At 39.2% G+C, this 57,671-nt stretch carries 45 protein-coding genes, 2 tRNA genes and 2 rRNA genes (2 of these 49 running past the window's edge); 39 read left to right on the top strand and 10 right to left on the bottom strand.

What is annotated here, in order from left to right:
• The 25 genes from ACYQ3A_RS10695 to ACYQ3A_RS10575 all read left to right on the top strand — a co-directional run.
• A protein-coding gene (locus ACYQ3A_RS10695; RefSeq protein ID WP_459897326.1) for an NAD(P)H-dependent glycerol-3-phosphate dehydrogenase crosses the window boundary here: on the top strand, positions 1 to 965 show its 3' portion. 7 nt of this gene lie to the left of the window's left edge; only the last 965 of its 972 coding nucleotides appear in the window; its start codon lies beyond the left edge, outside the window; it ends in the stop codon at positions 963 to 965.
• An 8-nt stretch (positions 966 to 973) separates the two neighbouring features.
• The gene (locus tag ACYQ3A_RS10690; protein WP_459897325.1) at positions 974 to 2,200 is read left to right on the top strand and encodes a CDP-glycerol glycerophosphotransferase family protein; all 1,227 of its coding nucleotides are present in this window, start codon (positions 974 to 976) and stop codon (positions 2,198 to 2,200) included.
• On the top strand, positions 2,175 to 3,347 hold the full coding sequence (locus tag ACYQ3A_RS10685) for a glycosyltransferase family 2 protein (RefSeq protein WP_459897324.1): 1,173 nt from the start codon (positions 2,175 to 2,177) through the stop codon (positions 3,345 to 3,347). The genes ACYQ3A_RS10690 and ACYQ3A_RS10685 overlap by 26 nt, the downstream gene beginning before the upstream one ends.
• Entirely contained in the window at positions 3,335 to 4,438 is a 1,104-nt protein-coding gene (locus ACYQ3A_RS10680) for a glycosyltransferase (RefSeq protein WP_459897323.1), read from the top strand. The genes ACYQ3A_RS10685 and ACYQ3A_RS10680 overlap by 13 nt, the downstream gene beginning before the upstream one ends.
• A 12-nt stretch (positions 4,439 to 4,450) precedes the next feature.
• Positions 4,451 to 5,473, top strand: coding sequence for a GHMP family kinase ATP-binding protein (locus ACYQ3A_RS10675; RefSeq protein WP_459897322.1), 1,023 nt, complete (start codon positions 4,451 to 4,453; stop codon positions 5,471 to 5,473).
• A gap of 3 nt (positions 5,474 to 5,476) precedes the next feature.
• Positions 5,477 to 6,187, top strand: coding sequence for a nucleotidyltransferase family protein (locus tag ACYQ3A_RS10670; protein ID WP_459897321.1), 711 nt, complete (start codon positions 5,477 to 5,479; stop codon positions 6,185 to 6,187).
• Positions 6,187 to 7,101: a glycosyltransferase family 2 protein gene (locus tag ACYQ3A_RS10665; protein ID WP_459897319.1), complete on the top strand. Its 915-nt coding sequence runs from the start codon at positions 6,187 to 6,189 to the stop codon at positions 7,099 to 7,101. Before ACYQ3A_RS10670 ends, ACYQ3A_RS10665 begins: the two co-directional genes overlap by 1 nt.
• Positions 7,102 to 7,112: 11 nt before the next feature.
• The gene (rfbA, locus tag ACYQ3A_RS10660) at positions 7,113 to 8,003 is read left to right on the top strand and encodes a glucose-1-phosphate thymidylyltransferase RfbA (protein ID WP_459897317.1); all 891 of its coding nucleotides are present in this window, start codon (positions 7,113 to 7,115) and stop codon (positions 8,001 to 8,003) included.
• A 114-nt stretch (positions 8,004 to 8,117) separates the two neighbouring features.
• Entirely contained in the window at positions 8,118 to 8,696 is a 579-nt protein-coding gene (gene rfbC / locus ACYQ3A_RS10655) for a dTDP-4-dehydrorhamnose 3,5-epimerase (protein ID WP_459897315.1), read from the top strand.
• A complete protein-coding gene (gene rfbB / locus ACYQ3A_RS10650) occupies positions 8,693 to 9,682 on the top strand; it encodes a dTDP-glucose 4,6-dehydratase (protein ID WP_459897313.1) in 990 nt (329 codons plus the stop codon). Before rfbC ends, rfbB begins: the two co-directional genes overlap by 4 nt.
• An 18-nt stretch (positions 9,683 to 9,700) precedes the next feature.
• A complete protein-coding gene (locus ACYQ3A_RS10645; protein ID WP_459897311.1) occupies positions 9,701 to 10,066 on the top strand; it encodes a nucleotidyltransferase family protein in 366 nt (121 codons plus the stop codon).
• A complete protein-coding gene (locus tag ACYQ3A_RS10640; protein WP_459897308.1) occupies positions 10,000 to 10,404 on the top strand; it encodes an HI0074 family nucleotidyltransferase substrate-binding subunit in 405 nt (134 codons plus the stop codon). The genes ACYQ3A_RS10645 and ACYQ3A_RS10640 overlap by 67 nt, the downstream gene beginning before the upstream one ends.
• Positions 10,401 to 11,261, top strand: a complete 861-nt coding sequence (rfbD, locus tag ACYQ3A_RS10635; RefSeq protein ID WP_459897307.1) for a dTDP-4-dehydrorhamnose reductase — start codon at positions 10,401 to 10,403, stop codon at positions 11,259 to 11,261. The genes ACYQ3A_RS10640 and rfbD overlap by 4 nt, the downstream gene beginning before the upstream one ends.
• Positions 11,262 to 11,270: 9 nt before the next feature.
• Entirely contained in the window at positions 11,271 to 12,245 is a 975-nt protein-coding gene (galE, locus tag ACYQ3A_RS10630; RefSeq protein WP_459897305.1) for a UDP-glucose 4-epimerase GalE, read from the top strand.
• A 27-nt stretch (positions 12,246 to 12,272) separates the two neighbouring features.
• Complete coding sequence (locus ACYQ3A_RS10625) at positions 12,273 to 14,297, top strand: STT3 domain-containing protein (protein WP_459897303.1); 2,025 nt, start codon at positions 12,273 to 12,275, stop codon at positions 14,295 to 14,297.
• Between the two features lie 110 nt (positions 14,298 to 14,407).
• On the top strand, positions 14,408 to 15,604 hold the full coding sequence (locus tag ACYQ3A_RS10620) for a GumC family protein (RefSeq protein WP_459897302.1): 1,197 nt from the start codon (positions 14,408 to 14,410) through the stop codon (positions 15,602 to 15,604).
• Positions 15,597 to 18,608: an SLBB domain-containing protein gene (locus tag ACYQ3A_RS10615; RefSeq protein WP_459897300.1), complete on the top strand. Its 3,012-nt coding sequence runs from the start codon at positions 15,597 to 15,599 to the stop codon at positions 18,606 to 18,608. Before ACYQ3A_RS10620 ends, ACYQ3A_RS10615 begins: the two co-directional genes overlap by 8 nt.
• Positions 18,609 to 18,830: 222 nt before the next feature.
• On the top strand, positions 18,831 to 19,817 hold the full coding sequence (locus ACYQ3A_RS10610; RefSeq protein WP_459897298.1) for a hypothetical protein: 987 nt from the start codon (positions 18,831 to 18,833) through the stop codon (positions 19,815 to 19,817).
• A 645-nt stretch (positions 19,818 to 20,462) separates the two neighbouring features.
• Positions 20,463 to 21,881: an RNA-guided endonuclease InsQ/TnpB family protein gene (locus tag ACYQ3A_RS10605; protein WP_459897296.1), complete on the top strand. Its 1,419-nt coding sequence runs from the start codon at positions 20,463 to 20,465 to the stop codon at positions 21,879 to 21,881.
• A 90-nt stretch (positions 21,882 to 21,971) separates the two neighbouring features.
• Entirely contained in the window at positions 21,972 to 23,810 is a 1,839-nt protein-coding gene (locus ACYQ3A_RS10600; protein ID WP_459897294.1) for a hypothetical protein, read from the top strand.
• 68 nt (positions 23,811 to 23,878) lie between these two features.
• Positions 23,879 to 24,994 (top strand): hypothetical protein, encoded by a 1,116-nt coding sequence (locus ACYQ3A_RS10595; protein ID WP_459897292.1) that lies wholly within the window; start codon positions 23,879 to 23,881, stop codon positions 24,992 to 24,994.
• 12 nt (positions 24,995 to 25,006) lie between these two features.
• Positions 25,007 to 30,670 (top strand): PEGA domain-containing protein, encoded by a 5,664-nt coding sequence (locus ACYQ3A_RS10590; RefSeq protein WP_459897290.1) that lies wholly within the window; start codon positions 25,007 to 25,009, stop codon positions 30,668 to 30,670.
• Positions 30,671 to 30,738: 68 nt separating this feature from the next.
• The gene (locus ACYQ3A_RS10585) at positions 30,739 to 32,175 is read left to right on the top strand and encodes a carboxypeptidase regulatory-like domain-containing protein (protein WP_459897288.1); all 1,437 of its coding nucleotides are present in this window, start codon (positions 30,739 to 30,741) and stop codon (positions 32,173 to 32,175) included.
• Between the two features lie 82 nt (positions 32,176 to 32,257).
• The gene (locus ACYQ3A_RS10580; RefSeq protein WP_459897286.1) at positions 32,258 to 33,916 is read left to right on the top strand and encodes a hypothetical protein; all 1,659 of its coding nucleotides are present in this window, start codon (positions 32,258 to 32,260) and stop codon (positions 33,914 to 33,916) included.
• Between the two features lie 219 nt (positions 33,917 to 34,135).
• Positions 34,136 to 35,299: a hypothetical protein gene (locus ACYQ3A_RS10575; protein ID WP_459897284.1), complete on the top strand. Its 1,164-nt coding sequence runs from the start codon at positions 34,136 to 34,138 to the stop codon at positions 35,297 to 35,299.
• Between the two features lie 52 nt (positions 35,300 to 35,351).
• Here ACYQ3A_RS10575 and ACYQ3A_RS10570 read toward each other — a convergent pair whose 3' ends face one another.
• From ACYQ3A_RS10570 to ACYQ3A_RS10555, 4 genes are all read right to left on the bottom strand, one after another.
• Positions 35,352 to 35,861, bottom strand: coding sequence for a hypothetical protein (locus tag ACYQ3A_RS10570; protein WP_459897282.1), 510 nt, complete (start codon positions 35,859 to 35,861; stop codon positions 35,352 to 35,354).
• On the bottom strand, positions 35,858 to 36,562 hold the full coding sequence (locus ACYQ3A_RS10565; RefSeq protein ID WP_459897281.1) for a hypothetical protein: 705 nt from the start codon (positions 36,560 to 36,562) through the stop codon (positions 35,858 to 35,860). Before ACYQ3A_RS10565 ends, ACYQ3A_RS10570 begins: the two co-directional genes overlap by 4 nt.
• Positions 36,563 to 36,632: 70 nt before the next feature.
• Entirely contained in the window at positions 36,633 to 38,075 is a 1,443-nt protein-coding gene (locus ACYQ3A_RS10560) for a TrkH family potassium uptake protein (protein WP_459897279.1), read from the bottom strand.
• Entirely contained in the window at positions 38,072 to 39,367 is a 1,296-nt protein-coding gene (locus ACYQ3A_RS10555; RefSeq protein ID WP_459897278.1) for an NAD-binding protein, read from the bottom strand. Before ACYQ3A_RS10555 ends, ACYQ3A_RS10560 begins: the two co-directional genes overlap by 4 nt.
• Before the next feature lie 140 nt (positions 39,368 to 39,507).
• Between ACYQ3A_RS10555 and murJ the strand changes: the two genes are divergently transcribed.
• The 5 genes from murJ (at position 39,508) to ACYQ3A_RS10530 (ending at position 44,646) form a co-directional block, all read left to right on the top strand.
• The gene (murJ, locus tag ACYQ3A_RS10550) at positions 39,508 to 41,019 is read left to right on the top strand and encodes a murein biosynthesis integral membrane protein MurJ (RefSeq protein WP_459897276.1); all 1,512 of its coding nucleotides are present in this window, start codon (positions 39,508 to 39,510) and stop codon (positions 41,017 to 41,019) included.
• A gap of 11 nt (positions 41,020 to 41,030) precedes the next feature.
• Positions 41,031 to 41,792, top strand: coding sequence for a prolipoprotein diacylglyceryl transferase (gene lgt / locus ACYQ3A_RS10545; RefSeq protein WP_459897274.1), 762 nt, complete (start codon positions 41,031 to 41,033; stop codon positions 41,790 to 41,792).
• On the top strand, positions 41,789 to 42,703 hold the full coding sequence (locus ACYQ3A_RS10540) for a branched-chain amino acid transaminase (RefSeq protein ID WP_459897273.1): 915 nt from the start codon (positions 41,789 to 41,791) through the stop codon (positions 42,701 to 42,703). Before lgt ends, ACYQ3A_RS10540 begins: the two co-directional genes overlap by 4 nt.
• A gap of 246 nt (positions 42,704 to 42,949) precedes the next feature.
• Positions 42,950 to 44,386, top strand: a complete 1,437-nt coding sequence (locus ACYQ3A_RS10535; RefSeq protein WP_459897272.1) for an ASKHA domain-containing protein — start codon at positions 42,950 to 42,952, stop codon at positions 44,384 to 44,386.
• Positions 44,383 to 44,646 carry a DUF4911 domain-containing protein gene (locus ACYQ3A_RS10530; protein WP_459897271.1) on the top strand — a complete coding sequence of 88 codons (264 nt, stop codon included), beginning with the start codon at positions 44,383 to 44,385 and terminating at the stop codon, positions 44,644 to 44,646. The genes ACYQ3A_RS10535 and ACYQ3A_RS10530 overlap by 4 nt, the downstream gene beginning before the upstream one ends.
• On the opposite strand, the gene ACYQ3A_RS10525 is transcribed toward ACYQ3A_RS10530, so the two are convergent.
• From ACYQ3A_RS10525 to deoC, 6 genes are read right to left on the bottom strand one after another with little or no spacing between them, the layout of a single operon-like run.
• Positions 44,647 to 45,363, bottom strand: a complete 717-nt coding sequence (locus tag ACYQ3A_RS10525) for a pseudouridine synthase (protein WP_459897270.1) — start codon at positions 45,361 to 45,363, stop codon at positions 44,647 to 44,649.
• Complete coding sequence (locus tag ACYQ3A_RS10520) at positions 45,350 to 45,784, bottom strand: hypothetical protein (protein ID WP_459897269.1); 435 nt, start codon at positions 45,782 to 45,784, stop codon at positions 45,350 to 45,352. Before ACYQ3A_RS10520 ends, ACYQ3A_RS10525 begins: the two co-directional genes overlap by 14 nt.
• A 1-nt stretch (position 45,785) precedes the next feature.
• Complete coding sequence (locus tag ACYQ3A_RS10515) at positions 45,786 to 46,187, bottom strand: hypothetical protein (protein WP_459897268.1); 402 nt, start codon at positions 46,185 to 46,187, stop codon at positions 45,786 to 45,788.
• Positions 46,188 to 46,198: 11 nt separating this feature from the next.
• The gene (gene era / locus ACYQ3A_RS10510) at positions 46,199 to 47,119 is read right to left on the bottom strand and encodes a GTPase Era (protein ID WP_459897267.1); all 921 of its coding nucleotides are present in this window, start codon (positions 47,117 to 47,119) and stop codon (positions 46,199 to 46,201) included.
• On the bottom strand, positions 47,094 to 47,951 hold the full coding sequence (gene ribF, locus ACYQ3A_RS10505) for a riboflavin biosynthesis protein RibF (RefSeq protein ID WP_459897266.1): 858 nt from the start codon (positions 47,949 to 47,951) through the stop codon (positions 47,094 to 47,096). Before ribF ends, era begins: the two co-directional genes overlap by 26 nt.
• Positions 47,929 to 48,585 (bottom strand): deoxyribose-phosphate aldolase, encoded by a 657-nt coding sequence (gene deoC / locus ACYQ3A_RS10500; RefSeq protein WP_459897265.1) that lies wholly within the window; start codon positions 48,583 to 48,585, stop codon positions 47,929 to 47,931. The genes ribF and deoC overlap by 23 nt, the downstream gene beginning before the upstream one ends.
• A gap of 62 nt (positions 48,586 to 48,647) precedes the next feature.
• Between deoC and ACYQ3A_RS10495 the strand changes: the two genes are divergently transcribed.
• The 9 genes from ACYQ3A_RS10495 to ACYQ3A_RS10455 form a co-directional block, all read left to right on the top strand.
• On the top strand, positions 48,648 to 49,400 hold the full coding sequence (locus tag ACYQ3A_RS10495) for a pseudouridine synthase (RefSeq protein WP_459897264.1): 753 nt from the start codon (positions 48,648 to 48,650) through the stop codon (positions 49,398 to 49,400).
• Complete coding sequence (gene kdsA, locus ACYQ3A_RS10490; protein ID WP_459897263.1) at positions 49,397 to 50,176, top strand: 3-deoxy-8-phosphooctulonate synthase; 780 nt, start codon at positions 49,397 to 49,399, stop codon at positions 50,174 to 50,176. Before ACYQ3A_RS10495 ends, kdsA begins: the two co-directional genes overlap by 4 nt.
• Positions 50,176 to 50,832: an endonuclease III domain-containing protein gene (locus ACYQ3A_RS10485; protein WP_459897262.1), complete on the top strand. Its 657-nt coding sequence runs from the start codon at positions 50,176 to 50,178 to the stop codon at positions 50,830 to 50,832. The genes kdsA and ACYQ3A_RS10485 overlap by 1 nt, the downstream gene beginning before the upstream one ends.
• On the top strand, positions 50,832 to 52,154 hold the full coding sequence (locus ACYQ3A_RS10480) for a nicotinate phosphoribosyltransferase (RefSeq protein ID WP_459897261.1): 1,323 nt from the start codon (positions 50,832 to 50,834) through the stop codon (positions 52,152 to 52,154). The genes ACYQ3A_RS10485 and ACYQ3A_RS10480 overlap by 1 nt, the downstream gene beginning before the upstream one ends.
• Positions 52,155 to 52,160: 6 nt before the next feature.
• Positions 52,161 to 52,814, top strand: a complete 654-nt coding sequence (gene cmk / locus ACYQ3A_RS10475) for a (d)CMP kinase (protein WP_459897260.1) — start codon at positions 52,161 to 52,163, stop codon at positions 52,812 to 52,814.
• Between the two features lie 318 nt (positions 52,815 to 53,132).
• Positions 53,133 to 54,714, top strand: a 16S ribosomal RNA gene (locus tag ACYQ3A_RS10470).
• A 76-nt stretch (positions 54,715 to 54,790) separates the two neighbouring features.
• Positions 54,791 to 54,867, top strand: a tRNA-Ile gene (locus ACYQ3A_RS10465).
• A 13-nt stretch (positions 54,868 to 54,880) separates the two neighbouring features.
• Positions 54,881 to 54,956 (top strand) — tRNA-Ala (locus ACYQ3A_RS10460).
• A 60-nt stretch (positions 54,957 to 55,016) separates the two neighbouring features.
• Positions 55,017 to 57,671: ribosomal RNA gene (locus tag ACYQ3A_RS10455) — 23S ribosomal RNA — on the top strand (it continues 323 nt past the right edge of the window).
• The 16S and 23S rRNA genes sit together here with 2 tRNA genes alongside, the layout of an rRNA operon.

Genomic DNA, 57,671 nt, shown 5'->3' with positions numbered 1-57,671 from the left:
AGATTGTTATAGTAGGTGCAGGTACTTTTGGTACGGCTTTAGGAAACAGTTTATCTTATAACAGTGAGAATGAGGTTGTATTACTGGCAAGAGAGCAAGCAGTGGCAGATGCTATTAATTCTTTAAAAATAAACACTAAATATTTTCCTTATGTTCAGCTTAACAATCGTATAAGTGCTAAGGTTGGTGTAAATGTGCTTGAGGATGCACATGTGGTTTTTTTAGCTATACCATCAAGTTCCATTATTGAGTTTATTCAAGATAATAAAATTTATGTCAATTCGAAAAGTTTGATAGTTAATTTAGCTAAAGGATTTGGAAAAGATGGTGAAACTCTGATTGAAAGTTTAAGAAAACTTTTACCAGATAACCGCGTCATTACCATGAAAGGACCTACTTTTGCTGATGAGCTTATTAGAGGTTTTCCCTCTGCTTTTACTGTAGGAAGTGAAAGTGTAAAAGATTTTGAGATAGTTAGGAGAATCGCGCGCGATACAAATATATGTTTGGATTTTTCTAATGATATTATAGGAGTAGAATTGTTAAGTGTATTGAAGAATATATACGCTATAGCCCTGGGTATTGTGGATGCACATTTTAATTCAGCAAATACAAGATTCCTGATACTGACAAAAGCATTTAATGAAATAAAAGGGATATTGAAGATTTTTGGTGGTAGTGAGGAAACTCTATATAGATATTGTGGTATTGGAGATTTCGGATTAACCGGTCTTAATGATCTTAGTAGAAATAGAACTTTAGGACTTATGATTGGTAAAGGATTTCTTCGTAACTCACAAAATCAAAGTAGTGTAGTTTTAGAGGGTGTTAGGGCTATAAAAGTGGTCTATAGGAGATTACTTTCCCAAAATGGAACTTTTTCTATTATCGCTTTGCTCTATAAACTTCTTGAAGGAAAGGTATCTGTTCAGGATTTTATTAATCGTATTTTAACTCAGGAGTAAGATGCAGTATGAGGATAGCCTTGGAAAAACTAAAGAAGCTTCTTATATATGTAGTAATGTTACCTCTTTATTGGCTTTCTTTTATAATTCCAAAGGATAAAAATCTCTGGGTATTTGGAGCCTGGTTTGGGGAAAGATACGCTGATAATAGTAAGTATTTGTTTGAGTATGTCAACAAGTATCATCCGGAAATAAAGGCTGTTTGGTTAACTTCCAATAGAAAAACTTTTGAAATTGTAAAGAACAAAGGTTACAATGTATTAAAAATTTCCAGTCTAAAAGGGATAGTATATTCCTTGAGAGCAAAGGTGGGAATTATCTCAACTGGGTTAAGAGATATAAACATGTATTTAACAGGTAATATGCAGATTGTCCAACTTTGGCATGGAACTCCTTTAAAAAGGATAATGTTTGATGATAAAGTAACTTTTAGACCTCCAACTACTTTTAAAAAAATCCTATTTTTAGTTTTCCCTTTTTTGAAGAAAAATTTATATTATTCGGATGCCTTGCTTATTGCCACTTCTGAGGAAGTCCGGAAGAAGATAAGTTCAGCTTTTAGAGTTCCTTTAGAACGAGTTAAAGTAACTGGATATCCTCGAAATGATTCTTTCTTTCAAGATTATAGAGAAAATTTAGAATTTGCAAAAAAAATGCTTCATCTTAAGTTGAAAGGAAAGAAGTTGGCTATATATATGCCAACACATAGAAAAGAAGGGGAAATGGATATAAGTAAGCTGTTGTTTTCTGATATGGAATTTATAGATAAGAAGTTACAAGAATTAAATTGTATGCTATTGGTTAAGCTTCATTACTATCATACAAATGAAAGTTTACATCTAAGAAAGAAGAAGTTTTCAAATATAATAATGCTAAATGATGATTTAATAGAACACGATATTTATGCTATATTGAAATTAGTAGATATATTGATAACAGATTATTCTAGCGTCTATTTTGATTTTTTACTTTTAGATAAACCTATTATCTTTGCTCCTTTTGATATGGAGAGTTATCTAAAGAATGATAGAGAGTTTTATTATGACTATAATGAAGTTACTCCAGGCCCTAAAGCAAAAAATTGGAATGAAGTTTTGGTGTATCTTAAAGAAGCTATAGAAAATCCTGAAAAATACGGGAAAGAACGTGAAAGAATAAAGAAAATTTTTCATAAATATCAAGATGGAAATAGTAGTAAGAGGGTCTTTAATGAAATCATTAAAAGTATATCCTAAGGTTTATGTTGTTATTCTTAACTACAACGGCTGGGTCGATACTATTGAATGTTTGGAAAGTGTATTAAGAAATGATTATCCAAATTATCAAGTTGTTGTTGTGGATAATAATTCTCCAAATAACTCTATGGAATGCATAAAGAAGTGGACTGAAGGGAAATTGGATGTATGGGTGAGACCTGCTCATCCTTTAAAATACCTTTCATTTCCACCTGTTAAAAAGCCGATTCCTTATGTTTACTATACTCGTGAAGAAGCTGAGAAAGGTGGTAATAGTGATTTGGAAATTAGTTTAATGGTTGAATCGTCAAATGGTGAAAAGGGAATAGAGCAACCATTTTCTCCATCAACTAATCAACCATCTGACAAATCTACCATTCAACCAATCAACTATTCAACTAACTATCCACTCATTTTAATTCAGACTGGAGAGAACTTAGGTTTTGCTGGTGGGAATAATGTTGGGATTAGGTACGCCTTAGCTAAAGATGATTTTAAATATGTATGGATTTTAAATAACGATACCGTTGTGGAGAAAAATGCTCTATCTGAGTTGGTTTGGAAGTTTGAAGAATATAGAAGAAAGAAAAAAAAAGTTGGAATTACAGGTTCTAAGCTTCTTTATTATGATAGTCCGGAAATAATACAGGGAGTAGGGGGAATATATAATAAATGGCTTGCTGTAAATAAGCATCTGGGAATTTTTGAAAAGGACAGAGGACAGTATGACAGTGAGGAAGTTTCTAAAAGAATGGATTATGTCATTGGTGCGTCCATGTTGGTTAGTAGGGATTTTATAGAAGAAGTGGGTTTGATGTGTGAGGATTATTTCTTGTATTTTGAAGAGGTAGATTGGGCACTGAGAGGGAAAAGAAAGGGTTATCAGTTGGGATATTGTTGGAAAAGTAGAATTTATCATAAGGAAGGTAGAAGTATTGGAACAAGTTCTAAAGGTAAAGAACGAAGTGAGATTTCTGATTTTTATTTGACTAAGAATAAGATCCTGTTTACAAAGAAGTTTTTTCCTGAATGTATATTGAGTGTGTGTTTGGGACTTGGTGTAGTGGCTTTTAATAGAATACGTCGGAGACAATTCAATAGAATAAAACTGATAAAGGTTGCCTTAGAGGAGTTATGGAAAAATTAAAGATGGGGAAAAAACTTTTAGTTATTTCAGCCCATTTCCCGAACTTTAAAGCTAAGTATGCTGGGCATAGAACGGCATTTAAAATTTTAAGGGAGTATTCGGAGAGGTTTGAGAAAGTAGATTTAATAGTTGTTTGCAATAAGGAAGAGATAGATTTAGCTTCCTTATCAGAATTGAAAAATGTTTCTATTAAGCTCCTAATTCCTTTAACAAAAAGAAAAAAATTGGTTAATGTTTTGAAATCTCAAGAGTTTTTTCCATTGAAGGTCATGAATAGATTCTCCAGTAAAGTCCTTGATTACATTAGAAGTAGTATAAATGATTATGATGTTTTACACTTTGAATTTACGCATGCAGCAGTTTATTTTCCATTTATTGAGAAAAAATTAAAAGATGCAGGTATATATACTTCCGTTAGCTGTCATGACATTTTGTTTCAGTCTGTTTTAAGGAAACAAATGAGAAGCATATGGAAATATATTTCATTGTCATTTGAAGCTTTCCGAACGTTTGAGTTTGAAAAAAATCTCTTTTATAAAATCAATAAAATAATGGTTCACTCTCCGAAAGATAAAGAACTTGTAACATCACTTTATGCGGTTTCAGATAGCAAAATAGAGGTTGTTCATCCTCCATTGTCAGAGTTTGTTTCCAGAGCGAAATCTTTAAGGGGAAAAATCAGACAGGAACCGGGGAGCCTTCTTTTTTGGGGAGCGATGAACAGGAAGGAAAATGAGGAAGCGGTTATTGAGTTTGTTAAACTCCACAAGGATTTTTTAGTGAAAAATAACCTCAAGTTATATGTTGTTGGTAGTTCTCCATCTAAGCGGGTGAAGAAACTTTCTTCGGAGAATATAATTGTTACGGGATATGTAGAAGATCCAGCTGAGTATTTTGCAAGATGTCAACTTGGGATAGTACCTCTTCTTACTGGTGCAGGGATAAAAGTTAAAACACTTGAGATGCTTGAATGTGGCATGCCGGTGATATCCACTCCTGTAGGAGCAGAAGGTATAGAGAACGATAATTTATATATATGTGACATCAAAGATTTTCCCTTCTACATTAGGAGGTTACTTAATCTTCATTAAGGAGAAGGCAAGTTGATAATTAGAGCAAGAGCACCTTTACGTATTGGGCTTGCAGGAGGAGGGACTGATGTTCCTCCCTATTCGGATATTTATGGTGGAGCTGTTCTGAATGCAACTATTAATATGTATGCTTACGCAACAATAGAGCCTCGTACAGATAACAGAATAGTATTTAGTGCTATTGACAGGAATGAAAGAGTTGAATTGGAGTCAAAGAGGTTTCTTGAAATAGATGGGAGACTTGATTTACTGAAAGGTGTCTACAACCGGATTGTTGAGATGTTTGTGAAGAAACCTTTGTCTTTTACGCTTACAACCTATGTTGATGTTCCTCCGGGATCGGGTCTTGGAAGTTCATCAACTCTTGTTGTTGCTGTCGTTGGAGCATTTGTTGAATGGCTTAGGCTTCCTTTAGGAGAGTATGATATAGCGAAACTTGCCTATGAGATAGAAAGGATAGACCTGGGAATGGCTGGTGGAAAACAGGATCAATATGCTGCTACTTTCGGTGGTTTTAACTTTATGGAATTCTATGAAGATGATAGAGTAATTGTTAATCCTTTAAGGGTTAAGAGAGAGTATATCAACGAACTTGAAATGAATCTCCTGCTTTACTATACAGGTACGAGTCGTCTTTCATCAAAAATAATAGAGGAGCAAATAAAGAGTGTGGAAAGAAGACAGAATAGACCAGTTGAAGCGATACATAAATTAAAGGAACAGGCTGTGCGGATGAAAGAAGCTATTTTAAGAGGAGATCTTCATGAAATTGGAGAAATTCTTGATTACGGGTGGAGATATAAAAAGCAGATGGCCTCAGGGATTACGAATTCTGCAATAGATGAGATTTATGAAACTGCACTGAGAGCTGGGGCAACAGGAGGAAAAATTTCTGGAGCTGGAGGGGGAGGATTTATGATTTTTTACTGTCCTGGAAATTGCAGATATGGAGTGATGAATGCTCTTAAGGAGTTTGGAGGAATTTTTTATCGGTATCAATTTACAAAACATGGTCTTGAGACGTGGAGAGTGTGAAAAATGGCGTTAGAGGCAATAGTTCTTGCTGGAGGATTTGGTACAAGATTAAAAAAATTGGTTTCTGATGTTCCTAAGCCCATGGCTCCTATAGGTGGTGTTCCTTTCCTTGAATATCTTTTGAATTTTTTACTTCTCCAGGGGATTGAAAAAGTAATTTTAGCTGTTGGCTATAAATATGAGTGTATAGTGAAACATTTTGGTATTTCCTATAAAGGGCTTCTTATAGAGTATTCTGTGGAAGATAAGCCTCTTGGTACAGGGGGAGGGATAAGAAAGGCGATGGCACTTGCAGAGAGTGAAGATGTAGTGGTGTTGAATGGAGATACATTTTTCAATATTCCTTTCAAGGATTTTCTCAGGTTTCATAGATCAAAAAAAGCGTTTCTTACGATTGCTTTGAAGTATCTAAGTAGTTGTCAAAGGTATGGAGTTGTGGACATTGATAGGGATGGAAAGATTATAGGATTCCACGAAAAAGCAGCTTATCTGGAAGGTTTTGTCAATGCAGGAATTTACATTTTGAAGAAAGAATGGTTTCTTTCTCTCTCTTCTCCAGAGGTATTTTCCTTTGAAAAGGACTTTCTTCAAAAGAAATATAAGAAGTTTGTGTTCTTTGGGAAACCATACGATAACTATTTTATTGATATTGGGATACCTGAAGATTATATGAAGGCACAACGAGAGATACCTGTATATGCAGGGAATGTCTAATGAAGTTGTCAGTTATTATTCCCACTTACAATGCTGAGCCGTACATAAAAAAGTTGTTGGAAGCGCTATCTTTTCAGACTCAAAAATTGGATGAAATAATCGTAATTGATTCCTCTTCCTCAGATAATACTGTAGAGATTGCCAAAAACTTTGGGGCAAAAGTAGTTATCATTCCAAAAGAGGAATTTGATCACGGGGGAACAAGAACTAAAGCTGCAAAGTTGGCTGCTGGGGATATATTGATATACCTGACGCAAGATGCAATACCAGCAGATAGATTTTCTATAGAAAATATAGTGAAAGTATTTGAAAGCGAGGAGGTGGGTGCTGCTTACGGAAGGCAGGTTCCGTATGAAAATACTAACCTTTTCGGTAAGCATTTAAGATACTTCAATTATCCGTCCGTGTCGTTTACTAAAAGTCTGGAGGATAGAAAAAATCTTGGGTTCAAAGTGGTTTTCTTATCCAACTCTTTTGCTGCATACAGGAAAAGTGTTCTTGAAGAAATAGGCTGGTTCAAAAGTGGAGTTATTTTTGGAGAAGATTCGATTGCTGCTGCTAAAATTCTTCTTGCAGGCTATAAAATAGCTTATTCTGCTGAAGCACGAGTGTTCCATTCTCATTCATATTCGGTATTGCAGGATTTTAAACGTTATTTTGACGTTGGAGCTTTTCATAAAATGGAAAAGTGGATATTGGATACTTTTGGAAAGCCTGAAGGAGAAGGTCTCCGATACATAAAGTCAGAATTTCGATTTTTGATCAATAATAACGCGTATTATCTAATTCCCGAGTTTCTAATTAGGAATTTTTTAAAGTATTTGGGTTATAAACTTGGTTTTCATTGCACAAAAATTCCTCAAAGATTACGTAAAAAACTGAGCATGTTTCCATTGTGGTGGGATAAGGAATAGGAGGTCAGAAAGTGAAAGCAGTAATTCTTGCAGGTGGTAGTGGAACAAGACTTTATCCAGTTACGCAGGTTGTGAATAAGCATTTTCTTCCTGTATACAATAAACCTATGATTTATTATCCTTTGTCCCTGGTAATGCTTCTTGGGATTAGAGAGGTTCTTTTTATTGTTAATCCTGCTGATTTGGGAGATTTTCAAGAATTATTTGGAGACGGTTCCAAGCTGGGAATGAATATAAAGTATCGAATCCAGGAAAAACCTAATGGATTAGCAGAAGGATTGATATTAGCAAAAGAGTTTATAGGGAATGATAATATCTGTTACATGTTGGGAGATAATGTTTTTTTTGGACATGATCTTGTAAAAATCATGGCTGAAGCGAAAAAAGAGATTGAAGAAAACGGTGGAGCTTATGTTTTTGGTTATTATGTTAAAGATCCTGAAAGATTTGGAATTGTTGAGTTTGACGAAGAGGGAAATGTAAAATCAATGGAAGAAAAACCTAAAAAACCTAAATCCAACTATGCTGTTGTAGGCATGTATTTTTATGACAATAATGCTGTTAAAATTGCTGAGAATATAAAACCATCAGATAGAGGAGAATTAGAAATAACTTCTGTTAATGAAGAGTATTTAAAACGTGGAAAACTAAAAGTGAAACTTTTAGGAAGAGGATTTGCATGGTTTGATGCAGGAACTCATGATAGTTTCCTTGAAGCAGGAGAGTTTGTAGCAACAATTGAAAAGAAAACAGGACTTATGATTGGATGTATAGAGGAAATTGCCTATAGAAATGGGTGGATAGATAGAGAGCAACTTTTAGAACTTGCCAAATCCCTTGCAAAGACGGATTATGGGAAGTATTTGATGGAGTTAGTGAAGGGTGAAGAAGTGAAGAGGTGAAAAGAGAGTGGATAGCAAGGTGGCTTTTTACATTTTGCTGTTCACTGTTTACATCTCACATTTCACTGTTTACGTTCACTGTTCACTGCTCACACTTCACTTTCAGGAGGAATTATGCCATTTGAGTTCATAAGAACTGAAATTCCAGAAGTAATTATTGTAAAGCCAAAAGTGTTTAGTGATGAGAGAGGTTTTTTTATGGAAACTTATAAAAAGTCCGATTTTGTGAAAGTTGGAATTGATACCGATTTTGTTCAGGATAATCACTCAAAATCCGTAAAAGGGGTGTTGCGAGGACTTCACTATCAACTTGAACCAAAAGCTCAAGGAAAACTGGTAAGGTGTATAAAAGGAAGGATTTTTGATGTTGCTGTTGACATAAGAAAGGGAAGCCCGACTTTTGGAAAGTGGGTAGGGGTGGAGCTCTCAGAGGAAAACAAACTAATGCTTTGGATACCAAAAGGTTTTGCCCATGGCTTTCTAACTCTTTCAGAAGAAGCTGAAATTGTTTATAAAGTTTCAGGTGGTGAATATTCACCAGAACATGATAGAAGTATAAGATGGAACGATCCGGATATAGGCATAGAATGGCCACTTGAAGGAGAACCTATCCTTTCTGAAAAGGATAAGATAGCTCCGTTTTTAAAGGATGCAGAGGTGAATCTTGTGTATGAAGAAAGGGAGGGCAAATGAAACTACTTGTTACCGGTGGAGCAGGATTTATAGGGAGTGAGTTTGTAAGACAGGCAGTAGAGAAAGGTTTAGAAACGATTGTTGTTGATAAGCTCACTTACGCAGGAGACTTAGAGAGGTTAAAAGAGGTAAAGGATGAAATTAGTTTTTACAAGGCAGACATAACCAATAGAGAGTTTATGGAACATATCTTTAAAACAGAAAAACCTGATGTTGTTGTTCACTGGGCAGCAGAAAGCCATGTAGATAGAAGTATTCTCGATGCTTCGCCGTTTATTGAGACAAACGTGAAAGGAACACAAGTCCTCTTGGATGTAGCAAAAGAAACTGGCGTAAATCTCTTTGTAAATATTGCAACGGATGAAGTTTATGGAGAACTTGGAGAAGATGGACAGTTTTGTGAAGATACGCCTCTTAATCCGAATTCTCCCTATTCTGTAAGTAAGGCTTCTGCTGACATGCTTGGAAGAGCTTATTATAGAACTTATGGGTTACCGGTAATAACTATTCGTCCTTCTAATAATTACGGTTACTGGCAGTATCCTGAAAAACTGATTCCCGTGGTTATTCTAAAGGCTTTAAATGATGAACCTGTTCCTGTTTATGGGACAGGTGAAAACATTAGAGAGTGGCTTTTTGTTTCTGATTGTGCAGAAGCAGTATTTGAGATTATAGAAAGAGGGAAATCAGGGGAGATTTATAATGTTGGTAGTGGAGAAGAGAGAAGGAACATAGATGTAGTTAAGTCAATACTGCAAATACTAAACAAACCAGAAGACTTAATAACTTTTGTAAAAGATAGACCAGGACACGATTTCAGATATTCTCTTAATACAGAGAAGACAGAAAGAGAGCTCGGTTGGAAAGCTAAGGTTAAATTTGAAGAAGGGATAGAGAAAACCGTAAAGTGGTATCTTGAAAATCTTGATTGGGCTAAGAGGAAATTGGAAGAGCTCCAGGAGTACTGGAAAAAAGTTTATCATTAATAGGAAGGGGCTAAGATAATGAAGTTTAAAGCTTACACTCCCAATGATTATATGGAAATTGTTGGAAAAGCTATTGAAAGGGCGGTTAACAAAAATTGTTTAATAATCTTTTTTGGTTCGGTTTTAACTGATAAATTTTCCAGAACTTCTGACATAGATGTTGGAGTTTTTTGTGGTGCTCCTTTAACTTCTAAGGAGTATATTAATGTACTTGAGGAAATTGAGAAATCTCCTATTTTGCGTGAAGTGGATCTGGTTGATCTTGCAAAAGTTAATGATGAAAGATTTCTATCTTCAGTTCTTGAGAGAGGTAAGGTTTGGAAAAGTTCAAGAGAGCTCTTTCAAAATTTGAAAAAGCATTTGGAAAGTTTGAAGAAGCAGTAAGATTTCCAGATAGTTTTAATTTATCTCACGAATTGCTTGTTGAAATTACCACTAAAAGATTTGAATATACTTTTGAATCCATGTGGAAAGCTGTAAAAGAGTTTCTGAGAACTCAAGGTTTAGAGTGTAACTCTCCACGTTCCTGTTTCAGAGAGCTTTTGAAAGAAGGCATTGTTTCCATGGAGTTTGAAGAGGTTTTGTTTGATATGATAATGCTTAGAAATCTTCTTGTACATGTTTATGACGAAGAGCAAGCGAAGAAAATTTACAGGGAGATAGTGAAAGAGGAATTTTTGAACACATTTAAGACCATACTACAGGAGTTAAGGAAGGAATGAAATATCTCATTTTTGGTGCAAAAGGACAGCTTGGAAGGGAGTTTGTTAAATGGTTGAATGGGGGATTAGTTAGATCGTTAAATGGGAGATTTGTTGAATGGATAGCTGTAGGGAGAGAAGAGTGTGATATTTCGGATTTAAATCAAGTTTTAGAGCTTTTTGAAAGCATAAAGCCAGATGTTGTTATCAACTGTGCAGCCTATAATCTTGTAGATAAAGCTGAAGAAGATTATGTAAGTGCAGTGAAAGTAAATAGTGTTGGTGTTAGGAATCTGGCTTTTGCGTGTAATAGATATAGAGCTTTTTTAGTTCACTATAGTACCGATTATGTATTTGACGGAAAGAAGGAAAATGGTCTATATATAGAGGATGATAAACCAAATCCTCTAAATGAATACGGAAAGAGCAAACTGATAGGTGAGAAGTTTATAAAGGAAGAAATAGACAACTTTTTAATCCTCAGGGTTAGCTGGGTTTATGGTGAAGGTAAGCAAAACTTTGTCCATAAACTTCTGAAGTGGGCAGAAAATAGTGACTATTTGAAAATTTCTTACGATGAAGTATCTGTCCCGACATCTACGAGAACAATTGCCAGTATAACTTTAAAAGCACTAAAAGAAGGTTTAGAAGGCTTATACCATTTAACAAACTCTGGTTATGCTTCCCGTTATGAATGGGCGAAGAAAGTTTTCAGGATAAAACGAATTAACAAGTTCATATATCCAGTTTCCAGTGAAATATTTAACTTACCTGCTAAAAGACCAAAGTTTTCCGCTATGAGTAATAGGAAACTGTCAAAAAAATTAAACATAGAGATTCCGGGTTGGGAAGAGGAGTTGGAGAGGATAGTGAAATAAGGAGTCAAAATGAGAATACTTGTCACAGGTGGAGCAGGCTACATAGGGAGTCATGTAGTTAAAGTATTGGGAGAAAGAGGATATGAAGTTTTAGTTGTTGATAACCTTTCTAAAGGACACAAAGAAGCTGTTTTATACGGCAAATTGTTTGTTGCGAATTTAGGAGATAAAAAAACTTTAGATGTTATTTTCAGAGAATTTAGGCCAGACGCAGTTATGCATTTTGCTGCATTCATAGAGGTTGCTGAATCGGTTAAAGAACCTTTAAAGTATTACAAGAACAATACGGTTAACACAATAAATCTTCTTGAAGTTATGTTAAGAAATGATGTAAATAGATTTATCTTTTCTTCTACTGCTGCAGTTTATGGAAATCCTGAAAAAATTCCTATTCCAGAAACAGAACCTATAAAACCTATAAATCCTTATGGACAATCAAAGGCTTTTGTTGAGAAAATCTTAGAAGACTTTGATAAGTCTCATGGCTTGAGATATGTTTCTTTAAGGTACTTTAATGCTGCAGGGGCTGATCCAGAAGGAAGAATAGGGGAAAGTCATAATCCGGAAACACATTTAATACCATTAATACTTAAAACAGCAAAAGGAGAAAGAGAAAGTATAAAGATTTTTGGAACGGATTATCCCACTCCTGATGGAACATGTATAAGGGACTATATACATGTGGATGATCTTGCAGAAGCTCATATCTTAGCGCTTGAATACTTGCTTGGAGGGGGAAATAGCGAAGTACTTAACTGCGGTTATGGATGTGGATTTTCTGTGAGAGAAGTTATAGATACAGCAAAAAAAGTTACTGGTATAGATTTTAAGGTTGAAGAAACAGAAAGAAGACTTGGTGATCCTGCAATTCTTGTTGCAGATAGTTCAAAGGTTAAGGATGTTTTAAGCTGGAAGCCAAAATTTGACGATTTAGAATATATAATTCGTACTGCCTGGAATTGGGAGAAAAGTAGAAAGTTTTGATATATTATGGAAGGTAAGAGGTGAAGAGTGAGAGAGGAGGGAAGGAAGTTTTGGAAATTAATTTTACTGTTGATATCGATAATTATTCCTATAACTGTGGGGCTTTATATAAGGTTTGATGATTTAAATATCTGGGAAAAGTATAAAAATCAATTTTACTATCAAGATCGTCCGCTTTTTACAAGTTATGATGCTTTTTTCTTTGCTCGTTGGGGAAAAGATTATCTGAATGGTAACTATAATGCTGGAGAAAGAGATCCTTTAAGGTTTGTTCCTGATAATGCAACTTATCCTTCTCCTATACCTATGGAAAGCTGGCTTGGAGCTGAACTTGCAAAGTTGAAAAATACTTATATAGAGAATATATCCCTTTGGTTAACACCGTTTCTTGCCATTCTTTTTATTGTTCCTTTAGTTCTTTATTTCTTTAAAATTGGATTACCCGTAGCAGGCTTTAGTGGAGCCCTCTTAGGTGTAGTGTCTCTTATGTATCTTGTAAGGACTTCAATAGCAAGGTTTGATACCGATTCTCTAAATCTTTTCTTCCCATTTGCAATTGCTTTCTTCCTTTTAAGGTCATTTCATTCTAAGGGAAAACTAAAGTACTTAGACTTAGCGATAGCAGGTATTTTATCGCAAGCTTACTGTTGGTGGTATGCTCATCCTGGATTAATGCTTGTTATTCTATTTGTTTATGCTGGAGGGTTATTTTTCTTTGATACAGAGAACAGCTTAAAACAAAAAGCTTTATATTTTCTAACAGTTCTTATCTTTTCCAATCCAATTTTTGTTTTTAATGGTGTTTTCAATATCATAGGATTGGTGAAAGTATATTTGGTAAACTACTTCAAGCCTGCTGTTAGTGGTGGTTTTCCTAATGTGTTTATGTCAATAAGTGAAGCTAAGCATTTTGATATTACAAAGATTGCTCAACTTTCTACGGGAAATCTTGTAATTTTCGGAATTGGTTTTGCTGGAGCTCTTTTATTATTTATGAGAAAGTTCAGAGAAACCTATTTGTTACTTCCAATATTCTTGATAGGAATTATGGCACTAAAAGGTGGAAACCGTTTTGCCATGTATCTTTCTCCATTTATTGGAGTAGGGATTGGTTATCTTTTTGACTTGCTAATTTCTTATCTTAGAACAAAGAAAGATATCAATTCCTATAAAATCTATGCAGTTAGACTTCTATCTATCTTTTTATTAAGTGGGTTTTTTATATACATAAACAAACCGTCTTTCGCCTTTGTTGCAAAACCAAAAATAACACCAGAGCTCGAAAGAGACTTTATAAAACTCGGAGGTTTGACTCCAGAAAATAGCTGGATATGGACGTGGTGGGATTACGGCACTGCTATTCAATACTTGGCTGGAAGAGCTGTATTTCACGACGGTCAAAGTCAGGGCTCTCCTAAAACCTACTTTGTAGCAACCTCATTCTCTACATCTGATCCGAAAATTGCTCATAATGTTATTTTGGGTATTTCTAACATAGGTGCAAAAGGGATAAATGAACTTTTGAAAGAAGGAAAGAAACCGGAAGAAATTAGAAACTTAATCTTTTCAGGAACTTTTTCAAAACCTGTAAATAATCCTATCTACTGGGCATTTACAGGAGATGAAATAGGTAAGTTTGCATGGATAAACTATTTTGGTACCTGGAACTTTGATTTAAAGAAAGGAATAAAATCTCCTATTTATCAGTTATCTGGTTGTAGAAGTTTTAAACCTCGTGTTCTTGTATGTAGAGGTTTAATAATAGATCTTGGTAAAGGAGAAGTTGTTCAGAATAGAAGGTCTATTCCTCTTAAGAAATTGGTTATTAAAGATGAAAATAGATTTGTAGAGAAAGAATACCATTCAAAAGGGCTCTACTTTGAAATAGTAAAGAAAGATAAAAAAAGCCATCTGTTTCTTATGGCTGAACAACCGTATAAGTCAATGTTTAATCAAATGTATATTTTGAGAAGTTTTGATAAGAAGTACTTTGAACTTGTCCATGATGATTTCCCGACGATGGTTCTTTATAGGGTGAGAAATGAGAAATGAGTGGTGAGTGACGAGTGACGCGAGAGGGATTGAGATGGTTTTTACTGTTAGAAGTTTTGCAGTGGTGAAGAATTTAACTATGGTACCAGTACTAATGATGGAGGTAAATTTTGGAAAAAGAAAAGCAGGTTTGTTATCCACCTTACTATGAGGAAGACGAGATAGACCTTTATGAACTATGGTTAACCCTTAAAAAAAGAAAAAAATTAGTTTTTGGGATTACAGGACTTTTTACTGCAATAGCTTTAATCCTTTGTTTCATCCTACCTCCTGTTTATAAGACAGAAACTTCGTTAATGCCCTTGGGAGGAAAGGAAAGAGGAGGGCTTTCTTCTCTACTCGCTTCACTTCCGGTATCTCTTCCTGTTGGAGGGCAGTCAGGTCTAACAGTTGAAGCTGTTCTTAAAAGTAGAACTCTCAAGGAGCGAATTATTAAAGATTTAAATCTTCTTCCAAAGCTCTTTCCTGATAAATGGGATAAGGAAAATAAAAAGTGGATCTTAGAAGGAGAAAACGATAAACCACCAACAATATTAGATGGTGCAAATGTATTGGATACGTTAATCTCTGTGTCAACTGATAAGAAAACCGGAGTTATTACTTTATCCGTCGAGTTCAAAGAAGATCCTGAACTTGCGTATAAAATAGCAGAGGCTGCTTTAAAAGAGGCTAATAATATGCTTAACGAAAAGGCGTTTACACTTGCCAAAAAATACAGAATATATGTTGGAGAGCAGCTTGCTATTGCAAGAAAAAAACTACTTGAGATTGAGAAAATCTACGAAGAATTCATTAAAGGTAAGATTAAGAAAGTGCCTCTTATATTTGGAAAGGATGCTCTTGAGTATGGTAAGCTCAAAGGAGAGCTAATTGCTAAGCAGAAAAAGTTTGAGATTCTAAGTCAGAGTAAAGAAATAAGTCCTGAAGAAATGGGAAAACTAAAAGAAGAGATAAAGAATTTAAAGAAAAAACTTCAAGGATTACAGGGAAGGTTAAGCTATATATCCCTTCCTGAGTACCAGTTAAACCTTCAAAAACTTCGAGCTCAGATGTCCATAGCTCAGGGACTATTTGAAACTCTTGTTAAAGAATATGAAATGGCAAAAGCTCAAGAAATGAAAGAACAGATATCCTTTCAAGTCATAGATCCACCTTATACTCCAGATAGACCGTATAAACCTAAGAAAAAACTTATAGTTGCTGTTGCCCTTGTTTCAGGATTGTTTTTGGGAATATTTGCAGCCTTCTTCAGAGAGTGGCTTGACAACGTAAAGAAAAGACACAGGGAGGAGAAAAATAATGCGTAAGCTTTTGTTAAGTGTTAGTATATTTCTATGCTTAAGCAGTTTAGCTACTGGACAAACTATTAACCAGAACAAAAAAGATTTATATGCTTCTATTGAATCTACTGTCTCATCGGGTATGTCCCAATCCTCTTCGTCTGTCGGTACAGAGGGAAGTATTCAAGGAAATGCTCACGGAGATATTCGAGAAAATGCAGAAGTTGGTCAAGAGGTAACTTCAGAGTTAAGTGAAAGTAAGGAAAGCGGTAAGATTGAGACAATACAAAATATTGAAGCTAAGACAGAAATCTCTTCTATTGAAAGCGGATTTTTAGCACGTATAAAAAGCCTTGATTTAAAGCTACAACAATTTGGATATAACTTTTTCTCCGGCAAACCAGGACTTGCGCTTTCAATTCCTGTTGATAAATCCTACGTTCTTGGCCCCGGAGATGAACTCTTTCTTTACGTAATAGGTAACCCTCCAGGAGTTGACCTTTCAAGAATAACAAAACTGATCGTAGATAGAGAAGGAAAGATCTACATACCTGGTCTTGGGGTGTTCTATGTCTGGGGAATGACTCTTGGGGAAGCTGAAAATCTAATCTCCAAGTCTCTTGGTACTAACATCAAACTAACCGTTGGAAGGTTAAGAACTTTTCCAGTTTATGTTTCGGGTGAGGTAAGACGTCCTGGAGCTGTTGTAGTTACCGGAGTTAATACGGTTATAGACGCTATAATGATGGCAGGAGGGATTCAAAAGTCTGGAACGCTAAGAGATGTAGTAATTACAAGAAAAACTTCTAAGGGCTTAAAGCGCATTCACATAGACTTTTACAAGCTTTTACTTGAAGGTAAACCAATTGATATGAAGCTAAAAGATGGAGATGTAATATTTGTCGGTTCTATTGGAAAAGTAGCGGGAATTGCTGGAAAAGTTAAAAAACCTGCAATTTATGAGTTAAAAGGAGGTGAAACAGTAGAAGATTTAATTAAGATGGCAGGGGGACTTCTTCCTTCAGGCTACAGGTATAAAGTAATAATTCAAAGGTATAAAGACAATAAATTTCTTGAGGTTATAGAGGGTACATTAGATGACAGGAAATTTACATCTCAACAGATTAAAGATGGTGACTTAGTTGTAATTAAACAGGTTGTTTCTATTCCACAAAATGCGGTTAGTATTGATGGGTACACAACCTATCCTGGGCTCTATGAATATAGGGAAGGAATGAAACTTTCAGAGCTTTTAAAATCTGATCTTTTCTTTATAGACTCAAATATGAAGTTTGCTCTTATAGAAAGACGTTATCCTCCAGGTTCTATTCCTTCATATATAACATTTTCACCTGAAGACGTTTTGAATGGGAAAAGAGATATTACGCTAAGACCTGCAGATAAAATTATTCTTTATCGTTTTGGAGAGACTCGAAATATCGATTTTAATAAAGTGAAAGACGCATTTGTTATTGAAGGAGAAATTAAATACCCTGGCGTCTATGCTTACAAAGAGGGAATGAAACTTTCAGACATTTTAAATTCCGACATGCTCATGATAAATACAAACCTTTACTATGCAGAAATAGATAGAAGAGATCCAGAAACTCTCGATATAGTAGAGATTAAGAAATTTGTTCCTATAGATGTGTTACAGAGAAAAGAGGATATAGAAATTCACAAACTTGATGTTATAAAGTTTTATCCAAAATACATTTATTCACCAATTAAAGTCTCAGGCTTTGTTAAGAAGTCTTACTACCTTTCTTACCATGAAGGTTTAAAACTTTCAGAAGCTCTTTCGTCGGCTGAGTTTACTGAAGATGTCAAAAAGCTTAAAGTAGAAATATTTAGAGAAGTAGAAGAAAGATATACTTCAGAAATTCTTAAACTAAATTCTAATAATGAGGAAAATTCTCGATTGATACATAAGGAGGAAAATCAATATAAAGATGGAGGAATTGCTTCTGAGGGGATTATTTCGCAAAGACTACAAAGTTTGAGGATAGAAAACAGAAATAGAGAATACGAGCAATTTCAACAATTACAAAATATAAAACTAAAAGCAAAAAGTGAAAGAGATATCATTAAACAAAAGTTTGCTACTGTATTTTTATATGATCTTTTCGTTAAAAGAAACCCTAAAGTTGATATAACTCTTAATCCTGGTGATAGACTTGTTATTCAAGAAATAAAACCTGAAGAGATGGTTGAAAAAGTAACGGTATTAGGTTACGTAAAAAATCCTGGAGTGTTTAAGATAAATGAGAAGACAACTCTTTACGATGTTTTAAAGGCAGCTGGAGGTTTTAGAGAGAATGCTTATCCTCAAGGAATTATTGTTCTTAGAAAATCTGTAAAGGAAATGCAAAAAGAAAGAATTGCTAAGGCAATAGCTTTAATGAGACAAGAGCTTGAGAAAGAGGAAGCCGGTGTAATGCAATCTGATCTAACTCAGAATGAACTCCATGCAAGACAGGCAGCGTTTGAAGCAAAAAGGAGGCTATTAGAGGAGATAGAAAAAGCTCAGGTTACTGGAAGGATTTCCGGTATTGTAGTACCTTATGACCTTGAAAAACTGAAAAACTCTCCGTATAACATTCTCTTAGAAGACGGCGATAAAATCTACATACCTAAGAAACCTGGAAGTGTCCTTGTTTTTGGTGAAATCTATAATCCTTCTGCCCTTGTTTATGTAAAAGGGATGACTGTAAGAGACTACCTTGCGATGGCAGGAGGACTTACAAAAGATGCAGATAAAGAAAATATCTTTGTAATAAAAGCTGACGGTTCTGTAGTATCTTCTTCTAACTTAAACAGAGGGAAAGATTGGGATGGAAGAAACCTTCCGGAGTGGGGAAAGCCTAAGGAATATGCGACAGACATACTTGATTACAGGCTGAAACCTGGAGACGCAATTATTGTTCCGACAGAGATCCATGTTCCTACCATGTGGAGACCCCTCCTCAAGGACGTAGTACAGATCATTTATCAGGGTGCAGTGATAATTTACACTGTTGCGAAGTTGTAATGAGTGAGTGGTAGTGTTGGTGTTAGTGATGGTTAGTTATAGTTAGTTATAGGAGTGAAAATGTTTAGTAATAATTGCCTTTTGCCTTTTGCCTTCCGCCTTTTGGATTTTATCTTTTGCCTCTTGCCTCTTGCCTTTTGCCTCTCCCTTCTCACTTCTCCCTCCTCACTCTCTCAAGAACTTCCCCTTTACCTTACTTACTCTTCTGACTATTCAGCTTCTATGGTAATTCCTAAGGGCAGATGGGAAGCTGGTTTTTTCTACGGAAGAGTGGATGATACCATTGATATTTTCAACATAAAAGAGCAGGAACTTTCAACCATCTCTTCACAGTTTAGAACAGATTCGCTTGGGAACTATGAGCATCTTAAACTTAATCTCAATTATGGGCTCACCTATCAATCAATGATATCAACAGGAATTACCTCACGCTCTATTGATTATGGAAGTGGAAAATTAAACGTTTATTCTTATCATCTCTCCATCAGAAAATCATTCAAATCTCTTCTTTCTGTTGACATTGGTTTAAAAGGAAATATTGGAGAAGATAGAACTTTTTCAAATGTCAACGACATTAACTATTACCTTCACAAATTCAGACCGGACATTTCCATAGAAGTAGATCCATCTTACGTCTGGTTTGTAAAAGAAACCACAGACCTGATAATTAAGTATGGAGTTCCAAAAAAGAGAGATCCTTACTTTGAACTGAAAGATTTGAAAGACTCAACAAAATTTATACGAATCACCGTAGGAAAGGCTTTTGACTTTATCTATCCCAACGTATTCTTTGAGTACGGTAAGACAGATATAAATACCAAGATAGATACCAATCTTAAAGATATGATTCCTTCAAGCTATAAAGATAAACTTCCAGAGTTACCAATGGATCTTTCTCGAGATGAAAGTTACTGGAAAGGAGGTTTTTCAGTTTTCCTTAGAACACCCTTTAAAACTTTAACTTCAATAGAATATAACTACATAAGATTAAATAGGAATACCGATCTTGGCTACATAAACTTCAATCATATACTGAGGGCAAAAGTTGACTATTTTCTCAGAAGAAACATTATTTTATCGATAGGAGGGGAATATCTCCATAGTCAATTTAACGGTGTAATACCATTTATGTATAACAGGTATTCACAAACAACTTTTGACCATCGTTATGGATGGGCAGAAGTGGGAGTGATATTTTTATGGAACTGAAGAGTGAAAAGAAAAATGGAATAAGCGATAGCAATGCAATGGTATCTTTAGAACTTAACCACAAAAAATTAGGAAATTGTGGTATAATATATATCGGTAATAATTTGGTCTTCTACAACTGAACAGGCTGAGATTAGTTGGTAGTAGTTGACCGCTTACTCTAAAAGGGGTAAGTGTGGGGTGGGGACTTCCAGCGAGAAGGAACACATGTCCCAAAGACTTGACTGAACTGAGTTTAGAAGTTGATTAGAAGGTATCCTGCAATTCTCTGTGTTTACAGAGAGATAGCAGGTAGTAGATAGCTATCGAGCAGGGTCGATTAAATATTAGGTGGTTTAGAGGTAATAGGTATCAGACAATAGGGAAAAGACAATAGGTGAGGGGCAACGGATAAGAGGCCTCAGGCGAAAAGCAAAGTGGTGAATAGTGAACGGTGAATAGAGACTGGTGAGTAATTACTGTTCACCATCACTATTCATTGAATTACAAAAGGAGGATTTAACAACTTTTGACAAGTGTTCACTATTCACCGTTTATCTTATTTGCGGGCGGGAGGACCCCTTCCGTGAAGGAGGGGATGAAAGCCTGCAGGTGCGTAAGCACCTTGAAATTGAACAGTCCTAAATATAAGTTAGAAGCGTAGAAATGAAAGTAAAAAGAGCGTTAGTAATAGAACTAAACCATTTAACGAAAGAACAAGAAATAATCCTCGGACACCTCACCTATCACGCTGGAAAACTCTGGAATCAAGCTAACTATCTCATAAAGAACAGGTTAGCAAAACCAGACTACAGAGACCTATACAACAAGCTGAAAGACAACTCAATACACTTACGCTCCCTACAATCCCGCTCAGCCCAAATAGTCCTTGACGAACTCTCAAGAGCATGGAGCAACTTCTTTAAGTTCTTGAAAGACCCTGAAAAGTATAAGAAGAAAGGAGTAAAGACTATTAAACCACCAAAGTATGTAAACCCTGAAACTCCTCACAGAGTAGTAACTTGGGACAAGACAGGATTTAAGGTAGAAGGTAGCAGAGTCAGACTTTCCCTCTCAAAAGGCTTGAAAGAATACTTGCTCAAAAACTTTGGATTTTCTCCTGAATACCTCTGGATAGAAACGGGATACGAAGATTTAAAAACGCTCAAAGTTCTCAATGTTCAGATAGTTCCTTATAAATCCTATGGACACATAAGCTTTAAACTTGTAGTAGTGTATGAGAAAGAAATCGAAAAAGTTAAATCTAAAGGGAATAAAATATTAGCAATAGACTATGGAATTTCAAACTTTGCGACCTGTGCAATAGAAGAAAATCCAGTTTCCTACATAGTAGACGGAAGAGGATTAAAGACCTTACTCTGGAAGAAACTCAAAAAGATAGCTAAGCTCCAGAGCAGACTTGATAACTTGAAAAACAAAGGACTTCCGACAATTCAAGTAGAAAGGAAACTGCATAAGCTCTGGAAGAGTGTTAAGAACCTAATAAGGGACTACGCTCATAAAGTAAGTAACCTGATAAAGGAACTTGCGGTTAGAAATGGAGTCAAGACGATAGTAATAGGGAAGGTTCAAGAATCGAAGAACAAGGAAAACAACCTACCAGACCTTGTAAATCAAATGTTCAAGCTGTTACCCCACGGTAAAGTAACAGAACATCTAACATACAAACTCAAAGAGGTAGGGATAGAAGTCAAGCTGATAGATGAAAGCTATACTTCCGTTACCGACTCCTGCGAAAGGGAAGCAGGAGTTACAAAGAAAAGCAAAGGTAACGGAAGGAGGGTAAAGAGAGGACTTTTCCTATCACCCATCAAAGGACTCATTAATGCAGATGTTAACGGAGCGAGGAACATATTGAGGAAGTTCAAAAAGAAATGGTTTGACCTTGTAACGGGATTAAAGGAAACAGTCAGGATAAGAATCTACAAGCTGAGTGAAGGTATCTCTGAATCCCTGCTGTATGCAGGGATAGGAGTATGTGGTGGAGTGAACCCACCACGAGGGATAAGGGTAGGGATAACCTACCAAACTCCCTCAGAAGCTCCGTCCGTAAGGACGGAGTAGTTCACTATGTGGCAAATAGATTTTGGTATAATAAATTTTTGATAAGAAACATCGATATATAAAACTACATTGATAAAAAAGGAGGGAAGCATGAGTATCAGAAAGCTAATGAAGCTCGGAGTAATTGCAACTGTTTCCGCTGCAATGTTTGGATGTGGCGGTGGTGGAGGTGGCGGAGAGACACCAACCCCAACACCTTCGTTAGAAACAAAATCAGGGAAGGTTATCCACGGTTATCTTGCAAATGCCACAGTTTTTGTAGAGTATTCTAATAACTGTAGCGCTCCTTCATCTACTCTTACGAATGCCACTGGAGATTATCAGATTGAAGTTAATGAAAATTGTGACTATGTCCTCAAAGTATATAACGGTCATGATCTAACTTTGGATGAGGACTTTCATGGAATTCTCAAAGCTCCTAAAGGGTATAAGAACATTACACCATTTACAACATTAGCAGCTGTTAATCCAACGGCGGCAGAGCAAATCCGTCAGAATTTGAAACTTGACAGTTTAGATGTAGATTATGTAAATGCTACTATTCCGGTTGATGCGTTGGAAATTTCTCAGGTTATAGCTGAGATAATAGATGCAATAGGAGAAATAGCTCCTGGTGATGAGGTTGCTATAAATGCCGTTGTTAATGCTATAGCTGAAAGGTTAGCAACTGCATCAGAATCGGATTTAGCTAATGATACAGTAGTTGGAGAATTAATTACCAGTGCAGTAGTAGAAGCGCTGAATAGTATAGAAAGTATTAATGTTAGCAATGCTACTACTCTTCAAGCTGGATTTTCAGCATTGGTAAATTCAATTTTGGATGCTGTTGATGATAGCGTTGAGAACGCCTCTCTCAACAGTACTATTGGTGAGGCTATCACTACTGCTATTAGTGCAAATTCTACTTCTATAGATCAGATTTCAAATGCAACCCAATCTGTAAAATTCGATGTGGGAGTTATTGAGATCGGAGGAGTTTCCATTTACAATGGTGGCAACGCAACACTAACAGAATCTCAAGTGAGTGAAAATAAAACTATCTCCATTGATGGCTGGGTTGAAAATCATGATTTGGTAGGAAGCGAGAATAAGACTTATGAGGCAACGTTTGTTGCTTATGTAAACGACAAGAATTCAAATAGGGAAGCTACGATTACTCTTTCCCCTGTTGAGATAACTCTTTCTAACAGTACTGCTGATGTTGTGTCCGTTAGGGTTCCTCAGGATGCAACTCTTCATATTAGGGGAAGAAATTCCAATGGAGAACTTGTAGATGCTACTTACACAAATGATCTTGCAGACGTAATAAGGATTGATGACCATGGTCATATTATATATGATCTTGAACAAGTTGAACAGAAGTTAGCTGCAGGTGGAAATGAAGATTTGGTTGATATAGGTTATCCAGGCAACTATGAAGTACGTATAGTTGCTGTTGGTTTCCCAATGGAGCAAATAGAGTTTAACGTTGTTGTAACATCTGTTAATGAAAGTGAAGTGACTCCTCCATCACCACCTGCCAACGAGACATCTAATGAGACGTATGATGTTTTAAGAGCAGTTGAGTCTGGTGGTCAATGGGTTGTTTATTGGGATAAAGATGAAAGTGGAAACTATACTTCAGGGGATACATATCCTGTAAGCATTCTGAGATTTGATACCTGGAATAGTACTTATGAATTAAAGGTAGAACCTTCCTTACCTTCTGAGGATAGCTGGCCTTCAGCTACTTCTATTAGAGGGTATACACAGATTTGTTTCTATACAAATGGTACAGCTTCATTAGGAAGTGCAGAAGACTGTGATGCTATAGTTGCCTATGCATCTGAAACGAATGATGGAGTTTATAGTGGATTTGCTGGTAAAACGTTGTGTGTTGGTTTTGACAATGACACAGAGGCTTGCTACAATGTGCCTGCAGCAGAATAGTGAATGGTAAGGGGAGGAGTACCTCCCCTTAATTTATAAATAATGAGTTGCAAAGTGGGAGGGGAAATATGAAAAAAGCTTTTTTAGTTGTTGGGGTAATCGCAAGTATGTGGGAGAGTTCTTACGCTCAGGAATTGCAACTTCATAGAGGATGGAATTTTATAGGGTTCAACTATCAATTTGAGTCAAACGCAACCGCCAATATTGGCTATTATGAAATCAGGAATGTGACGGCATTTGGTTATGTTGAAGATCCCTTTGAAGGTGGATATATTCTTCAGCCTTTGACTGTAACTTCATTTCAGCCCGGCCAGGGTTACTGGGTTGAGGTTGAGAATGATACAACAATAAATATTTCGACTACTGATGAGTTGGTTGTACCAGAGTTGTACCCAGGCTATAACATGGTTAGTATAGATTCGCAAGGGCAAAATTACAGGGAATGGGGATTGGAGCACGGGTACAGAATCAGGAATGTGACGGCATTTGGTTATGTTGAAGATCCCTTTGAAGGTGGATATATTCTTCAGCCTTTGACTGTAACTTCATTTCAGCCCGGCCAGGGTTACTGGGTTGAAGTTGAACGACTTGATAGATTTGTTTTGAGAAAACTAACAGTTTCTGGTAGAGAAGCAAGTGTAGAAAACAATGTTCTCACTGTTCATTTGACTGATGAAGAATTCAGCAACAATAAAACTCTTGAGATTTCTGTTTATCCTCCTTATGTAAATGGTTGTGAAGAATTTGATAACGTTACAATAACTTTAAGTGTTAATGATACACTTTCTTCAAGATCTGCTTCCCTTAGGCTTTTTGGAGTAAACTTGGAAGTTTGCAGGGACGAAAGTAATAAAAAGATAGAGATAAGTAATATAGAAGTACCAGTTGGAGCAATCCTTTACATTAATGGAACCGATTCTACTGGATCTCAAATTAATCCAGTTGAACTGATTAATAACAGTGCTGATTCTGTTCTAAATAGTGCTATTAGTAGATGTAATGGTGAAGATAACTGTTTTTCCTATAATCTTCAGTTAGTAGAGAATAAGTTAGAAAATGAATTAGGTATTTCAAATCCGCTTCATCAGGTCAGTTATCCTGGAAACTATACATTTACTATAGATTTTGATGGAATTCCTTTGGATGAAATTCAAGGGAATATATATGTTTCCGAATTTGAATAAAGGAGGTAGGAGATGCGGAAGAATTTGGTTATGCTTTCTTCTTATCTAATTGCATCTGCGTTGTTTTCTTTCAGCCAGGTCAAAGCTCAAGAAATAGAGCTTCATCGCGGTTGGAATTTTGTTGCTCTAAACTATAGGCCTGTTTCAGAAGGAACTGCTAGGGTTCAGAATTTTAGAGAGGTGGAGACGGTAACAGCATTTGGTTATGTTGAAGATCCGTTTAATCCTGGTCACTATGTTCTTTCTCCACTAACAGTCAACTCCTTCCAGCCCGGTCAGGGGTATTGGATTAAGAGTTCTAGTGATACTACAATAGATATTCCCACAACTAATGAAGTTGTTACTCCCACCTTGCATGCAGGATGGAATATGGTAGGTTTAGTTTCTGATTTCTCTTCCTTAGAAACGAGGGGCTACAAGATAGAAACGGTAACAGCATTTGGTTATGTTGAAGATCCGTTTAATCCTGGTCACTATGTTCTTTCTCCACTAACAGTCAACTCCTTCCAGCCCGGTCAGGGGTATTGGGTTAAAGTCAAAAAGCAGGTAGGAGAGGTAACAACTTCTGAGGGTGTAATACTTAGGTTTTTTGCAGATAGTGAAAGTGTTTCCATTGATACAAGTCAGCTTACAGGAAGTAGTATATCAAACATATTAACTAATCTTCCTTCTGACTATTCTGGTTCTATAGACGTTGTTACGATAGACGGAAATACACACGAGGAAAGTACAGTATATACTATTTCTGTAGTAAATGGTAATCCTACAAATCCACCATCAGATGAACAAATTCAAAGTATTGTTAGCGGTACTACTGTCCAGCTTCAAAATCCCGTGGTTTATGTTTACGGTATAGCGCCTGGCTCAGCTCCTCAGGTTTTAAGTGGGGCAGAAGTTTATAAGATTACCGATAACGATACCGAACTCTTAGGAACTACAGATGGGCGTGGATTCATTTCCCTGGAAGGAGTAGAAGCAGGAGATGAAATTTTAGTACAGTTTCCTGGTTATGTTGCCTATAGGTTAAGAATTGAAGGTAACCAGGTATATTACGCTGTTCTTTCAACAGGAACGTCAACAGTTGAAGAATATACTACTTCTAATAGTACTATTTCAAGTGATACTCTTACATCTCAACGTATTTTGCTTGATGCAGCTCCAAGTAGATGGAAGATTTTAAGGAATCTTGTTTATCATCTTAATGAGTACACTGTAAGAAGAAGTTTCAGACTCGCAAGTACTGTAGGTACAAGGATTTCATATCAGGATGAGTTAGAGAGAGTTGTAGAGACTGAAAACCAAGAATATCCAGTTTCTGCAGTTGTTGCTGGTGTGGACTTTGTTTTAAAGAGTGGTTTAACGGGTAGAGTTTTACCTATTGATAAAGCAAAGTTTAGCGAACTTTTTGTGCGTGATGAAACCCATTCAAGTGACGTTGACAGATTCTACATAGGAGTTCCAAGAGGAAATGCTGGGCAGTACGAATTTAATGGAATTCCTATAGAGGATATTATTGCAAGGAGTGGGGGAACAAATCCTACTGCGAAGTTAGAGCTGTGGTGTTATAAACCAGATGCTTCTGGTAACCTACGGTGGCAGAAAATAGGGGATGTTTCAGTAGATCCAACTGATACAAGGGCTGTAGCTACTTTGCTTAGAGTAAATGATATTACTGGAACTATAAGAGGAGAAGAAAGTGCTGTTAGAAGAATAGGTTCTGATTATGTTATTAGAATCAACAATGTGGGAATTAACCAGAGTTATGACGGATTTTACCCATTAGCAGTTGTTTACAGAGAAAGACAGGTTTCTCAAATCAACGTAACTCTCAACATTAAAGATACGGAAGGAAATCCTGTACCGAATGCTCTCGTTACAATTGGAGATAGAACCTATACTACGGATGATAATGGAATTGTTAGCGCAACCCTTTCTATGACAGCAGCGGGAGCTACAATTCCAGTGACAGTTACTCATCCTGATTACTACAGGGAATTTATTTCTATAACTCCATCTATGGAGGATACATCAATATCTCAGGATATTACCCTTACTCCAATTCCACAAACGGCTTTAATTACAGGAAGGGTAATAGATCAGTCTAATGGGGAAGCTGTAACAAATGCAAAGGTTACTTTAATAAATCCGATTTCTCTTGATAGAGCTGTTGTCACAAACCGTGATGGTTTTGATGGAATAGAAGTTGGGCTTGATTCATTTGCTAAGTATACATGGTATGTTAGAAAGAAACCTTCTTCTACTTATCCTGATACTACGACTAATGAAAGGATTTTTGGTGGATTGGGATTCCTTCCGAGAGTTTCTGAACAAGCATGGATAGAAGTAAAATCAGGGCAAGGTAGAGATGGAAATTTTGTTTCATTCAAAGAAGTAATTGCTAAACTTTTAGAAGCTAAGAAACAAACGGATCCAGATATTGTTCTTGAGGATATTTCAGGAACCTTTGAGATTGCAGTAAAAGTTGAGCACGATATTGATGGTGATGGTAATCCAGATTATACCGAACTTGCAGTCAGCGATAACTTAACAGATGTTGTTAATGATGAAACAGGAAGTATTGATCAACTTTCTGCAGACAAGATTTACGGAAGAAAGATAGGAGAGTTTAAGGTAACCATAAGTGAAAGAAAACTACTTGAAAGCACTTCATCTGCTGCTCCTTCAAATGAAGTTGCAATTAAGGTGGATTTAGCAAATGGAACTACTATACAGCTGGAAACGGATGAGAATGGCGATATTATTCAACCACAAAATATGTCATTTGATGAATTAGATATACTCCTTAACTCTATTGGATGGAGAGAAGGAGCAATTAACTTATATGGAGGATACAATCCAAGAGCAAGTGAGTATCCTTCTCCTTTCTCAATAACTGTTGATACTTCAATGCTTGGTAATTCCTTTTCTATCGATTGGAATGTAGAGTTGGTTGCTGATTTGAAAGATGTCGATAATAATACAGTTGCTACTGTGGCTCTTACAAAAGTAGGAGATACTTATAAGTGGAAGCTTATAGGTAACAATGAAAACGGAGATCCTCTTACTCTTGAAGATCTATTCTCTATAGGTGATTTTGTGGAGTATTTATACGGAAATGAGGAGTTCTGGGTTGCTAAGGCTGGTAGGTATGCTTTGGAAAATGGAACTGTAACAGCTCCTGATAATGTAGTGACTTTCAGGAGGTTGATTAGAACTATTTCCGAAGATGGCATAATAAAAGCTTTACATAGAAATGTAAGTGAAGTTGCTGAGGAGGCAGGTATTTCTTCAAACAATCTTAGAAATGCAGACAAAGATATTGTCTTTGATGGAGTAAGCGTTGTTCTTGTTCCTGTACTGCGTTATACCACTTCTAACAATGATCGTGTAACTGCTGTTTTCCACATAGAAGGTTTAACTCTTCAGGCAGACTCGGCGGATGAACTTCTTGATATTAGTGATATAGCGGTTGCTCCTGTTGCTGAAGTGCCAAGTGAAGCTACTTATTACACAAGCGACGTATCAGATAGAAGGGGAACTTATAGATTTGAAGTTCCATTTATGTTTGGTAATATGAATGGAGAGCTTTCGTTTGTAAGACTTTCAGCAGAAAGGTTCGATTACTATCCTTCTGGATATGTGAACGTTCCTGCTTTTGAGCATGAAGACTATCAAAGGACTGTAAGGAATGTGGATATTTCTTTAAGACCTAAAGTAACACATTCCTTAACTATTGATTTAAGAGTTAACGGAGATGACTCTCCAAGTGCTACTGCAGGAACTCAGATAACTGTAACGGGAGTAAGATCCGCTAATGGAGGACAGGTAACTTACACTGTAGGAGAAAATGGAACCCTGACTTATAGGTACATTCCTGGTCTGAATGGACAACTACCTACAATTCCTGATATCCTTGAGGGAAGACAGCAAGTAATTATTAGTAAAGAAGGATATGAGCCTTATGTAACAACTGTTCAGATGGACGAGGATAAAACTATAACTGTAAATCTAACTCCTGTACGGCAGGCTGGAGATTATCAACCTCAAATTTCTATTGGTTCCTACTATGTTGATTATGATAGAGGAGTAGGAATTATTACTGGTGTAGTTATGGATAGAGACAATGAAACGGATGTGGTTTCTGATACGATTTCCATTAGTACATTAGTAAATGGGGACAACGTTAGGTCACAAGTTCAAATAGATGAAGCAACAGGGGAATTCGTTATAGGTGTTCCGCTTCAATCCGGTATTTCTTCTGTAATCTTAGTTGCAACAAACGATAAGGGAGCTACATTTGCTGAGCCTGTTTACTTCGAGTATTATCCGAACATCGGTTCTATAAATGGAAGAGTTGAAGGATGTAACCTTGATGAAGGGGAAGGATTTGTAGCTACCCTTTATGATGAAAACTTTAATCCTGTGGATTCAGTAATACCGGATGCTGAAACGAGAGAGTTTAGATTTATCTCAGTTCCAACAGGACATTACACGTTACAGGGGATATGTTATAGTCTGTCAGGAGTTCCTTATTATGCAACTCCTCAACAAATAGAAGTGGAAGCTGGACATCGTACAGATATAACTCTTTCCGTTAATAGAACAGAAGAAGCTGTTACTGGTTCTCCAAGAGTAGTCTGGGATAATCCAACTTTACCTCCAGGAACAGAATATTCACCTGGAGAGATAACGATTCCAGAATTTGTTACCAGCGGAACTATCCAACTTCACGCTATTCTTGAGAATTTTGACGGTAGTAATGATGTGGAAAGGAGACTTGCAATTGTGGTTAATGATACCCCAATACCACTTGGTACATCCTATTTGACCCTCGAGGATCAGGAAAATCACAGGTACAGACTTGATTACTCTCTATCTCTTGACCGTCTTGCTCCGGGAACAAATACTGTTTATGTTGTAGCTGTTAATAGGAATGGAGAATTTGACTTTAGTGATGATCTTTACATTTTCAGAGAAGTTGCAGATGATCAGAGAAAAAGAGTTGACTTAGAGTTTGTTCTAAGTAATGGTGAATCCGTAAGGGATGACTACGTATATGTTAATGTGTACAGGGAAGGAGAGCTTGTTGCCCATAAAGTGTCTAATGATAATGGAACCAACAATTATGTTGAAATGGAACTTTTACCAGGAACTTACGAAATTGAAATTTACACTCAGAATGGGAATTATCTATCTATAAGTGGAACTCTTGAAGTGGAAGAAGATGGAAGTATTATTCTTAATGGAGCAGGTTTAGTAGATAGAGATGGAGATGGTTACCAAGAAGTAACCCTGAGTAGAATGGAGTATGGCTTAAACTTACCTCCTGCTGTAGAAGTTCAACCTCAGTCACTAACAATTAGAGAGGGAGAGAATGCTACAGTGGAAGTTAGAGCCTTTGATCCAGAGGGAGACGAGTTGAGTTATAGCGTGGAAGTTGCTGATCAGAATATAGTTAATGCAACAGTAGAAGATAACTCTATCCGTATTCAAGGGTTAGCAGTGGGTCAGACAACAGTAAAAGTTACGGTTAGAGAAGTCGATAATGGGGAAAACAGTGCAAATGCGACGATATATGTAGAGGTAGTTCCTAATGTAAATATTGAATTTCCTCCTGCATCTCCAGGTTATTCAACAAATGGAACGCTGAATATAGAAAGTACACCAGGAGAATAGTTTATTTACTGGGAGGGTTTCTCCCTCCCTTTTGAAGAATTGTAAATCTAAAATTTAAGGAGGGAGATATGAAGGATAAGAAGTTTCGGACAATGTTAACAGTGGGTACTTTTTTTATTGCATTAAGTATGCTAAATACTGATAATTCAATGGCTGATGCTCCTGTTCTTTATGAAGGATGGAACTTAGTAGGAGCAGAAGAGAATGTTACAAGAGAGGATTTGAACATTCTCGGAGATGCCCTTGAATATATCTGGACGTATGATAATAGATATAAGAGATGGAAATTTGCTTCGCCGAGAGCCGATTATGAAAGTCTGGTAAGCCAATATCTTTCAGAGGTAGAAGTTATTCCGGGAGGAGGAACTACCGTAGTTGTTGAGGTAGGCCAGGGTGCGTGGGTAAAGGTTAATAGGGATGTTATCCCAAGCAGTGTTGAAATTAGAGGAAGTGTTGTGGATGTCCACGGTGTGCCTGTAGAAGAAGCTTCTGTGATTTTAAGAGGAGAGGAAATTTTCCAGGCGATGACAAATGATAACGGAACATGGACTATTGAGGTTCCTCCAGGTAGATATGAACTGCTTATAAGAAAAGATGGTTATATGGACTTTACAGGGGAGGTGGAAGCTGTTGGAAATGTAGTTCAATATCAGCAAGTTACGTTAGTTCCAATTTCGCAGGAGTCTCAGAGGTATGTGGTTAGTGGTAGAGTTATAGATGCAGTTAATGATACCTCCATTGCAAATGCAACAGTAGAAGTTAGAGAAGGGTTTAATAACTATGATGGTTATGTTATTGCAAGTAATGTAACTGATGCTAACGGCCAATTCCAGATAGAATTGGAGAACGGTTACTATACTTTTTCCTTTAGAAAGGAAGGTTATGTTACTTCACACAGAAATATAAGTGTTTCTGATAATATTACTATGGACTTCACATTAGCTCCTCTTCTTGAAGGAGAAGGAATAAGAATTGTTTTAACATGGGGTGCTAATCCTTCCGATCTTGATTCTCATCTTGTTAAACTTCATTGTGAGGATAATGGAACAGATAATGGTACAGATAATGGTACTTCATGTCAGGTAGATTATCATGTTGCATATTATAATATGCATCCATCAGATGAAGCTGATCTTGATAGAGATGACACCTCTTCTTACGGTCCTGAAACAATAACAATTCATTACCTTGATGGTAATGCTACTTATCGTTATTATGTTCATAACTACTCTTATGGCTGGGTAACTAACAGCACTTCATTATCAAGTTCAGAAGCTACTGTAACAGTATACTGGCTGGATGGAACAGTAAGGGAGTTTCATGTTCCTCAGGGTGTAGGAAATGCATGGAAAGTATTTGAAATTGTAAATGGTCAACTTGTTCCATGTACAGATAATTGTTTGTTTGGAGTAAGTGGCTCGCGTGATAGCTTACTTGGACTCTATAGACTTCTACCTTCCTCAAGTGAACTTTACTACTTCTACGATTTACCTCCAAAAAGATAAAGATAAAAATAACAATTTTCACTTAATTTATAGTTATCCCTCCCTTTCTGCTGGGAGGGATATTGTTTTGTGGGGTTAAAAGATGAATGGGAAAATCCTATTCTGGTTGTTATGTTTGATTCTGCTATTTGCTGATGGAGCATATGCTATTAAGGATTTTATAATAATAAGAAATGCATCTCTTTATAGAGCAGTAACAGAGGGTTATCCATCTCTTAAGGAAAATATTCCTGCTTCTGATGATTTTGGCAACATATTTGTTTATACTGAACATTTTAGAATAATTACAGGAGACAATATTCCTCCTTCAGTTGTTGATTTTGTACAAAGATTGAAGATATATATAGAAGAAGTCTGGGAAAAAGAAGTAGAGGAGCTGGGATTTCATTCTCCTGAAAATAGTGATCGATACTTTATTGATGTTTATATAGCCAATACAGGAGCATATAATCCTGTATATGGAGAAGATGTGACCATCTCTTCCTATTATGCTGGATATGCTACTTTTTATCCGGATGGAACTCCTTTCTTTGTTATCAATCCTTCAATATCTGATGATATCCTAAAAGCCACTATTGCTCATGAGTTTTTCCATACGATTCAGTTTTTCTATTTATCTGATTACTTAGAGAATTTTTCATATGATGATATGTGGTGGTTAGAAGCTTCAGCAGTGTGGATGGAGTTTGTGGTTTTCCCAGAAGTAAATGATTTTGTGAACTATGTTAACAATTGGATAGAGACAAGTTATATGGATATAACAACATTTAATCATTATCATGAGTATGGTACTTCATCGTTTTTAATATATTTGTATTACAAATTTTCAATAGAAACAGTTAAATTCGTAAAAGATTCTTTTGAAAAATTTGGAGAGTATCAACACTTTATCAATTATGTAGAGAATGGAGTAGAAAATTACTTCACAAAGACCTTTTCTAAGGTTCTTTTAGAATTGATTAGCTGTGTTTATAGTAGGGAAAATAGTTGCTTTCCATTTATGGAGTATTTGCAAACTCCGCCAGTCTATTCCTATGAGTCTCCTCCTGAGGTAGGAACTTATGGCGTTTTCCTTCTTGAAAATGTAACTTCTCAATTTAATGAATACGATGAACTTCCGTTCATTGCTTTTAATTTTAACCAAGAGTCCATAGGAGTTGTAGCAAAGACATATATGGATTCTGTAACTCTTAAAAGCTTTTTGGCTAATGTAACTGAGGATGATCGACTAAGTTTGCATAGTGGATGGAATTTGATCGCGAATCCTTTTAATGTTGAGTTATCTAATTCATCTGAAGTATTTAATGACTATGTTTTATGGATTTTCAAAGATAATCGGTGGACTGCTTGGAGTGATAATGAGTATATAAACGATGTCTTGAGACAAATAGGAGTACTTAGTGAAAATCATACTATTCCTGCTTTAAGCGGTTTTTGGATAAAGCTTTCGGAGGATTTAGAAAATCCCTTTTATAACGGAGAATCTATTCTGGAGAAAAAACAAACTGTTTCTCTCGATTGGATGCTCATTACCTTTGGAAGATTATCCATTCCTGTTTCTGATTTAGGAAAAGTGTTAGACAACGAAAGCTCTAATTTCATTATGTGGTCGTATGAAAACGATAAATGGAAATTTTATTCTTCTGATTCTCTCATAAATTCTGTTATTTCCAGCTATGGAGTGGAGTTAATTGATGAGGTTGGAAGAGGAAAAGGATACTGGATAAAAAAAATTGATTAATGGAGGTAAAAGATGAGAAAAATTTTACCGTTGGCATCATTATTTGTTTTATCTTTTTATTGTTCGGTTTTGTCAGAAACAGTGGATCTCCAAAGGGGATGGAATCTAAAAGGGACTTCTTGTCAAATGGATGTTTCGACTTTTGAAAAACAAGAAATATATATTCTCTGGAAATGGAATAATGGAGTTTGGGAAGCATGGAGTCCAAACCAGACTATTATGAGTTTAATTCAACAGTATGGTATAGATAGCTTTACTTCTATTAGACCTTACGAAGGCTTTTGGATAAAGACCATACAACCAGTAAGTGTGGAGTTTTGTAGTATAACAGGAACTACAGATAATGCATCTGAAGAGGGATTTGAAGAGTTTATTTCTCCAAACATTCCTGTTTTTCTTAACGGTGCTAATGGCAGGGTAATTACTATTTTTGAAGACGAAGCAATTACATGTCAATTCCAGTATGATGGAAATAGGACATTTACTCTTACTAATTGTTCTAATCCGGAATTTGAAGGAACAGGTACCCTGGATAATATGACAATTGTGGACGATGATGGTAATTACCATCAAATTGTATGGGCTGACAACAACACTTTATGTGTTAACTATGAAGAGAATGGAATCTATAGGACGAGTTGTGCAGTTATAAATGTACCTCAACCAACTGATGAAGAGATTCTGGCAGGTTTGACCAATGGAAGTAGAGTTGGTTTCTGGTACAATCCTGAAATAGCGGATTGGGAACCAACAGGGATTTGTTCAACTTACTATGACAATGGAACAGTTGTCTATAGAAATGATGAAAATAATATAGTTGGTATTTGCACTTATACAGTGGAGGATGGCACTCTTGTTACTACATGTGAAACTGAGAACGGAACCATTACAAAGGTGGGTAAAGCTATAAGTCCTTTTGCTCTTCCTGAAGAGGGTGTGTATGGAAAGATAGTAAATGGGAAATTTTATGTAAATGGTGAACTTGTAAAGTGGGGTAACTTTATTTCCATTCAGGTGGAAAGTTGTGAGCAGTTCTGGGAAGAATTCAACGAAGAAGAAACTCCCCAGGATTATTCAAATGTAATTTCTGGAAGAGTTACTTATAATGGAACGATTTCTGATGACTTGAAAATAAGAATCACTCCTGATGTAGAACAAATTGACGGTGATTGGGGTGGTATTGTTTGTCAAATAAATAGTGATGGAAGTTTTGGAGATAGGTGTGTTCTTCATGGAGATATTAACAACTATAATGATCAACATCAGTTTCAAATTATTATCTTTCACGATGTAGATGGTGATTGGCATTGGGAACCGACTGAACCTGATGTACATGGAATTGGAAATGTCTCTTTTGGAAGCTGGGAGAGTATAGAGTTTTAGAAAGTTAGTGAATGGTGAGTGGTGAATAACTGCTCACCATCCATTTTGTAATTTAATCTTGTTCCCTAATTAATAGGGATAGAGTAGAAAGTAAAGCTACTACGATAGCTGCAAATATGCCAAGAGCAACCCCTTCTTTGTCATATACAGGTTTTGCTGAGGAAGTTAAAGAATTTGAAATAATTACAAGAAGTTTTTCTTTTAGCTTTTGGGGAGAGAAATCCTTCTTCTTCATTTCTTGGGAAATGATAGCTGTCAACTTTTTCATATCTATCTTTTTTTTATTTATCAGTTTTTCAATCTCTTTGTTGTAGTTACCAAAGAGTTCCTTTTTTAAATTTTCTCTGTCTATGACAGGAGGAAGTATCATATTGAGGATAATATAGTCAGGTATTCTCTGGATAGCTTCTTCTCTGCTCTTTGGTTTTGGAAGCTTTATATGAATTGTGGACGGAGGACGAGAGATTTGGGTTGAGGCAAAAGTTGGAGTGAATAGTGAGGAGTGAGGAGTGAAAAGTGAAAGGTGAAAGGTGAAAAGGGAGAGGAGCAGGATTTTTTTCATTTTTCGCCTCCGAAAGTTTTCAGGATTTTTAGAAATAGTAAGGCTATTGCTGAAATTATAGCGAAGGATATGATTGGAAGTACAGGAAGGGAAGATTCTTCTTCCTTTTCTCCTTGATAAATGTTGTTACTTCTTTTTACATTTTTTTCTGGTTTATTTTCTAAACTTGTTTTATTTTCTTTTGAGTAATCTAAGGATTTTATTTGTTGTCTATGTTCTATAGCTTTTAAAGGTTTCTTTTCTTCGAAATCTTGAGTATATCTTTCTGTACGATAGAAGTTTTCTCTGGACTCTGTATTTTCTCTATGCTTAGAATAATAATTGTCCGCATTATTTTCTTCTACATTTTCTTCTTCCTCTAAGTAAGGTTCTACAAGTTCTTTGTATTCTCCGAAAAGCTGTTTTTTTATTTGTTCTTGAGAAGTTCCTGGGGGAATTATATTTATTAAAATCCTGTAATCCTTTATTCTTTTAAAAGCTTCTTCCTCGTTTCCTGGTGGAGGAACGTTCAACTTCACTGAAGGAGGAGGTTCTATTATCGGTTTTTCCTCTGCTGAATCTTCAGTTTCATTGTTTGAAGGGAGTGGTAATGCTGGAATAGGGGGTGGAGCAGAGGAGTTTGCGGGAATAGTGAAAAGTGAACAGTGAGCAGTGATTAGTAACAGAGCGGAAAGTGAGATGCGTGATACGTGGTGGAGCATGTTGCTTTCCTCCGAATTGAATAGGTGTCTGAACCGTATAATCTTAATAATAATTGATGGCAAATACATTTTACTCTTTCCAGAATGAAGGTAGTAGAAGAGTGAAAATGGAAAAAACTTCGAGTCTTCCAAGGATCATTTCTAAGGATAAGAGAAGTTTGTCAAAATCAGAGAAGAAAGAAAAGTTTCCTGCTGGACCGACTTTGGCAAGTCCTGGACCAAGACTGGTGATGCAAGCTATGGAGGCGGAAAAGGAAGTAATTAAGTCGTATCCAGAGATTGAAATAATAAATCCAAAAATTATAGTTGTCATGAAGTAGAGAGAAATAAAAGCCCATATTGTGTTAAGGACAGAGAGCTCCAGAATCCTATTTCCCAAAGAGATTTTATAAACAAGGCGTGGATGAGTTGTTTTTTTTAATTCTTTGTATATTGTTTTGAGCATGACCAAGAATCGGAACTGCTTTATTCCACCTGCTGTAGAGCCAGCCGATGCTCCAATTAGAGAAAGTATCATAAGAAGTGCCAGAATAACAGGAGGCCAATTGGAATAGTCTGTTGAAGAAAAACCTGTAGTTGATGCGGCAGTGGTTACCTGAAAGAATCCATAGCGAAATGCTGTTATTGGATCGTGATAAACGTGGTTTTCTAAAAGAATGAATACTGTGAAGATTGTAGAAATGGCTATAATGGTCAAATAGCTTCTGACTTCGTAGTATGAGAGAAAAACTTTAAGACTTCTTGCTTTAAAGGCTCTGTAGTAGAGAGAAAGGTTTATTGAACCCAGAATCATAAAGACGGCTATAATCATCTCTACAGCGAATGAGTGAAAAGCTCCAATACTTGTGTTTTTTGTAGAAAAGCCTCCTGTTGCAACTGTGGCAAATGTGTGGTTGACTGCTTCGTAAAGACTAAGGCCTGAAGCTAAAAGCAGGATAATTTCAAGAATTGTCAAGATGAGATAAACAATAAGAATGGTTCTTGCTACTTCCTTTACTTTTGGCAATACTTTTTCTTCTACCGCCTTTGAGGCTTCAAACCTCATAAGTTGAGCACCACCTGCACCAAAAACTGGAAGAATAGAAAGAGCAAAAACAACAAATCCAATTCCTCCTACCCAGTGGGTTGTGGATCTCCAGAGGAGAACACTTCTCGGCAAGCTCTCAATATCTTTAAGTATTGATGCCCCTGTCGTTGTGAATCCTGATACTGATTCAAAGTAGGCATCAGCAAAGCTATGTATTGCGCCAGATTCAATATAAAAGAGGGCGGAAAGGGCGGGGAATAAAAACCAGACGAGAACCACTGTAAGAATAGATTCTTTGATGTTTAGTTCTTTGCTCCTAATTTGGAGACCTATAAGAAGAAGAGCAAATGAGAGTATGAGTGGATACATGTAGTCCATAAAGAGACCGTCTCCTTCGTAGAAGGAGTATACAGCAGGAAACAGGAATGAAAGTGAAAGTATGAATAGTAATAAGGATACGTATCGATAAACTACTGATAATCTCATTTTTTCTTCTCTATGCAGATAACTGTGTCATTCTTTTTAAGTTCTGTGTCTCCTCTGGCAAGGAAAACTTTTTCTCCTCTCTTGACTGCAACTATAAGGTTGCAGGTTCCGTTTCCAAGTTCGAAGACTTTTTTCCCCGATAGTTCAGAAGATATGCTAAATTCCACTATGTCTATATTTTCAGAAAGTTCCAGAAGTTCCAGAATTCCTCTTTTGCTCAAGCTTCTGTAAACCTTGGAAGCTATTAGTTTTCTAGGTATCAATGGAACGTCTATACCGATTGATTCAACTATTTTTTCATATTCTGGATGAATAACCAGAGAACAAACTTTCTTTGCTCCAAGCCTTTTAGCTAAAATGGCAGAGAGTATGTTTGTTTCCTCGTCTTCTGTAAGTGATATTGTCAGATCTGCGTTGCCGATGTTCTCGGACTTTAGCAGTTCTACATCTGTGAGTTCTCCATGAAAAACTGACACGTTGGGAAAGTTACCAGAAATTGTTTCACATATTCTTTTGTCTGGAGACAGGAATTTGATTTTTAGTTCTTTTATCTCTGAGAGTTTTCTCAGAAGTTCTTCGGTAATCTTTGAATAACCAAGAACAAATACAAACTTTATGGGAGAAAGTTTTATTCCTAAAGCCTCTACTAACTCATAAATTTTTTCCTCTTTTACTGCTATGTGGATTTTATCTCCGGGATATATGAAGGTTTTTCCTGAAGGTATGATTACCTCATTCTCTCTTTCAATAGCAACGATCGTGAACTCTACCTGATCTCTTATATTCCTGAGCTCAGAAATCTGTTTTCCTGCAAGGAAATCTTCCACTTTTACAAGATATTTGAAAATCAAAATTCCATCGTTTTCCAGCCTTACTGTGGAAAGTGCAAATGGATATTTAATGATAGAAAGAACTGTTTGAATTGTTTCCGAGAGAACATTGACAGTTTCACACTGAAGAAATTCTCTAACCGGTGGAGAAGAAAATGCCTTATTGCTGACACGGACAATAATATTCTCTTTCTGGAAAAGAGATTTAAGAAGAACTGCTATTGCAATGTTTTTCTCGTCACTCTCAGTAACAATTACGAATAAATCGAAGTTTTCGACCTCTTTCAAACAGTTTATTTCGAGAGCATTGCAGTTTATTCCAAGGATGTCGTAACTGTAGGTTAGTTGCTCTATCTTGCTACTATCTGTGTCCACGACGGCTATTTCGTAGTTCTCTTTTGAAAGTTTCTTTGCGAGATAACTTCCAACAACACCAGCACCGATAATACAAACCTTCATCATCCACCACTATTGTATTAACTGTATTAACCCAACTTGTCACCCATGGAATTTTCCCCTTTTTAAGGGAAATATAAGGGGTTCTTCTAAATTAACCGCTCACTATTCACAATTTACCATTCACTATATACAATTCTCATGCTATGTCAAAATCGGTTTTTAGATCAACTTTAATTGTATCAATCTCCATATTTTGCAGCAGGGTTTTAGGGCTTATTAGAGACATAATTATTGCTGCCTTTTTTGGTGCAGGAGCTCTAACAGATGCATTCTTTATTGCTTTCAGAATTCCAAACCTCTTGAGAAAAATTTTTGCAGAAGGAGCATTTAGTTCCGCCTTTACACCTGCCTTTGCTAAAAAGCTAAAAGAATCCACCTATGAGGCAAGGCTTTTCGCTGAGAGGTTTTTCTCTATTCTCCTTTTCTCATTAATTTTAACAGTTTTAATAGGTGAAATAGCAGCTCCTTTGATAGTGAAGATTGTAGCTCCTGGGATTTCAGGAGAGTACTTTGATATTTCAGTAAAACTACTCAGAGAAATGTTCCCATACATTCTCTTTGTTAGTCTCGTTGCCTTTTATGGTGGAATCCTCAACGGTTTTGAACACTTTTTTGCTCCTGCTTTTTCAACAGCCCTCTTTAATCTGGCAATTATTATCTCTGCAGTTTTTCTTTCAGGAAAGCTTTCAATTGAATCTCTTGCACTTGGAGTAGTAGTTGGTGGAGTGCTCCAGGTCCTTCTCCAGCTCGTTTTTCTCAAAAAATTCAGCTTTATGGTGAAACCCAGATTCGAAGTTACAGAAGATGTTAAGAGAACCCTGAAAAATATTATTCCTGGAATATTCGGATTTGCCGTAAGACAGTTTTCAATGCTTATAGATACGGTCTTAGCTTCTTTCCTGAAGACAGGAGCTATCTCCTACTTATACTATGCCAACAGATTTGTTCAGCTTCCCTTAGGAATGTTTGCTATTGGTCTTTCTCAGGTTCTTCTTCCAAGACTTGCAAAACGTTCTAATGATGGAAAGAAGCATAGAGAAGAATTAATAAACGGAATCCTCCTCTGTTCTGCAATCATCATTCCAGCGACTTTCGGACTGATCTTCTTTGGAAAACCGATGGTTGACCTCGTCTTCAACCACGGAAAGTTTACAGAAGGCGCCCTTAACGCTACCTATGGAGTTCTTGTCGGTTACTCTGTTGGACTCTACTTTTTTTCTTTAGAAAAAATTATTACAAACGCATACTACTCCTTAGACGAGTACAGATTTCCGGTTGTTGTTTCAGCCTATACACTGATTTTCAATCTATTTGTAAACCTCCTGCTGTGCTTTGTTCTGGGGCTTGGAGTTGTCGGGTTGGCTCTTGGAACGAGCCTGACATCTTTTCTCAACGTTTCTATTCTTGTGAAGGGTCTCGAAAGGAAATTCAAACTGAAGATTGCAAAGGAGATAATCCGCAAGACGATAAGCTACACCATTTACTCTATTCCCGTTGCAGTTGTCTCCGTAGCTGGTACCTTTGTTTATTTTTCAATTAGCTATTTCCCTTTTAAAGTAATGGCAGTATTATTCACTATCCTGCTGGCTGCATCTGTTTACATGGTGGTTCTGTTTGCTGCAAAGGACAGATTTATAGAGGTTATCAAAGGCTAAGGAGGTTCTAAGTGCACCCGATACTATTCAAAATTGGTCCAATAACGATTTACACCTACGGTGTTATGGTTGCTCTCGGGATCTTATTTGGTTCTCTTATACTGATGAAATTGGCAGAAAAAGAGGGAATCCCGAATAAGGATGTTGCGGATACAGCTTTCTGGTCGGTTATAGCAGGTATAGTTGGTGCAAGAGTTTTCTTCTTCATCTACAATCCTGAGTATCTCAATCCATGGTACAGAATTTTCTACTTCTGGGAAGGGGGACTTGTCTGGTATGGAGGAGTGATTTTTGGAGCTCTGACAGCTTTCTACTTTGTGAAGAAAAGAAAAATACCTGTCTGGAAGTTTGCAGATATCGCTTCAATTCCACTCTCTGTTGGGCTTGGATTTGGAAGGATTGGCTGCACCATGGCAGGCTGTTGTTATGGAAAGGAGTGTCATGCTCCATTTGCAATTACGTTTCATGATCCCCACTCGGCTGCTCCCTTAGGAATTCCCCTGTGTCCAACCCAGCCAATATCTTCTGTTGCCAACTTTCTAATTGCTGGAATTCTCTATCTTCTCTACCGCAGGAGAAAGGCTGCTGGAGAGATTTTTGGATTTTATCTCGTTCTCTACGGTATCTTCAGGTTTCTCATTGAGTTCTGGAGGGCAACTCCAAAGGATATTCTCGGTTTCTTAAGTAACAATCAGGTGATAAGTATTATAATGATGGCTGCAGGTTTTGTTATTGTCTATTACAGAAGAAAAGTTGCAGGAGGAGCTGAATGAAGAAGTATGCCTATTTTGAAGGTAAATTTGTTCCAATAGAGGAAGCCAACATAAATATTCAGACAAACTCTTTTCACTACGGAACTGCTGTATTTGAAGGAATCAGAGCTTACTGGAATGAAGAGAAGCAGCAGCTCTTTGGACTTTTCTTTAAAGAACACTACGAAAGGATGCTGAAGAACTGTAAGATTCTGAATCTTCAGGTTGAAAAAAATGCCGATGAGTTGGTTGATATAACTGTGGAACTTTTAAGGAAATGTCAACACAGAGAAGATACATACATTAGACCAATTGCCTACTTTGCGGATCTAAAAATTTCTCCAAAGCTTATCGGTTATAGAACAGAGATAGCAATTTACACACTTCCTCTTGGAGATTATCTGGATCTCTCAAAAGGTTTAAAAGCTAAAACTTCTTCATTTCACAGAATCAACGACACTATGATTCCAGCAAGGTGTAAAGTTGCAGGAGCCTACGTTAACAGTGCCTTTGCAAAAACTGAAGCACTTCTCAACGGCTACGACGAGGCTATTATGCTCAATCCAGATGGAACAGTAGCTGAAGGTAGTGGAGAGAACCTTTTTATTGTTAGAAATGGAAAGCTTATTACTCCTCCGTCCCACAGCAATATTCTTGAGGGTATTACGAGAAATGCTGTTATCGAGCTCGCAAAGAATGAGCTTGGTATTGAGGTTGAGGAGAGACCGATTTTAAGGAGTGAAATTTACGTTGCTGATGAAGTCTTCTTCACAGGAACAGCTGCCCAGGTTGCTCCTGTTGTTCAGGTTGATCACGTGGTTATCGGAAATGGAGAGATAGGAAAGGTTACGAAGAGACTTCAGGAAGTTTACTTCTCAATCGTCAAGGGAGAGAATGATAAGTACTCCCACTGGTTGATTCCAATTTACTAAGCTACAACTATAAAAATTTCTCCTTGTTTAAGGGAAGTACAAGAGGTTTTTCATAGTGAGTAGCGGATGTCTGGTAACGGGTGACGAGTAATGAGTGATGCGTAACAGGTCTTTTAACCATTTCTTGTTACAGGCCAATCGTCTCTCGTTGCTCGTTACTTTCTAAAAAACTTCCCTTGTGAAGGGGTGAACACAAAAGGTGGTAAGTTAAGCTAAAAGAATTAGTATCTAAAACTTGGATCAGGAATGAAACTCTTTATTGAAGTTCCAAAAGATAAAACTCTTTATCATGTTCTAAGAGAAAAGGGATTTATGAAGTCCGCCTACTGTGGTGGGCGGGGTATCTGCGGAAAGTGTATTGTTAAGATTAATGGAAAAGAGGAGCTCGCTTGTCTTACCTTTGGCCCTTTCAAAGGGGAAATTGAAATATTTGAAGAGAGACTTGTTTCAAAAGGAGAAGTTTTATCTCCGATTCAAATAGATCATCCACAAACCGGTTTTGGTGTTGCCATTGACCTTGGAACAACGGGAGTTGAAGGAGCCCTCTTTGATCTTTCAACCGGTGAATTTGTTGAAAGTTTTAAAACTCTGAATTTCCAGTCTGCTTTTGGTGCTGACGTTGTTACAAGGGTTGAGCTGGCAAGGGGAAGTTATGAAAAGGAGAGGGAATTACTACTTGAGAGTATCTCTTTTCTTCTCAAGCAATTTGGGAAAGAAATCAAAGAAGTTGTCGTTGTTTCCAACCCTGTAATGCAGCACTTCTTATTGGGGCTTCCAGTTGCTGGTTTTGAAAGATTCCCTTTCAGACTGGAAAGAGAAGGAGAAACTTATATAACAGGTAGAGAGCTTGGAATTTCTGATTTTTCAAATACCGTTTTCTACGTTCCGCCTCCTTTGAAGAACTTTATCGGTTCTGACTTTCTTGCCAATCTCCTCTACTTTGAAAATGAGGGTTACAAAGATTTTGGGGTGGCGGATCTTGGGACAAACGCTGAAATGGGAATATACAGAGAGAATAAAAAGGTTGCTGTTTCTGTTCCTGCCGGTCCTGCTTTTGAGGGGGTTGGACTTTTCTCCGGGATGAGAGCCGTTGAAGGGGCTATATACAAGGTCTTTTTTGACGGCAGAGCATTCAGATATCTTGTCATCGGTAGTGGAAAACCTCAGGGGATCTGTGCAAGTGGTTACTTCGATGTTATTTACCTTCTTAAAAGCTTTGGAGTGATTAACAGAGAAGGAACGTTTGAGGAGAGTTTTAATCCTTTGATTGGCAGTTATATCAGGGAAGTTGAAGGACAGAAAGCGTTTGTTCTCTACGATGACAGAGATACTCTGGTGGCTGTTACTCAGGAAGATATTAGAAAGTTTCTCCTTGCTAAAGGTGCTGTTTACGGTGGTTTTTCGGTTCTTGTTAAGGAAGTTGGTGTCCCTCAGAGGTTGTTCTTCAGCGGAGCTTTCGGAAGTCATATAGATAGGAGAAGTATTAAAGGTGTGAAATTGATTCCAAAGGAGATGCCCGAAGCTGAGCCTTTTGGAAATGTGGCTCTGAAGGGAGCTGCACTCCTTCTTGGAAGCAGGAGGCTGAGGGAAAGGATTAAAGAGCTGAAAAGGGAAGTTGATGTGGTGGAGCTTGCAACAAATAAAATCTTTGAAGAGAAGTACATAGAGGGGATGGAATTATGAAAAGACCGTTGATTAAAGGGAGGAACCTTCTCTGTAAAGTTGATGTGAAGGATATAGCATTCATAAACGCTATTTTTGAATGGTATCACGAGATTGCAACGGTTAGAACGAGAGATAGGAAAAAGGGATTGATTGAGCTCTGGATAGCTCCAGAGTTCTACGATGAAGCCTTAAAGGCTGTTGATTACCTGAAGAGTGGTGGTTTTGTTAAAGAGTTCGAAATCATTCGGGAGCTCGGAGACGATTGGCACAGAGAATAGTTATTCAAGCCCTACAGATTTTTTCAGTTCTTTTAATTCATCTTCTGTTAGAGACCTATATTCTCCGACAGGTAGATTGCCAAGCTTGAGATTCCCGAATTTTATTCTCCTCAAATACTTCACAGGATGACCAATTCTTTCAAACATTCTCTTTACCTGATGGTATTTACCTTCTGAAATTTCAATTTCGGCTTCCGATTCATTTTCTGTCGACTTTAAAATTCTGACCTTTGCAGGTTTTGTTTCAAAATCCTTGAACTTCATTCCTTTTCTTAGTGGTTCCAGTTCCTCTTCCTTTAGTTCTCCTTCAACTACTACGTAATAGACCTTGGGAACTTTCCACTTTGGATGAGTTAACCTGTGGGCAAGCTCGCCATCGTTTGTTATAAGGAGTAGTCCTTCTGCATCTTTATCCAGTCTTCCGACAGGAAAGAGCCTTTCAAACCTTGGAATGTCTGCAACAAGCTCCATAACTGTCATCTGTCTGTCTTTCGTTGAGGTTATATAACCTTCAGGTTTGTGGAGAATCAGGTAGTAGTTCTTCTCATATTCAACAAGCTCACCGTCGACAAGGACTTCATCTTCTTCAGGGTTAACGTTAAACGATGGGTCTTTAACAACTTCTCCATTTACTGTAACAAATCCTTTTCTTATCAATCTTTTAACCTGTGAACGGGTTCCAAATCCGGCATCTGCAAGTAGTTTATCCAGTCGCACCTTTTGCCTCTTCCTCTAATTTCTTTCCAATGAAGAATTTTACAGATAACCAGTAGGAGAAGAAAAACGTAGTGAAATTGATAAAAACTGAAATGACCTGAAAGAGCTTTTGTCTTTCTATGACTCTCGAGAGAAAAGATTCAATACCAACAGCTATTACCAGAAAAATCAGAAATTGAACTATCCATGCTTTTACGATGTCTGAGTTAGAGACCTCTTTTGAGAAGAACAGGTGTATTGAGTATCTAAATCCTATGTAGAGGACAGAAATTGTTATGAAGATAAAAAGTCCCAAGAGAACAACTGGATTCAGGTGTAAGACTTTTGTGCCCAAATATGCAATACCTGAATTTATCAATCCTAAAAACAGATAGATGAATAGATAGAAAGCCGCTCCTCTTATGTAAGGAAAATTGGCCATATTACCTCTCAGGTTTAAGAACTTTCTCTACAGAAAGTTTAAACGTTATGTAAATCACAAGGAGCTCTAAGTTAAGGAAAATAAACACAACTAAGGAGGGTTGTTTTATAAGCCCTCCTAAGAGCCAAAACAGTATCAGCGAGATAATAAAGAACGGTATGAACTGAAAAAGCCAGGCTTTGGGAATTCGCTTCTCATCTACTGGCATTCCGAGGAATTTCTTTACAGAAATTTTGTATGCAAAGAAGAGGGCAACAGGGGTTATGATGTAGCTCAAAACGGTTCCAATTGATGGAACGAGCCCCAGCTTCATGAGAAGCACCATTAAAAGGCTGTTGAACATGAAAACAACCACGAATGAATAAGCATAGACAAAGAAAGCTTTTAATAGAGAATCTTTCATTTTCGTTCTCCTTAATAAGAGTAGCCAAGGCCTCTTAGCTGGTCGATTCTATCTCTCCAGCCCTCCTTAACCTTAACCCACAGGCGTAAGTAAACCCTTTTGCCAAGGAGTTGTTCGAGTTCCTCCCTTGCAAGTTTACCAATTTTTTTCAGTCTCTGACCGCCTTTTCCAATTACAATGGCTTTCTGGGAATCCTTTTCCACGATTATGTCGGCATCTATAACCAGCATGTTGGGATCCCTATCTCCAGGCTGAATGCTTATAACTTGAACCGTAACTGCGTGAGGAATCTCTTCCCTTGTAAGAAGCATGATTTTTTCCCTGATTATTTCTGCCACGTACTGCTCTAAAGGCATGTCCGTTACCATGTGGTCTTCGTAGTACTTTGGACCCTCTGGGAGATACTGGGCTATCAGATCAAGTAATCTGTCGAGATTTGTCCCTTTTGTGGCAGAGATTGGGACTATGTCACTGACAAACGGAAATGTTTTATGAATCTCATCGATTAAAGGAAGGAGCTCTTCCTTTGGCACACCGTCTATCTTGTTAATTACAACTATTACCTTTGTATCTTTTCTCTTTTCCTCGCCTATCTTCTGCAGTATCTTTCTGTCAGCCTCTGTTAGACCAGCCCTTGCATCGATCAGGAAAAGAATAACGTCGGCATCTGGAATCACGCCAAAGGCTATTTCGTTCATATAACGGTTTAGTTCAAACTTCTCCTTGTGGATTCCAGGAGTATCAAGAAAAACAATCTGAGCGTCTTTCATATGTTTAACGCCAACTATTCTGTGTCTTGTTGTTTGAGGCTTGTCTGTGACTATCGCAACTTTTGTTCCGAGAAAACTATTGAGAAGGGTTGATTTACCAACGTTTGGTCTTCCCAAAATAGCAACGTATCCGGATTTAAAGCTTGCTTTTTGCTCTTCCAACCTTACTCCTCCAATATTGTTTTAGATTTTCTAAATCTAATTTAATCTGGTTTTTAAGTTCTTCAATGGAATTAAAACGTTTTTCTGGTCTTAAAAACTGTAAAAATTCAACTTTTATCTCTTTTCCGTAGAGTTCAGGGAGCCGGGTGTCAGGTACGTGGATTTCCAGTGTTCTTTGTGGTAGCTTATTAACCGTTGGTCTTTTCCCCAGATTCGCTATTCCCTTAAAACTTTTTCCATCTATTGTAACAACAACCTCATAGACTCCGTTTGGTAATGGAAGTACCTTTTCACATTTCACATTCAGAGTGGGAAATCCAATCTCTCTTCCCAGTTTGTTTCCTTCTTCAACTCTTCCTATGCAGAAGTAATTGAAGCCAAGCAAATAGTTGGCTTCGGGTAGTTTACCTTCATTCAGGAGTTCCCGGACTTTACTTGTTCCTATCTTCTCATCTTTGATCTTTTTAATGGGGATTGCCCTTACCTCGATTCCTAGTTTTCTGCCCAGTTCTTTTGCTGTAGTAATATCCCCGCTCCTTTCTTTGCCGAAGTGCCAGTCTTCACCTGCAAACAGTTTCCGGCAGCCAAACTCCTTCAATTTCAGGAAAAACTCCTCAGGACTCAGGCTTCTTATCCTGTCAAATTCGAGGTTTATCAGCCCCACTCCCAGATTTCTGGCGATAAGTTCTCTCTCTTTATCTGAAAAGAGACCGTTTTCCCATCTTTTAATTGAAATTATCAGGATCTTCCTGCACTCCTTTTTCGCCTCTTTTATAAGGGTTTGATGTCCCCTATGGAATGACTCGAATTTACCCACTATGCAGCACTTCATAGGCTATCTCTTTACCAGCGCTGGTGCCAATTCTTTCTGCTCCAAGGTCTATGAAACTCTTTGCTGCTTCATAGGTTCTGATTCCCCCTGCAGCTTTAACTTTGGCTTTACCTTCTGAACAGTCAACAAGGAGCTTTACATCTTCATAGGTTGCTCCATAGGCTCCATATCCTGTGGATGTCTTCAGAAAATCCCAGTTGTTTTCAACGGCAAGTCGACAGAGGGCTAATTTTTCCTCTTCGGAGAGGTAACAGCATTCAAATATGAGTTTAATTATCTTTCCTTCTGCCAGTTCCCGAATTTTCTTCAGTTCCTCTTCTACTCTCATCCAATTTCCTTCTTTGACTGCGCTTATGTCAACTACCACGTCGAGCTCTCCTGCTCCACTTTTTAAAGAATACTCTACTTCTTTTAGTTTTAACTCTAAGGGAATGGCAGAGAGAGGAAATCCTATTACTGTGGAAACTTTACTCTCTGGCAGGATTTCTCTCGCTATTTTTATATGCTTAGGAAAAACACAAAGGGTAGCAAAGTTAAATTTCTTTGTATCTTCTGCAGCCTCAAGGACTTTCTCTGCTGTTATTGTGGATTTTAGTACAGAATGGTCTATTTTTGAGAGAATGGAAGCTTCCATCTTTCACTCCATAATTCAGTTTCTGAATCTATAATTCAATTTTACATAATAAGGAGGAAAAAATGCGTTTAAATAAATTCTTGGCTTATGCTGGATTTGGAGCAAGGAGAAAAGTTGAAGAACTGATAAAGCAGGGAAGGGTTACGGTTAACGGTGAAGTTGTTGACAATCCAGCTGTTGAAGTTGACCCAAAAAAGGACGATGTAAGGGTTGATGGTGAAAGGGTTAGACTGCCGAAGAAGTTTGTCTACCTTGTCTTCAACAAGCCTCAGGGTGTTCTGACGGCTATGGAGAGAGCACCAGGAGATAAGAGGCCAATCGTTGCAGACTATTTCAAGAAGTATCCTGTAAGACTTTTCCCAGTTGGAAGACTTGACTACAACACAGAAGGACTTCTCATAATGACAAACGATGGTGAATTAGCAGAGAGGCTGACCCATCCAAGATACCATGTTCCGAAGACTTACATAGCAAAAGTTAAAGGAAGAGTTACTCCTGCTGAGATTGAGAGGATGAAGAAAGGGGCAAAACTCGTTGATGACAAAGGTAAATCTTACTTTGCTAAGCCGGTTGATATAAAACTTCTAAAGCCAAGCAGAACGGGTAGAAACACGTATGTTCAGATAACCGTTGATATTGGAAAAAACAGAGTTGTGAGAAGGTTCTTTGATAGATTTGACCATGGAGTTTTGAAACTCAAAAGGGTTGCCATAGGACCTCTCAAACTTGGCGATTTACCCAGAGGAATGTACAGGGAACTTACTCCTGAAGAGGTCAAGAAGCTTAAACAGGTAGCTGGATTGGAGGAGAAATGATCGTAATTGCGGGTCCCTGCGTAATTGAAGATAGAGATATACTCTTTGAAATAGCAAGAAAAGTAAAGGAACTCAAAGAGAGATATCCTGAGCATATCTGGATTTTTAAAGCCTCTTTTGATAAGGCGAACAGGAGCTCCATTGACTCCTACAGAGGTCCAGGAATAGATAAAGGGCTTGCCCTCCTTTCAGAAGTTAAGGAAAAGTTCGGACTTTCCATAACCACTGACATTCACGAAACATGGCAGGCAAAACCTGTTGGAGAGGTTGTCGATATTGTTCAGATTCCAGCATTTCTGTGTCGCCAGACAGATCTCCTTGTTGCTGCAGCAAGAACAGGAAAAGCTGTGAACGTCAAGAAGGGACAGTTCATGGCACCATGGGATATGGGAAACGTTGTTGAAAAACTTACAAAGAGCGATGCAACAGAGATTCTCCTGACAGAAAGGGGGACAACGTTTGGTTATAACAATCTTGTGGTTGACTTCAGATCCATTCCTATTATGAAACAGTTTGGAGTTAAAGTCATCTTTGATGCAACCCATTCCGTTCAGAGGCCTGGAGGACAGGGAAAATCGAGCGGTGGTGACAGAGAGTTTGTTCCTTATCTCTCTCGGGCCGCTGTAGCCACTGGGGTTGATGGTCTTTTCTTTGAAATTCATCCAGAACCAGAGAGAGCCCTATCAGACGGTCCGAACATGCTGAGGCTTGATGAATTTGAGTCATTGATAGAAAAACTCTTTAAGCTCCATTTCTTTGTAGAGGGGAATTTTTAATGAGAGATGACCAGATTCATGAAGTAATTGGAATTCTAAGAAGAGAAACAAAAAAGTGGGATGTTCCAATAGTAACGCTTATGTCTCAGACAGAGAGAAATCCATTTAAGATATTAATCGCTACTGTTTTGAGTCTTAGAACAAAAGATGAGGTTACAGCAAAAGCAGCAGATAGACTTTTCCAGGTTGCCGATAATCCTTATGACATGATGAAGCTGGACGAAGAAGAGATTGCAGCACTTATCTATCCCGTCGGCTTCTACAGGAAAAAAGCAAAGAATATAAAGGAAATCTGTAGGGTTCTCATAGATAAATATGATGGAAAAGTTCCCGATGATATAGATGAACTCCTGAAACTTCCTGGTGTCGGAAGAAAAACTGCAAATCTTGTGGTAACGCTGGGCTATGGAAAACCTGGCATCTGTGTCGATACACACGTTCACAGAATCTCAAACAGACTCGGTTATGTAGACACAAAGACACCAGAGGAGACTGAGTTCGCTCTTAGAAAAAAGCTTCCTAAGGAGTACTGGATTGAGATAAACGACCTTCTTGTTTCCTTAGGACAGCACATCTGTCATCCAACCTCTCCAAAATGCTCTCAGTGCCCGATTGAAGAGTACTGCGAGAAACGGGGAGTTAAAAGGAGCAGATAATGAAAATTTCTCCGTTATTGACAGATCTCTATCAGCTTACAATGATGTGTGCTTACCTTGACAACGAAAATAAGGAATGGGCTGCATTTGAACTATTTGTAAGAAAGCTACCTGAAAGGAGAAATTACCTCGTATATGCAGGACTTCAAGATGTAGTTGAATTAATAGAGAACCTTAAATTTTCAAAAGAAGATATTGACTATCTTCACTCTCTACGGATTTTCCCCAATTGGTTTTTAGATTTTCTCAAAGAGTACCGGTTTTCCGGAAATCTTTATTCGATGAAAGAGGGAACTCTGTTCTTTCAGCATGAACCAGTTCTCCGGGTAGAAGCTCCCATTTATGAAGCTCAGCTCCTTGAGACGGCGATCATGAATCAGGTTCACATCTCATCTCTCATAGCAACAAAAGCAGCCAGAGTCTTTTCTGTTTCAAGGAGAAAACTCCTTTCAGACTTCTCTTTTCGTAGAACCCATGGCACAGATGCTGGTCTAAAAGTTGCAAGAAGTTGTTACATAGCAGGATTCAACTCAACCTCAAATGTCCTTGCCGGGAAGCTTTACGGTATTCCTGTTGTAGGAACTGTAGCCCATTCTTTTATTATGTCCTTTGAGCATGAAGAAGATGCCTTCAGAGCTTATGCCAGAACATTTCCAGACAATACGGTACTCCTTGTTGATACCTATGACACGATTGAAGGAGTGAGGAGAGCAATAGAAGTTGCAAAGGAGCTTGAATCAAAAGGCTATAAACTCAAAGGAATACGACTTGATAGTGGTGATGTCATTGAACTTTCGAAAATTTCCAAGAAGTTCCTTGATGAAGCAGGTTTGAACTACGTCAAAATTATTGTGAGCGGTGGGCTTGACGAGTACAAAATTGATGAAATTCTCAAGGCAGGAGCTCCCGTTGATGCTTTTGGCGTTGGAACGAAGGTGGGAACCTCTGCCGATGCTCCTTACATAGACTTTGTCTATAAACTTGTTGAATTTAACAATAAACCTGTCATGAAAACAAGTAAAGGAAAAAAGATGTATCCCGGAAGAAAGCAGGTTTTCAGAAAAGAAAATGGAGATACTGTAGGTTGTTTTGGTGAGAAGCTTTCGGGAGAACCACTGCTTGAAAAAGTGATTGAATGCGGTAACCTCATTAAAAAACTTCCTTCTCTGAATGAGATAAGAGAATACTTTATTTCCCGATTTGAGGAGTTCCCACAGGAAGTCAAAGATATAAATAAAAAATGGGAATATCCTGTAAACATAAGTCAGAAGCTTGAGAGCCTTTACGAAAAATTAAGAAGAAAATTATTGACCGGAGGTTGATCTCAGTTGAAAGGCATAAGAATAATTACAATAGACGGTCCAGCAGGAGCAGGAAAAAGTACCATTGCAAAAGAGATTGCAAAGAGATTTGGATTTACTCATCTTGATTCTGGTGCCATCTACAGAGCAATAGGTGTGGCCTGTAAAGAGGTAGGCACAAACCTTGAAGATGAAAAAGCTGTCCTTGGAGTTGCCCAAAAGTTGCAAATAGAGCTGAAAGAGGGCAGGGTTCTTCTTGATGGAGAAGATATAACGGAAAAGATTCGGACTCCTGAAGGAGGCTTTTTAGCTTCAAAAGTAGCTCAGTTTAAAGAAGTTAGAGAAATTGTAGTTAAAATCTTGAGAGAGATTGCCAAAGGAAAGAGAGTGGTAACAGATGGCAGAGATGCTGGTACTTACATATTTCCTGAAGCAGATTTGAAAATCTACCTGACAGCCTCACCAGAAGAGAGAGCAAGAAGAAGATATGAGGAACTGATAAAGAAAGGATTCGATGTATCCTATGAAGAGATTTTAAAAGAAGTAATAGAGCGGGACGAAAGAGATAAGAATAGAAAATTTGCTCCGCTTGTAATTCCTGAAGGTGCTGTAATAATTGATACAACTGGTAAAACCATTGAGGATGTTCTTTCAGAAGTTTCTCAACTCATCAACTGTTGATGTCAAAATGGAGTTGACACAGAAAACTGGATGCCTATATTAGCTGTTGTCAAAATTGAATAAGAAGTTGGCACCGAGGAGTTGACACCGAAGCTGCAAAGGCTATATTATCAGCCAGCAAGCTTCGGGGGGTTGACAACCGGAGCTGGCAAGCATAAATTTAAATCTTGCGCTTCGAGGGAAGCGGTCTTTGACAGGAGAATAAGGGGCGTGCACCTGCGGGAAGCGAGACAAGCCCTTAGGGGCTTTTGATTGAGGTGTTCCGCAGGTTTTTGATGAGCCTTGCGAACTGAGTCAGAGATAGCTTTTCGGATATTTTTGCTGGAGAGTTTGATCCTGGCTCAGCGCGAACGCTGTCGGCGTGCCTAACACATGCAAGTCGTGGGGCAGCAGGCGGGTTCCTTTTGGAACCCGTGCTGGCGACCGGCGAACGGGTGAGTAACGCGTGAGCAACCTACCCCGAGGAGGGGGATAACCCGGGGAAACTCGGGCTAATACCCCATAAGCGCACGGCCCGCATGGGTTGTGTGAAAAGGGTGGCCTCTGCATTGCAAGCTGCCGCCTCGGGATGGGCTCGCGTCCCATCAGGTAGTTGGTGAGGTAACGGCTCACCAAGCCTACGACGGGTAGCCGGCCTGAGAGGGTGGTCGGCCACACCGGGACTGAGACACGGCCCGGACTCCTACGGGAGGCAGCAGTGGGGAATCTTGGGCAATGGGCGCAAGCCTGACCCAGCGACGCCGAGTGGAGGAAGAAGCCCTTCGGGGTGTAAACTCCTGTCGCCGGGGACGATGCGGGTGTGGGTTAATAGCCTACACTCGTGACGGTACCCGGAGAGGAAGGGACGGCTAACTACGTGCCAGCAGCCGCGGTAATACGTAGGTCCCGAGCGTTGCGCGAAATTACTGGGCGTAAAGAGCGCGTAGGCGGGCCAGTAAGTCAGAGGTGAAAGCCCCCGGCTCAACCGGGGAATTGCCTCTGATACTGCTGGTCTAGGGTCCGGAAGAGGCTGGCGGAATTCCCGGTGTAGCGGTGAAATGCGTAGATATCGGGAGGAACACCGGTGGCGAAGGCGGCCAGCCAGGACGGTACCGACGCTGAGGCGCGAAAGCGTGGGGAGCGAACCGGATTAGATACCCGGGTAGTCCACGCTGTAAACGATGGGTGCTGGGCGTTGTGCCCGAATGGGTGCAGTGCCGAAGCTAACGCGTTAAGCACCCCGCCTGGGGAGTACGGCCGCAAGGCTGAAACTCAAAGGAATAGACGGGGGCCCGCACAAGCGGTGGAGCATGTGGTTTAATTCAATGCTACGCGAAGAACCTTACCAGGGCTTGACATGCAGGGAAAAGCGGCCGAAAGGTCGTGTGGGTACCCTTCGGGGTACCCGCCCTGCACAGGTGGTACATGGCCGTCGTCAGCTCGTGCCGTGAGGTGTTGGGTTAAGTCCCGCAACGAGCGCAACCCCTGTCCCTAGTTGCCAGCGGGTAAAGCCGGGCACACTAGGGAGACTGCCGGCGATAAGCCGGAGGAAGGAGGGGATGACGTCAGGTCAGTATGCCCCTTACGCCCTGGGCTACACACGTGCTACAATGGCCGGGACAGAGGGAAGCGAAGCCGCGAGGTGGAGCAAAACCCAGAAACCCGGTCTCAGTTCGGATTGCAGGCTGCAACTCGCCTGCATGAAGCTGGAATCGCTAGTAACGGCCGGTCAGCTACACGGCCGTGAATACGTTCCCGGGCCTTGTACTCACCGCCCGTCACACCCCGAAAGCTGGCTCTACCAGAAGTCCCCGGGCTAACCCCCGGAAGGGGGAGGCAGGGGCCGAAGGTAGGGTTGGTGATTGGGGTGAAGTCGTAACAAGGTAGCCGTAGGAGAACCTGCGGCTGGATCACCTCCTTTTATGGAGAGGGGTGGGCAGGTTCCTGCCCCTGAGGAAGAATACGCAGGTGCACGTCCCTTATCCTCTTGTCAAGGAGGGCCAGTAGCTCAGTTGGTCAGAGCGTACCCCTGATAAGGGTAAGGTCGGTGGTTCAAGTCCACCCTGGCCCACCACAAGAGGGAAAGTGGGGACGTAGCTCAGCTGGGAGAGCGCCTGCCTTGCAAGCAGGCGGTCGCCGGTTCAAGTCCGGCCGTCTCCACCAATTAATTTCAAGATCTTTGACAGATGAATAAGGGAACTGAGATTTCCTGATAGGTTAACAGGCCGAGGTGCTAAGGGCACACGGTGGATGCCTTGGCGCCAGCAGGCGAAGAAGGGCGTGGTAAGCTGCGAAAAGCCCCGGCGAGGCGCAAACAGCTGAAGACCCGGGGATGCCCGAATGGGGAAACCCGGCAGGCAGAAAGCCTGTCATCCCGCGTTTTGCGGGAGGCGAGACCCCCCGAACTGAAACATCTCAGTAGGGGGAGGAAAGGAAATCAACCGAGACTCCCTGAGTAGCGGCGAGCGAAAGGGGACCAGCCCAAACCGGATGGGTGTTAAAGCCCGCAGGCGTTGCCCATCCGGGGTAGCGGGACGTACCTGGAGGAGGCTGCGGACTCCTCGGGGAGTTACAAAAGGCTTGGGTAGCCGAATGGTCCTGGAAAGGCCAGCCATAGAGGGTGAAAGCCCCGTAGGCGAAACTCAAGCCTCTCCCTGGGGTACGATCCCAAGTACCGCGGGACACGAGGAATCCTGCGGGAATCAGGGGGGACCACCCTCCAAGGCTAAGTACTCGCTGGCGACCGATAGCGCATAGTACCGTGAGGGAAAGGTGAAAAGAACCCCGGGTAGGGGAGTGAAATAGAACCTGAAACCGTGTGCCTACAAGCGGTCGGAGGGGATCTTTGATCCCTGACGGCGTACCTTTTGCGTAATGGGCCAGGGAGTTACTCTCAGCGGCGAGGCTAAGCCGAGAGGCGGAGCCGTAGGGAAACCGAGTCCGAATAGGGCGCATAGTCGCTGGGAGTAGACCCGAAACCGTACGATCTACCCATGGCCAGGGTGAAGTCCGGGTAACACCGGATGGAGGCCCGAACCCACCAGTGCTGAAAAACTGGGGGATGAGCTGTGGATAGGAGTGAAAAGCTAATCGAGTACGGAGATAGCTGGTTCTCCCCGAAATAGCTTTAAGGCTAGCCTCACGGAAGAGTCTGCTGGAGGTAGAGCTACTGGTGGGGCTAGGGCCCCGAAAGGGGTACCGACCCCCGCCAAACTCCGAATGCCGGCAGATGCTCCGTGGGAGTCAGACCGTGGGGGATAAGCTCCATGGTCGAGAGGGAAAGAGCCCAGACCGCCAGCTAAGGTCCCCAAGTGGTGGCTAAGTGGTAAAGGAAGTGTGCCCGCTAAGACAGCCAGGAGGTTGGCTTAGAGGCAGCCATCCTTTAAAGAGTGCGTAACAGCTCACTGGTCGAGCGGGCATGCGCCGAAAATGTAGCGGGGCTCAAGCCACCCACCGAAGCTGCGGGTTCACCACGATAGTGGTGAGCGGTAGGGGAGCGTTCCCTGTGGGCTGAAGGTAAGCCGTAAGGCTTGCTGGACTGCAGGGAAGTGAAAATCCTGGCATGAGTAGGCGATAAGGAAGGTGAGAAGCCTTCCCGCCGAAAGCCCAAGGTTTCCAGGGGAAGGCAAGTCCGCCCTGGGTTAGCCGGCCCCTAAGGCGAGGCCGAAAGGCGTAGCCGATGGGAAGCGGGTTAATATTCCCGCGCCACTCCGGTGGAGCGATGGGGGTGACGCAGGAGGATAGCCCGACCCGGGCGATGGTTGTCCCGGGCCAAGGTAGTAGGGGGAGGGTCTAGGCAAATCCGGACCCTCGCTAACCCCGAGAACTGATGGGGAGCCCTTTATAGGGCGAAGCGGGTGAATCCACACTGCCGAGAAAGAACCCCTAAGCTGTGAAGCCGGAGTGACCGTACCGCAAACCGACACAGGTGGGCGGGTGTAAAAGCACCAAGGCGTTCGGGGGAACCCTCCGTAAGGAACTCGGCAAAATGACCCCGTAACTGCGGGAGAAGGGGTGCCCTGGAAGGTGTAGGGTCTTGCACCCGAAGCTTTCTGGGGCCGCAGAGAATAGGCGGTGGCGACTGTTTACCAAAAACACAGGTCTCCGCAAACTCGTAAGAGGATGTATGGGGACTGCAACCTGCCCAGTGCCGGAAGGTTAAGGGGAGGGGTGCAAGCCCCGAACCGAAGCCCCGGTAAACGGCGGCCGTAACTATAACGGTCCTAAGGTAGCGAAATTCCTTGTCGGGTAAGTTCCGACCTGCATGAATGGTCCAACGACTGCCGCACTGTCTCGCGGAGGGTCCCGGCGAAATTGTAGTCTGGGTGAAGATGCCCAGTACCCGTGGCAGGACGGAAAGACCCCGTGAAGCTTTACTGCAGCCTGGCATTGTGTCTTGGCGGTGGCTGCGCAGGATAGGTGGGAGCCTGGGAAGTCCCCGCTCCGGCGGGGATGGAGGCGCCGGTGAGATACCACCCTGTCACCGCTGAGGCACTAACCTAGGGCACTGGATCGTGCTCGGGGACAGTGTCAGGTGGGCAGTTTGACTGGGGCGGTCGCCTCCTAAAAGGTAACGGAGGCGCCCAAAGGTCCCCTCAGCGCGGTCGGCAATCGCGCGTAGAGTGCAAGGGCATAAGGGGGCTTGACTGCGAGACCGACAGGTCGAGCAGGTGCGAAAGCAGGGCCTAGTGACCCGGCGGTTCTGAGTGGAAGGGCCGTCGATCAACGGATAAAAGCTACTCCGGGGATAACAGGCTGATCGGTCCCGAGAGCTCACATCGACGGACCGGTTTGGCACCTCGATGTCGGCTCGTCGCATCCTGGGGCTGAAGCAGGTCCCAAGGGTTGGGCTGTTCGCCCATTAAAGCGGCACGCGAG

It is taken from the genome of Desulfurobacterium crinifex, from assembly GCF_054656775.1.
Note: the sequence above shows the minus strand (reverse complement) of the source record. Positions and strands in the feature narration are given on the sequence as shown.

Bases quoted from the DNA above. Each gene is read 5' to 3' on its own strand.
- ACYQ3A_RS10690 (WP_459897325.1), top strand. From the start codon at position 974: ATGAGGATAGCCTTGGAAAAACTAAAGAAGCTTCTTATATATGTAGTA.
- ACYQ3A_RS10685 (WP_459897324.1), top strand. From the start codon at position 2,175: ATGAAATCATTAAAAGTATATCCTAAGGTTTATGTTGTTATTCTTAAC.
- ACYQ3A_RS10680 (WP_459897323.1), top strand. From the start codon at position 3,335: ATGGAAAAATTAAAGATGGGGAAAAAACTTTTAGTTATTTCAGCCCAT.
- ACYQ3A_RS10670 (WP_459897321.1), top strand. From the start codon at position 5,477: ATGGCGTTAGAGGCAATAGTTCTTGCTGGAGGATTTGGTACAAGATTA.
- ACYQ3A_RS10665 (WP_459897319.1), top strand. From the start codon at position 6,187: ATGAAGTTGTCAGTTATTATTCCCACTTACAATGCTGAGCCGTACATA.
- rfbC (WP_459897315.1), top strand. From the start codon at position 8,118: ATGCCATTTGAGTTCATAAGAACTGAAATTCCAGAAGTAATTATTGTA.
- rfbB (WP_459897313.1), top strand. From the start codon at position 8,693: ATGAAACTACTTGTTACCGGTGGAGCAGGATTTATAGGGAGTGAGTTT.
- ACYQ3A_RS10645 (WP_459897311.1), top strand. From the start codon at position 9,701: ATGAAGTTTAAAGCTTACACTCCCAATGATTATATGGAAATTGTTGGA.
- rfbD (WP_459897307.1), top strand. From the start codon at position 10,401: ATGAAATATCTCATTTTTGGTGCAAAAGGACAGCTTGGAAGGGAGTTT.
- galE (WP_459897305.1), top strand. From the start codon at position 11,271: ATGAGAATACTTGTCACAGGTGGAGCAGGCTACATAGGGAGTCATGTA.
- ACYQ3A_RS10615 (WP_459897300.1), top strand. From the start codon at position 15,597: ATGCGTAAGCTTTTGTTAAGTGTTAGTATATTTCTATGCTTAAGCAGT.
- ACYQ3A_RS10610 (WP_459897298.1), top strand. From the start codon at position 18,831: ATGGTAATTCCTAAGGGCAGATGGGAAGCTGGTTTTTTCTACGGAAGA.
- ACYQ3A_RS10605 (WP_459897296.1), top strand. From the start codon at position 20,463: ATGAAAGTAAAAAGAGCGTTAGTAATAGAACTAAACCATTTAACGAAA.
- ACYQ3A_RS10600 (WP_459897294.1), top strand. From the start codon at position 21,972: ATGAGTATCAGAAAGCTAATGAAGCTCGGAGTAATTGCAACTGTTTCC.
- ACYQ3A_RS10595 (WP_459897292.1), top strand. From the start codon at position 23,879: ATGAAAAAAGCTTTTTTAGTTGTTGGGGTAATCGCAAGTATGTGGGAG.
- ACYQ3A_RS10590 (WP_459897290.1), top strand. From the start codon at position 25,007: ATGCGGAAGAATTTGGTTATGCTTTCTTCTTATCTAATTGCATCTGCG.
- ACYQ3A_RS10585 (WP_459897288.1), top strand. From the start codon at position 30,739: ATGAAGGATAAGAAGTTTCGGACAATGTTAACAGTGGGTACTTTTTTT.
- ACYQ3A_RS10580 (WP_459897286.1), top strand. From the start codon at position 32,258: ATGAATGGGAAAATCCTATTCTGGTTGTTATGTTTGATTCTGCTATTT.
- ACYQ3A_RS10575 (WP_459897284.1), top strand. From the start codon at position 34,136: ATGAGTTTAATTCAACAGTATGGTATAGATAGCTTTACTTCTATTAGA.
- ACYQ3A_RS10570 (WP_459897282.1), bottom strand. From the start codon at position 35,861: ATGAAAAAAATCCTGCTCCTCTCCCTTTTCACCTTTCACCTTTCACTT.
- ACYQ3A_RS10565 (WP_459897281.1), bottom strand. From the start codon at position 36,562: ATGCTCCACCACGTATCACGCATCTCACTTTCCGCTCTGTTACTAATC.
- ACYQ3A_RS10560 (WP_459897279.1), bottom strand. From the start codon at position 38,075: ATGAGATTATCAGTAGTTTATCGATACGTATCCTTATTACTATTCATA.
- ACYQ3A_RS10555 (WP_459897278.1), bottom strand. From the start codon at position 39,367: ATGATGAAGGTTTGTATTATCGGTGCTGGTGTTGTTGGAAGTTATCTC.
- murJ (WP_459897276.1), top strand. From the start codon at position 39,508: ATGTCAAAATCGGTTTTTAGATCAACTTTAATTGTATCAATCTCCATA.
- ACYQ3A_RS10540 (WP_459897273.1), top strand. From the start codon at position 41,789: ATGAAGAAGTATGCCTATTTTGAAGGTAAATTTGTTCCAATAGAGGAA.
- ACYQ3A_RS10535 (WP_459897272.1), top strand. From the start codon at position 42,950: ATGAAACTCTTTATTGAAGTTCCAAAAGATAAAACTCTTTATCATGTT.
- ACYQ3A_RS10530 (WP_459897271.1), top strand. From the start codon at position 44,383: ATGAAAAGACCGTTGATTAAAGGGAGGAACCTTCTCTGTAAAGTTGAT.
- ACYQ3A_RS10520 (WP_459897269.1), bottom strand. From the start codon at position 45,784: ATGGCCAATTTTCCTTACATAAGAGGAGCGGCTTTCTATCTATTCATC.
- ACYQ3A_RS10515 (WP_459897268.1), bottom strand. From the start codon at position 46,187: ATGAAAGATTCTCTATTAAAAGCTTTCTTTGTCTATGCTTATTCATTC.
- ribF (WP_459897266.1), bottom strand. From the start codon at position 47,951: ATGAAGTGCTGCATAGTGGGTAAATTCGAGTCATTCCATAGGGGACAT.
- deoC (WP_459897265.1), bottom strand. From the start codon at position 48,585: ATGGAAGCTTCCATTCTCTCAAAAATAGACCATTCTGTACTAAAATCC.
- ACYQ3A_RS10495 (WP_459897264.1), top strand. From the start codon at position 48,648: ATGCGTTTAAATAAATTCTTGGCTTATGCTGGATTTGGAGCAAGGAGA.
- kdsA (WP_459897263.1), top strand. From the start codon at position 49,397: ATGATCGTAATTGCGGGTCCCTGCGTAATTGAAGATAGAGATATACTC.
- ACYQ3A_RS10485 (WP_459897262.1), top strand. From the start codon at position 50,176: ATGAGAGATGACCAGATTCATGAAGTAATTGGAATTCTAAGAAGAGAA.
- ACYQ3A_RS10480 (WP_459897261.1), top strand. From the start codon at position 50,832: ATGAAAATTTCTCCGTTATTGACAGATCTCTATCAGCTTACAATGATG.